The sequence below is a fragment of the Mycobacterium sp. P7213 genome (assembly GCF_900604305.1).
GTDB lineage: Bacteria > Actinomycetota > Actinomycetes > Mycobacteriales > Mycobacteriaceae > Mycobacterium.
In genome coordinates this window covers 1-56,003 of the sequence record NZ_UWOA01000002.1, presented here as the reverse complement: position 1 = coordinate 56,003, position 56,003 = coordinate 1, and the positions used below count along the sequence as shown (strand labels likewise).

Below are 56,003 nucleotides of genomic sequence, written 5' to 3'. Positions count from 1 at the left end.
GACACGGCGGGACATTGCGGATCGGGTGCTCTTCGGGATTTGACCGAATGGGCGGGGGTCCGTTGGGGTGGCCACACCCCGGACGAAGGTATCGTGTTTGCGCTCGGCGGGGCCCTCGACTTCTCGTATGTTCGCTCGGCACACCTAAATCCACCGATCTACCTCGTTGGACGCAGCGCGGACCTCGAAGACGAATACTTGACCCGGTTGGGTGCGCGCTTCGAGTGCCGTTCGACAGACGACCCCGATCTCGGTTGGAAATGGGTGACCGAACAGATCGATGCCGGTACCCCGGTCATGGTGTGGACTGACATCGCCGAATTGCCCTATCTGAGAACGCGTCTGAGTATGAGCCGACACGATGTCGTGATCGTTGGGTACGACGACGACGAGGAACTCGCGTTCGTAGTCGATAACGATCGCGATGTAACTCAAGCCGTGCCTTATGAGAATTTACGAAAGGCACGCGCATCGACGGGATTTCCCGTCCCCACGCGGCACACCACCTACGTGGTCGAGTGGCCCAGCGCGGCACCAGATCTCGGCAATGCTGCCCGGTCGGCCTTCCGTAGGTCTGCGGACGCGATGCAGGGTTCGTTTGTGAGCGCGCCGATTACCGAGGGCTCCGATTGTGAATCTCAGGCGCGTGGATTATCAGGTGTGTCGACGTTTGTGAAGGACCTCGAGCGGTGGCCGGAGATCTTTGACGACGACACCCTCGACGGTGCCTTGTTTGCGCTGAGCGCCTTCATCGAAAAGGCCGGAACCGGAGGCGGTCTTTTCCGAGATCTGCAGGCACGCGGATGTCGGCGCGTCGCTGAAGAGTTGGGTTTCGAACCTGCGTTCCGAGCAGCGGAGGCTGCGAAGACCGCATCTAAGCTGTGGACCGCTGTCGCGCGAACCGCTTACGAACGCGGTGCAGATCCGCGCCGGCGAGCGAGTGGCGCGGCCTGTCTCGCTGCGCAGTTGCCGCAAGCCGAACGTCGACTCGCGCAGGCGCTGAGGGAGGCAGGAAATCTACTCCTATGAATGCAGGTTACCTGCGGTGGAAATCAAACTGGGTGCGACCCAACGGAATTTTTTTGAGTGCTTGGACTGCGTCAACCAGAATGGAGATTCACGATGGCTGTCTTCGCTGATGCGGAAGAGGTTTACCGCTACCTCGCCGGAATCTTTCGACGAGGGTTGGAGAACGAAGACCTTGCGAACAGACTTGCCGGGTCCGGGGTGGTGTTGCGGATTCATTACACCGATCCAGATGCGGTAGTAACCGTGGATATGCCGAAGAGGGTGATAGAAACCGGCGCGGACAGTGGCGTTACACCGAATGTCGAATTGTTCATGTCCGCGGATACCGGAAATAGGTTCTGGTTGGGGAAGGTGAACTTGACCATGGCGATGGCCAAGGGAACGGTACGAGCGAAAGGTCCTGTCACGAAACTGATCAAGCTAATTCCGCAGGCGAAAAACCTTTTTCCAGAATATCGGGCAATCCTCGAAGCCGACAAGCGTCACGACCTGCTCGATGTGTGATGCCAGTCCGGTACGAGCCCGGGTGCGGGCGAGTGGTCGCCGCGGCCTACGGCGACATGTCGGGAGACATTCAGGACGAGTTCTTGTGACCGTGCGCAGTCGGGATTACTACTTCAGAAGCGTCATTAGATAGAAGGGACTTCAGCATGAAGACACGTGCCGCTGTTTTGTGGGGCTTGGAGCAGAAGTGGGAGGTCGAAGAAGTCGAGTTGGATCCGCCAGGTCCCGGGGAGGTCCTCGTGCGGCTGGCGGCCACCGGCTTGTGTCATTCCGACGAACATCTGGTCACCGGCGACCTCCCGATCCCATTGCCGGTAGTAGGGGGCCATGAGGGTGCTGGCACAGTCGCGGAGTGCGGCGAAGGGGTTGAGGATCTGTCCGAAGGTGATCCTGTCATCTTGACCTTCCTCCCCTCGTGTGGGCGCTGCTCCTACTGCGCGCGCGGCATGGGCAATCTTTGTGATCTGGGAGCGGCGCTGATGATGGGACCGCAGGTCGACGGCACCTATCGCTTTCACGCACGAGGCGAGGACGTCGGGCAGATGTGTTTGCTCGGAACGTTTTCCGAGTACACAGTGGTGCCGCAGGCATCCGTGGTCAAGATTGACGGCGGAATCCCTCTGGATCGGGCAGCGTTGATCGGTTGCGGCGTCACGACCGGCTACGGATCTGCGGTGCGGACTGGGGAGGTGCGCGCCGGGGACACCGTCGTGGTAGTGGGAGCAGGCGGAATCGGAATGAATGCGATTCAGGGCGCGCGAATCGCGGGGGCGCTGGCAATTGTGGCGGTCGATCCGGTGGAGTTCAAACGAGAGCAAGCGAGCGGGTTCGGCGCGACGCATACCGCCGCCTCGATGGATGAAGCTTGGTCGCTAGTCAGCGATATGACGCTGGGCAAGCTGGCCGATGTCTGCATCCTCACCACTGATGTGGCTGAGGCCTCTTATACCGCCGAAGCGCTGGCCTTGGTCGGAAAGCGCGGACGCGTCGTGGTTACGGCCATCGGGCATCCCGACGAGTCGTCGATCTCAGGGTCACTGCTGGAGATGACGCTTTACGAAAAGCAGATTCGTGGCGCCTTATATGGCTCATCTAATGCGCCACACGATATTCCGCGGCTGGTCGAGCTTTACTCGGCCGGGCGGTTGAAGCTCGACGAGTTGGTCACCCGCGAATACTCCCTCGACCAAATCAATGAGGGCTACCAGGATATGCGTTCAGGAAAAAACATCCGAGGGCTCGTCCGGTTCTGAAGAGAACCATGCTTCACTTCTCATGTTCACGTCCTTGCGCCGCTGCAGATTACACGCCGCCGGACCGCTTAGGCTGCTGCGCGTCGCGTCCTCCTTGCCCATCCTGAGGACGGCAAGCGTCAGCCACCTTGTAATCAATCCATCAAATTCTCGCGGAGGCTGAGATGACGGACGCAGGCACGACCACGGCATGCGAGGATGGGGCAGCTCGTTTCGTTGTCGCCCCGAAGGTGTGGACTACGCCGGAGCGACGAGCGCTGAGTCAAATGGCGCGGTCTTTCGTCGAACGTGAAATCGCGCCGAAGCTAGCGGAATGGGAGCGGGTGGGTGAGATCCCGCGCGACCTGCACCTCAATGCTGCCGAGGTCGGGCTTCTCGGAATCGGGTTCCCGGAAGAAGTCGGCGGCAGCGGCGGCAACGCGATTGACTCTGCACTGGTCACTGAGGCCATCCTGGCCGCAGGTGGGTCCACTGGCGTCTGCGCCGCCTTGTTCACCCATGGCATTGCCCTTCCCCACATTGCCGCCAATGGCTCCGAAGTCCTGATTGAACGATATGTCCGTCCGACGCTCGCAGGAAAGATGATCGGCTCGCTGGGCGTTACCGAGCCTGGGGCAGGCTCAGATGTCGCGAATTTGCGCACACGCGCAGTGCGCGATGGCGACACCTACGTGGTCAACGGAGCAAAGACGTTCATCACCAGCGGAGTTCGGGCGGACTTCGTTACTACGGCGGTACGCACCGGCGGACCGGGTTACGGGGGAGTTTCATTGCTCGTGATCGACAAGAATTCGTCTGGATTTGAAGTGTCCCGCCGGTTGGACAAGATGGGGTGGCGATGTAGCGACACCGCCGAGTTGTCTTTCGTCGACGTTCGCGTACCGGCTGAGAACCTGGTGGGGGCAGAGAACAGCGGGTTTTTGCAGATCATGCAGCAATTTCAGGCTGAACGGCTCGGCATCGCTGTCCAGGCGTACGCGACGGCGGATAGGGCTCTCGATCTCGCCAAGAGTTGGGCGCGGGAGCGTGAAACGTTCGGTAGACCGTTGACGGGGCGCCAGGTCATTCGCCATAAGCTTGCCGAGATGGCTCGACAGGTCGACGTGGCGTGCACCTACACCCGTGCGGTCATGCAGAGGTGGCTAGCAGGGGAGGATGTCGTTGCCGAGGTGTCGATGGCCAAGAACACCGCTGTGTATGCGTGCGACTACGTGGTCAACGAGGCGGTTCAGATCTTCGGTGGGATGGGCTACATGCGTGAGTCTGAGATCGAGAGACACTATCGAGACTGCCGGATTCTCGGAATAGGCGGCGGCACCAACGAAATCATGAACGAGATCATCGCCAAGCGTATCGGACTCTAGTTACTTGATACCAGTAAAGAAAGTTCTCACGAGCTGGGTCCACGGTGGCTGCTGGTGGGCGTCGGCGGTCTTGAGCTGGGGTGTTGCGGGGCGGCGGACGGGAGCGCCAGCGGACGGTAGCCGCCCCGCCCGGCTGCTTGGCTTATTGGCCGGTGAGGAGTCCGATCAGCGTGGCGGCGTTGCGGCCGAGGTGGTCGAGGGCTTGGCTGCCTTTGGTTTCGGTGGCTTGTGATGGGTAGCCGATGACGCCGGTGGGCGTGTAGGCGTGGATGCCGATGGTGGTCAGGTAGCGGCGGTCGGTGGCGGTGTGGTCGCTGGTCTGCCAGCCTTCGCGTAGGTAGTCGGGGTCGGTGGCGAGCAAGATGGAGGTCTCCAGTTCCCCGGCGTGCATGTCGTCGTGGCTGCTGCTATGGATGCCTGCGGCGGTTCGGGCCTCGGCCCAGTCTTCGCGGCTGGGGTAGAGCCCGACGTTGATGGGGGCCTTGGGCTGGTTGGCCTGCTGGACGACGTTGGTCAGTACAGCGTTGCCGCCGTGGCCGTTCACGATGATCAATCCGGCGGTGTTTTGTTGTGACAGTGATTCGATGATGTCAGCGACGATCGCGGCGAGGGTGGTGGCGCTGATGCTCACGGTGCCGGAGTAGGCCACGTGTTCGTGAGAGCAGCCGAATGTAACCGGCGGTAACTGAAACACTTTGTGGTGCTGACTGATTGACGATGCGATAGCACTGGCGATGAGCGTGTCGGTGCCGAGCGGAAGGTAGGGGCCGTGTTGCTCGAATGAGCCGACCGGCAGCACCGCGATAGAGCGGGCAGTTGCGGGGTCTGTGCTGGTGGTGTCGGGAATGACTCGACGGCTCATGCGATGACTCCTTGGGTGGCGTTTTTGATACGGCCGGCGAGCTGTTGCAGGATCGGGTCCTTGTTTCGTCGTCGTCGGCGGTCGCGCACGAGTGTGCCCGCCTTGGCCAGATGAAGTCTGGCCCGCTGCGAGGGTGCCGCGAGGTAGCCCGGGATCGCCGTGTCGGTGAGGGCCAGTGCTTGCTGGTATTCGCCGGTGGCGATATAGGCGTGCAGGAGCCGCATGTCGGCCACGGTCTGATCGCGGTACTGGTGTGCGGTCCAGGCGTGATGGTGTCCGGCGAGCAGGGCGACGGCCTTGTCGGGGTCATCAATGCGGAGGTAGCCGAAGGCGATCTCGCTGGCGACGTAGGCGGCGTGGGCGTAGATCGCATGATCATGAGGATGGGGTTGCAGATCGCCGAGTTCGAGGGCAGCGGCGGCACGGCGATGAAATTCTCGCTCATTCTGGTTAAACAGCTCAGCTAGGGCCTGTTGGCGGGCGATACTGGCGGCCAGGCGACCCACGTCGCGCCCGTCGATCAGTTCGGCGGCCTCAGCAGCCAAGACGGCGGCCAGGTCGGGGTCGCTGCGGGTCAGGATGTTGGACTGGCGCATCAGGATCATGGCGTTGAATGCTGGGCCGGCTGTGCGCAGGTGCAGGGCAGCGGTGTGGGTGAGTTTCTCTGCGGCGGCGTGATCACCGACATCTTGGGCGATCCATCCAGCGACCTCGGCGGTAGCCCCGGCAGCATGCCGCATCTCGGTCTTGATCTGCGAAGGTGCGTGCGCAATCAGGGATTCGATCGTGGCAAGGTCGGATTCCACCAGGGGGCGGGCGTGCTGAGGGCCGAAGGTGTGCTCGACTTCGATATGGGCTTGTTGCCGGGACTCGATGACAGCGAGTACGTCGCGGTTGACAGGAAGTCGCACCAGCAGCGGGTGCGGCAATGCGGTGGCGATGGGCACGCTGAACAACTCGTCGGGTTCGACGCCGAACACCGCGGCGAGGTCTTCACGCCACATCGGGCCGAGCATCCCGGTTCGCTCGATCTGGGCGATCTTTTGTCGTAGGGACTCCCGTTCGGGTAGGTCGGCATCGCCACGTAGCTTGCGGACGTTTTCAACCTCGATTGCCAACTCACGCAGGCTGTAGCCGTAGCGTTTCCGGGCCGCGCTGAGCCGCTGCGCATTGAGTGCGCGGATCGGGTCGGCTGCGGCCATGGTGTCGATCATGCCGCATACATCGGCGCAGGTCAGCCAGGTTTGCGCGTTTGCGGTTATCACTGTTATCACTGCCCGTCACTTCCAGAAGCATCGCCGGTAGCGCTGTCCTTGATCCGCGGATGAACACGCCCGCGTGAGAACAACAAAGGAAGGACAGCACCGAGATGAAACTGAAAATCGATACGACCGGCGTGACGTTCCTGTGCACCCGGATTCCGGAGCAGCGCACCAATTTCGACACCGGTACGCCACGCATCGATAAGGCAACTGGTCAAGCGTTGTGGCAGGTGCAGTTGATCGCCCTGGACGCCACCGGCGGCGAGGTGCTCGCCGTCACTGTGGTCGGGGAGCCGAAGCTCACGGTCGGACAGCCGGTCGCGGTGTCGGGTCTGGTCGCGCTGCCGTGGTCGCAGGACGGCCGCTCCGGCATCGCGTACCGCGCCGAAACCATCACCGCCGCCGACCCGGCCGCGGCGGCCAAGCCGGCCCAGCCGCCCCGGTAACCAAGGCCTGGCCCGGCAAGCAACCGCAGCAGCGCGCGCTTGCCGGGTCAGCGCCCCCATCATCTTCCCGCCGTAGCGAAAGCAGATCCCCATGTCCAATACCCCAAACCGTAAGAACCACAACACTAATCAAACAGACGATGACTGGATCGGCGAGCTGATCTGGGCAGGAGTCAAAGCCACCGGACAGTTGCTGTGGTGGGCGATCCTGTTCCCCGCCCTGAGCATCCCCGCCGTTGCGGCGATCTGGGTCGGTGTTGGCCACGGCGCCCGCGCCGGGTTAGGGATTGCTCTCGCGGCGGTCGCGGCATATATCGGCTGGGCTGTGCTGGAACCGGCATCATTCACTCGGTGGGTGAGCGCACCGCTGCGGCACCGCTGGCTGGCGTGGTGGCGCTATCACCGCACCTGGGAATCGGTGTGCGCTCTGCACGGTTTGACCGCCAAACACGGCGAGCGCACCCTGGTACCGGCCGTCATCTCGGCGCGCATCGGCCATCACGCTGACGCCCTGACCGTGAAGGTCGTGACCGGCCAATGCCTCACCGACTGGCAGAAACGCGGTCCGGCGTTGGCGGCGGCGTGGCGGGCCGAGCGGTTGACAATCCGGGCCACCACGCCGGGGCAGGTGCGGATCATCATCGGTCGCGGTGATGTACTCGGCCAACCGATCGCGTTGTCCATGCCGCGCCTTGCGATCCCCGTTGATCTGGGCGCGGTGCGGGTCGGCATCACCGAAGCCCGCGCCTGGTGGCGCCTACCCGTGTTGGGTCAGCACCTCCTAGTTGCCGGTGCCACCGGGGCTGGGAAGGGCTCGGTGTTGTGGTCGCTGATTGCCGGACTAGCGCCCGAGGTCAAGTCCGGCCGGGTCAGGTTGTGCGTGATCGACCCGAAAGGCGGCATGGAACTCGGCGCTGGCGCAGCGCTGTTCACCCGGTTCTGTCACCACACCGGTGAACCCGTGGTGGTGCTGCTGCACGAGCTGGTGGAGCTGATGCAGGCACGCGCCAACCGGCTGCGTGGACACACTCGCCTGCACAACCCCACGCCCAGCGAGCCGCTGATCGTGTTGATCGTTGACGAGATCGCCGCACTGACCGCCTATGTCACCGACCGCAAACTGCGCACCGAGATCGAGCAGCTGCTGGGGCTGTTGTTGTCGCAGGGTCGTGCGGTCGGGATTTCGGTGGTGGCGGCGGTGCAGGACCCGGCCAAAGACACCCTGCCGGTGCGGCAGTTGTTCACGGTGCGGATCGGGTTGCGCATGACTGAGGCCACCCAGACCACGATGGTGCTCGGCCAGGGGGCTCGTGATGCTGGTGCCGAATGCGATCTGATTGCTGATGCCACCCCCGGGGTCGGGTACGTGATGATCGACGGCACCGCTGAGCCGGTGCGGGTGCGCGCCTTTCACGTCACTGACCGCGACATCGCCGGCTTGGCCCGCACCTTTCGGGCGCCGCGCACGGGCGGTGAGCATTCGCAGGGCCGGGAACCACAGTGAGTGCTCCAGCCGACGGTGTGGGCGGATCGGTGGTCTCGCTGCCGGGCCTGCCCACCACCACCGACTCCGCACGGGTGATCACCCAGATGGTTCGGCGCGCATCCTCTGCGGGTTTCGAGATGTGGTGGCGGCGTGTCGAATCGGTGGGATGCTGTGCTCACCCGATTCAGCTGGTCGGCGCTGGCTCTATTGGGCGCCGGCAGGTGGTGTGGACACGGTGCAACAACCGCCGAGCCAGCGTCTGCCCGTCATGCTCGGACCTGTACGCCCGTGACACCTGGCAGCTGGTGCACGCCGGTGCCGCCGGCGGCCACCACAACATGCCCGCCGAGGTCGCCGCTCGCCCACAGGTGTTCGCCACCTTGACCGCGCCGAGCTACGGCACGGTGCACCACGCCACCGGCGCGCGTTGCCGCCCCACATCGACGAGTCCAGGAAGCCGCTGTATTCATGGGAATCCAGTGCGGTGCAACCTAACCCATTCCGTCGGTGATCCAATAGTGGGCCAGCCGTTATGCGGCCAGTGCTACGACTACGTCGGGCATGTTCTCTTTACCTGGCATCTGCCCGAGCTGTGGCGCCGTTTCACCATCGCATTGCGGCGCGCCGTAGCAGCACAGTTGAGAGCACGTGGGATGGACCGGGGCTCGGTACGCGTGAGTTTCGTCAAGGTCGTCGAACTGCAAGCCCGTGCCATCCCGCACATCCATGCCCTGATCCGCCTCGACCCACCGTCAGCACCCACCACCCAGAGTGACCAGAACCATTACGGCCCCGCCGCCACCTGTGGCGGTGGGGAGCCCCGTTCGGGTGCCGGACCCCGCGGCTGGGTATCGCCGATCACCGCGGGCGAGCTGGCCACGCTGATTCAGAGTGCTGCGCGCCAGATCCGTGTTGACGTTCTCGCCCTCGATGGCGACGTACGCGAGCTGCGGTTCGGCACCCAGATCGACGCCCAACCGCTCAGCGGCGAAGCAATGGCCGAACCGGTCGGCGCAGCGCCGACAGCTCGCTTGTCGCCGCGCCGGGTGGCGGCATACCTGGCCAAATACGTCACCAAATCCCTGCAGGACTTCGGTATCACCGCCCGGCGACTCTCGACGGAAGCGATCGCCACCCTCGACGTCAGCGAACACGTCCGGTCGATCTTGACCACCATCGCCGAACTCGCCGAACGTGTTGAGCCGATGGCCGGAATTGGGCGATGGCTGCACACGCTGGGCTATCGCGGACACATCACCACCAAATCGCGGCACTACTCGACCACCATGGGCGCCCTGCGCGCCGCACGTGCGACCTGGACGAGCAAGAAAAACGCCAAACCGATTGAACACCAGGTTCATACGTGGCCAATCGGGCGTGACGTCCCTACAACGGAGGCGCAGGCCAGCCTGGATGCTGACGAGGTGCTCTGGAAGTTCAACCACGCCGGACACACCAGTGCGGGGGAGCGCACCCTCGTCTACTCCGCGGCCCTCCAACGCATCCACACCCGGCGCATTGGATTGGTGGAAGCCCGTCGTCAAGTCCGCGACCAGCATGGAGATCCGCCAGGGGGACACGATGGCTGACGGTTCCCAAACAGCACATCCTCACTCCGAGTACAACGGTCGCAGCGATGCGCCGACGATGTCAGAGGGAGGTGTTGAAATTGTCGTACCAGAGAGCTATTGCCTTCCGCATGAGGCCAACCGCGCGCTGGTGCGCGTCATAATGGCCGTGCGGGACCGGATGCTCGGATCAGACAGGGGAGTCGCGTGAGCCTGAGGTTCGCCTTCTACGGCCGAGTGAGCACGGAAGACGCTCAAGATCCGGAGGCGAGCCGTAGCTGGCAGAAGCGGCGCGCCACGGACCTAATCGGTCCGCACGGCGGAGTCCTTGTCACTGATTACTTCGATGTGGGGCAGAGCCGCTCGCTGCCGTGGAAGCGCAGGCCAGAGGCATCACGGCTGCTTGCCGATGTCGCCGGTCGTGACCGTGGCTTCGATGCCGTCGTGATCGGGGAACCCGCTCGGGCGTTCTACGGTCCGCAGTTCGCGCTGACTTTCCCGGTGCTCACGCACTACGGAGTCGGCCTGTGGGTGCCCGAGGTCGGTGGCGCGGTCGATCCCGGTTCTGAGGCGCACGACCTGGTGATGACTCTGTTCGGTGGCATGAGCAAGGGTGAGCGCGCTCGAATCCAGATGCGCGTGCGCACCGCGATGTCGACACTGGCGCAGGACACGACCAGATATCTCGGTGGTCGACCGCCGTACGGTTACCGGCTCGTTGATGCCGGCCCGCACCCGAACCCTGCCAAGGCAAGTCTTGGGCAGCGGCTGCACCGTCTTGAACCGGACCCCGCGACGGCGCCGGTCGTCGAGCGGATCTACCGCATGTACGCCGACGGCGCGGGCCTGCGCTACATTGCGCAGCGGCTCACCGACGACGGTGTGCCGTCTCCGAGCCAATACGACCCGGCACGCAATCGCCACCGTGACCCGCGAGGCTGGTCTCATTCGGCGATCCGCGCCATCCTCGACAACCCGACCTATCTCGGTGTGCGCGTGTGGGGCAAGCAGGAGAAATACGAAGTCCTGGTCAATCCTGACGATGTCGCTGCGGGGTATGAGACACGGATGCGGTGGCGCGATCAGGCTGCCTGGGTCGTGCCGGACCGCCGCACTCATGAAGCGCTGATCACCGACGAACTGGCGCAGGCCGTTCGTCTTCGCACCCAGACCCGGCGTGGTCCCGGCCTGGTGTGCAGCAGGGAATCGACGGTGCCGTATGCGCTTCGCGGAATCCTGTTCTGCGCTGTGTGTGGACGGCGGATGCAGGGCGCCGCTCGCGGCGGGAAGCAAGCAACACGCATCCTGTACCGATGTGAACTGGGTAAGTCGCGTTCTGTACCTGTAGACCTGACTGATCACCCGCGCACGGTCTACCTGCGTGAGGACGCGGTGACACCCCGACTCGACCAATGGATCGCCAGCCTGGCCGATCCAGAAGACCTGGCCCGCGGACAGGAAGTCGACCCGGGAGCCGGCAACGCCGCCTTGCTGCGCCAACTCAGCGAAGCGAACAGCAAGGTTGCCGCTTTGATTGCCGCCGTGGAGTCCGGCGTGGCTGTCGAAGATCTCACCGAAGCGTTGCGCCGCCGTAGCGCCGAGCGCGACGAACTGAAGGCGCGCCTGGAACGAGTCGAGCAACCTCGCGCCATGTCTGCTGCACAGATCACCGAATTGGTGCAGGAGTTGGGTGGGCTGGCAGCGGTGCTCGGTGAAGCAACCGGGCCGGAGCGTGCTCAGGTGTACGCAAGCCTGGGCCTACGTCTTGATTACGATCCCCACCTGCGACAAGTCAAGGCGACGGCCGACTTAAGTCGTGTCGCCGGATGTGTCCGAGGGGGGACTTGAACCCCCACGCCCGTTAATAGGGCACTAGCACCTCAAGCTAGCGCGTCTGCCATTCCGCCACTCGGACCAACCCGGCGCGGCCGGGCAGCTAAGGCTAACGGATGCCCTCCGCTGGACCCAAACCCAGCCCTCGCAACGCGATCCGCAGGAACGTGAAGTGGTAGTAAAGGTAGCTGTGACCGATTTCCCCGATCCCGCCGGCGCCGCAGTGGGCGAGGTGGTCGAGCTCGTCAGCACGCTCATCCGTTTCGACACCTCCAACACCGGAGAGCCGGCCACCACCAAGGGCGAGGCCGACTGCGCACGCTGGGTGGCCGGCCAGCTCGAGGAATTGGGGTATGAGACCGAATACCTCGAATCCGGTGCGCCCGGACGCGGCAACGTCTTCGCTCGGCTCAAAGGCAGCGACCCAAGCCGTGGGGCGCTGCTGATCCACGGGCATCTCGATGTGGTGCCCGCCGAGGCCAGCGACTGGAGCGTGCACCCGTTCTCCGGCGCGATCGAGGACGGGTATGTCTGGGGCCGCGGCGCGGTCGACATGAAGGACATGTGCGGGATGATGATCGCGGTGGCCCGGCACCTGGCCCGGGCCGGCATCACCCCGCCGCGTGACTTGGTGTTCGCATTCCTGGCCGACGAGGAGGCCGGCGGCAAGTACGGGGCGCACTGGATCGTCGAGAACCGCCCCGATCTGTTCGCCGGGGTCACCGAGGCGATCGGGGAGGTCGGCGGTTTTTCGCTCACGGTGCCGCGGCGCGACGGCGGGGAGAGTCGGCTGTATTTGATCGAGACCGCGGAGAAGGGGCTGTCCTGGATGCGGCTGCGGGCCCACGGCCGGGCCGGGCACGGGTCGATGATCAACGACGACAACGCCGTCACCACCCTGACCGAGGCGGTGGCCCGGCTGGGCCGGCACCGGTTCCCGCTGGTGCTCTCCGATGCCGTGGTGGAGTTTTTGGCCGCGGTCGGCGAGGAGACCGGGCACGCCATCGACGTCGACTCCCCGGACCTGGAAGGAATGATCGAGAAGCTGGGACCGATCTCGCGCATCGTCAACGCCACCCTGCGCGACACCGCGACCCCGACCATGCTGCAGGCCGGCTACAAGGCCAACGTCATCCCGGCGACGGCCGAGGCGGTAGTGGACTGCCGGGTGCTGCCCGGGCGCCAGGCGGCGTTCGAGGCCGAGGTCGACGCACTGATCGGCCCCGACGTGACCCGGGAATGGGTGGCCTACCAGCCGCCGGTGGAGACGACCTTCGACGGCGACCTGGTCGAGGCGATGAACGCCGCGCTGCTGGCGTGTGACCCCGACGCCCGGACCGTGCCCTACATGCTGTCCGGCGGAACGGATGCAAAAGCGTTCGCCAAGTTGGGTATTCGATGCTTCGGCTTCGCTCCGCTGCGACTGCCGCCCGACCTCGACTTCTCCGCACTGTTCCACGGAGTCGACGAACGCGTTCCGGTTGACGCACTGGAGTTCGGCACCCGCGTACTGCACCACTTCCTGACACACTGCTGACCAAACGACGAAGTTGATCCACTACGAGAGGACCAGTCATGACCACCACCCCCGACCCGTACGCCGCGCTGCCCAAGCTGCCGACCTTCACGCTCACCTCCACGTCGCTGACCGACGGCCAGTCGCTGGGCAAAGCCCAGGTCAGCGGAATCATGGGGGCCGGTGGTGAAGACGCCAGCCCGCAGCTGAGCTGGTCGGGCTTTCCCGAGGAGACCCGGAGCTTCGCGGTCACCTGCTACGACCCGGACGCACCCACCGCGTCGGGATTCTGGCACTGGGCGGTGGCCAACCTGCCGGCCACCTGCACCGAGCTGCCCGAAGGCGCCGGTGACGGCAGCCTGCTGCCCGGCGATGCGCTGACCCTGGTCAACGACGCCGGGATGCGCCGCTACGTGGGCGCCGCGCCGCCGGCCGGTCACGGGACGCACCGCTACTACGTTGCGGTGCACGCCGTCGACGTCGAGAAGCTGGAGCTGGCCGAGGACGCCAGCCCGGCCTACCTGGGCTTCAACCTGTTCATGCACGCGATCGCCCGCGCGGTGATCGTCGGCACCTACGAACAGAAGTAGCGCGCGCTAGCGGGCGGCGGACCCGACCGCCTCGGCCAGCGAGGCGAATCCGCCGTCGCGCAGCCGCTGGGCCAGACCGTCGTGGATGTTGCGGGCCCACAGGCCGCCGCCGTAGATGAAGCCGGTGTAGCCCTGCAGCAGCGAGGCGCCGGCGGTGATGCGCTCCCAGGCGTCGTCGGCGGTCTCGATGCCGCCCACACTGATCAGGACCAGCCGGTCGCCCACCCGGGCGTACAGCCGCCGCAGCACCTCCAGCGCCCGCCGCGCCACCGGCGGGCCGGAGATGCCGCCGGGCCCCAATTCGGCCACCCCCGGGGTCGCCAGGCCGTCGCGCGACACCGTGGTGTTGGTCGCCACGATGCCGGCCAGACCCAACTCCACACACAGGTCGGCGATGGCATCCAGATCGGTGTCGGCCAGATCCGGGGCGATCTTCACCAGCACCGGCTTGGTGGTTTCGACACGCACCGCGGCCAGGATGGGCCGCAGCGACTCGACGGCCTGCAGGTCGCGCAGCCCCGGCGTGTTCGGCGAGCTGACGTTAACCACCAGATAGTCGGCCAGCGGGGCCAACAGCCGGGCGCTGGTGCGGTAGTCCTGCACCGCGCCCTCGGGCGGGGTGACCTTGGTCTTGCCGATGTTCACTCCGATCGGCACGTCGGACCGGTGTCGCGCCAACTGGATTGCCAGCGCGGCGGCCCCGTGATTGTTGAAGCCCATCCGGTTGAGCAGCGCGCGGTCGTCGGGCAACCGGAAAAGGCGCGGCGCGGGATTGCCCGGTTGTGCCGCCGCCGTTACGGTGCCCACCTCGGCGTAGCCGAAACCCAGTGCCCCCCAAGCGTTCAGCCCGTGGCCGTCCTTGTCGAACCCGGCGGCCAGCCCGAGCGGCCCGGGAAAGTGCACCCCGAACACGGTGCTGGCCAGCAGCGGATCGTGCGGCGCGAGGCGGCGCTGCAGGGCCCGGCGCGCCGGCGGCGTCGCGGCGGCGCCGCGCAGCCCCGCGAACACGAGAGTGTGGATACGCTCGGCCGGCACCAGGAAGAACGCCCGGCGCACTGCGCCGTAGAGACCCATCGGGCTACAGTCCCGGCTGGTCGACGCAGCGGCGGCCGCTGATCGTCGTCGCCGAAGACTTCTTGCGGCGCAGCAGCACCCGCCTGCTCCCGTCGGTGTACAACCGCACTCGGGTCAGCTCCCAACCTCGGTATTCGGCTTCGATGGACAACCGGGTGGACGCCCCGATCCGGGTGACCTCCGGCGGCAGTCGCAGCGGAATCCATTCGTAGTCATCGGACAGGTCGGTGTCCCAGCCGACCGGCATCCGGCGGGGGCGCAACGCGGTCATTGTGGCCTCGTGGCGTGCTCGATCACCTGGACCCCGGCGCCGGAGCCCGACACCACGTACAGGGTGTCCGACTTCTCGTCCAAGGCCAGGGTGTTGGGTTGCTGCACGGTCGGATAGCGAACCTTCTCCACGGGGATTCCGGTGGTCAAATCGTAGCCGACCACGGTGTTCGTCCCGGTTTGCGACACCCAGGCAAACCCGCCCGACCCGGCCAGCCCGTAGGGGGCGTCCGGCACCGGATAGTCCTGGTGCAGCATCAGCGGATCCACGCCGTACACCAGCAGCCGGCCGCTGCGCGGATCGGCTGCCAGCACCGGCCCGTGCGCCGCGGCGGCCAGCGTGGTCGCGCCCTGGCCCGCCCGCAGCGCGTACTGCGGCTTGCCGTCGGTGCCGATGGTGGTCACCGACGTCTGGCCGCGGTCCAGCACCACCGCGATATCGCCCTGGGTCACGATCTGGTCGACCCGGGCGAAGATCTTGGCCCGCTCGGCGACCCGCGTGCCGTCCTCGGCCAGCGTGTACACCGCGCCGTCGGCGCTGCCCAACACCACGATTCCGTCGGCGCGCCGGCCGATCGCGGTGAACTCGACACCGGCGGCGCCGTCGACGTCGACGCGGGTGATGCCGCGGGTGGCCAGGTCGACGCTGTAGTAGCCACCGTTCCCGGACAGGTAGGCCGCGCCGTTGCCGTCGCCGGCCAGTGCGCTCGCCGAACCCGGCAGCGCCACCGCGGTGGGCGGGCGGCTCGAGTCGCCCACCAGGCCGAGCGTGGCGGCGGCCTGCGGGTCCGGGCCGGGGGACAGCACCGCCAGCAGTTTGGTCGCCGCGTCGAACACCGCGCCGGTGGCGTGGCCGGCCAGCGGCCGCACGGTGCCGGCCGGGCGCACCGCGGCGACCGGGGAAACCGCGGGCTCGGCCGGCGCGATCGTGGGCGGCGGCGCGGTGATGGGATTGGATGAGCACGCTGTGAGCAGCAGCAGCGGCAGCAACAGGCCTTGCAGGGACCGGCGTGGCCGGCGGGTGGAGCACTTGGGCACAGGACAGCTCTTCCAGCTCGTCTTGATGGCGGGTTGGTGCAGAGACCGATTCTAAGGAAGGCGGCGAGGTGAAGCTGGCATGTCCGGCCGAACAATAAGTTCGCTTAGGTGTAACCTCTCGGCCATGACTGTGGTCGATGACTGGCAGCTGGCATGTTCGGAGTTCCGCATCGAGGAGATCTGGACCGGGGCCTTCGCCAGTGGTTTCGGCGAGGTCGGTGACGGCCGCAGTTTCTCCTTCCACACCGAGCAGCAGAAGCTCGTGGTGGACATCTACCGGCCCCGGCTGGCCGGGCCGGTCCCGCACGACGAGGACGTGGTGGCCACCGCGAGCCGGCACCTGTTCGAGATCGATGTCACCGACGAGCGCAGCCTGGCCGCCGCGGTGCGTGACGTGGTATCCGGTCTGACCCGCTGACACCAGCCCGGTACGGTCGTCGTCGTGACTGAGGTCGTATCGGTGGTCGAGACGGCTGTGATGTCGTGGCCGCAGGTAGTCGTCCTGGCGATCGTCCAGGGCCTCACCGAGTTTCTGCCGGTCTCCTCCTCGGGACACCTGGCGCTGGTCTCCCGGCTGTTCTTCGCCGGTGACGCCGGCGCCTCCTTCACCGCGGTGACCCAAATCGGCACCGAGATCGCCGTGCTGGTCTATTTCGCCAAGGACATCGCGCGCATCGCCACCGCCTGGCTGTCCGGGGTGGCCTCGGCGCTGGCCAAGACCCCGCTGCCCGCCGAACGCAAGACCGACTACCGGATGGGCTGGTACGTCATCGTCGGCAGCATCCCGATCGTGATCGTCGGGGTGCTGTTCCAGCACTTCATCCGCGGCGACGTACGCAACCTGTGGGTGATCGCCTCCGCGATGGTCGGATTCTCGCTGGTGATCGCCGCCGCCGAGTATGTCGGCCGCCAGCGGCGGCATGCCGACCAATTGACCGTCAAGGACGGCTTCCTGGTCGGCGCCGCGCAGTGTCTGGCACTGGTGCCCGGCGTCTCGCGCTCCGGGGCGACCATCAGCGCCGGCCTGTTCCTGGGCATGGATCGGGCCCTGGCCGCCCGGTTCGGCTTCCTGCTGGGCATCCCGGCGGTATTCGCCTCGGGATTGCACGAACTGCCCAACGCCTTCAATCCGGTCACCGAAGGAATGAGCGCGACCGGGCCGCAGTTGCTGGTCTCGGTGGTGATCACCTTCCTGGTCGGTTACGCCGCGATCAGTTGGCTGCTGCGGTTCGTCAGCAGTCACACCATGTACTGGTTTGTCGGGTACCGGGTCATCGCCGGGACCACGATCCTGATCCTGCTGGCCACCGGGGCGTTGGCGGCCATGCCATGACCGTCATCCTGCTGCGCCACGGCCGGTCCACCTCGAACACCTCCGGGGTGCTGGCCGGACGCACCGAAGGCGTCGAACTCGACGAACTGGGCCGTGAGCAGGCCGCGCAGCTCGTCGGCCGGCTCGACGGCCTGCCGATCAAGGCGGTGGTGCGCTCACCGCTGCTGCGCTGCCGGCGCACCGTCGAACCGCTGGCCGCGGCCCTGGGGCTCGACCCCCTCGTCGACGACCGGCTGGCCGAGGTCGACTACGGGTCCTGGACCGGACGCAAGATCAGCGAACTGACCGCCGAACCGCTGTGGCGGGTGGTGCAGGCGCAGCCCAGCGCCGCGATCTTCCCCGAGGGCGAAGGGCTGGCGCAGGTGCAGGCCCGGGCCGTCACCGCGGTCCGCGATCACGACCGGCAGCTGGCCTCCCAACACGGCGCCGACGTGCTATGGGTGGCGTGCACCCACGGCGACGTCATCAAGGCCGTCATCGCCGACGCGCTCGGCGTGCATCTGGACGGCTTTCAGCGGATCACCGCCGACCCGGCCTCGGCGAGCGTGATCCGCTACACGCCGTTGCGCCCCTTCGTAATCCACCTCAACCACACCGGAGCGTCGTTGGCCGCCGCGGTGCACAGTGCACCGGCCGGCCCCGTCGGTGAAAGCGACGCCGTAGTCGGCGGATCCACCACCTAGGTCCACCTCGCCGAAGCCAGATACCGTCGGCCGCCGCAACTGCCGGTATTTTGGAGATGCCATGTCCCGAGCTATTCACGTCTTCCGCACCCCCGACCGTTTCGTGGCCGGGACCGTCGGCCAGCCCGGCAACCGCACGTTCTACCTGCAGGCCGTCCACGACGAGCGGGTGGTCTCGGTGGTGCTGGAGAAGCAGCAGGTCGCGGTGCTCTCCGAACGGATCGGTGCGCTGCTGCTGGAGGTCAACCGCCGATTCGGCACCCCGGTGCCGCCCGAACCCACCGAGATCGACGACCTGGACCCGCTGGTCACACCGGTGGACGCGGAATTCCGGGTCGGCACCATGGGGTTGGGCTGGGACTCCGAGGCGCAGACGGTGGTGGTGGAGCTGCTCGCGGTCAGTGACGCCGAATTCGACGCCTCGGTGGTGCTCGACGACACCGACGAGGGGCCGGACGCGGTGCGGGTGTTCCTCACCCCCGAGTCCGCGCGCCAGTTCGCCACCCGCTCCAACCGGGTCATCTCGGCCGGCCGCCCGCCGTGTCCGCTGTGCGACGAGCCGCTGGACCCCGCCGGTCACATGTGCGTGCGCACCAACGGCTATCGGCGGGGTGCTTTCGGGCCCGACGATGAGCCCGATGACACAGACATCTGACGACCGGGAGGCGTTGCACTCCGGGGAACTGGAGATCCTGGGCCGCATCCGCTCGGCGAGCAACGCCACCTTCCTGTGCCAGGCGAGGCTGGGGGAGCACCGTGTCCACTGCGTCTATAAGCCGGTCGCCGGCGAACAGCCGCTGTGGGATTTCCCCGACGGCACCCTGGCCGGCCGCGAACTCGGCGCACACCTGATCTCGGTTGAGTTGGGCTGGAATCTGGTGCCCTACACCATCATTCGGGACGGTCCGGCGGGTCCGGGCATGGTGCAGCGCTGGGTGGACCAACCCGAAGACGACGACCAAGCCCAGGATGCATCGTCGGCGCCCGGCCTGGTGGACGTGGTTCCCGGGGACCACGTTCCGGCGGGCTACCTGCCGGTGTTGCAGGCCTACGGCCACAACGGCGATCCGGTCACCCTGGTGCACGCCGACGACATCCGGTTGCGCCGGCTCGCCGTGTTCGACGTGGTGATCAACAACGCCGACCGCAAGGGCGGACACATTCTGTGCGGCACCGACGGCCGCGTCTACGGCGTCGACCACGGCGTGAGCCTGCACACCCAGGACAAGTTGCGCACCGTGCTGTGGGGCTGGGCGGGCACGTCGGTGACCGACCTGGACGACGAGGCGTTGCCGGCCCTGTCGCGGCTGCTGGTGGCGCTGGAGGGTCCGCTGGCGGCATCGCTGCAACCGCATCTGACCGCCGGCGAGATCACGGCCCTGCGCCGCCGCGTCGCCGACCTGCTGGAGCACCCGGTGATGCCCGGCCCGAACCGTCATCGCCCGATCCCTTGGCCGGCGTTCTAGTCCACGTCGGGGATACTGCCACTCGTGACGCTGACCGACGCGGCGCTGGCCGCCGAACTGGCAGTCGAGGCCGGAAAGCTCTTGCTGGCGGTGCGTGACGAGGTGGGCTTCGCCCAACCGTGGCATCTGGGCGACACTGGCGACGGCCGGGCCAACCAGCTGATCCTCCGCGGGCTGCGGGACGCGCGCCCCGGGGACGCGGTGCTCAGCGAGGAATCCCCGGACAACCTGGCCCGGCTGCGGTCGGACCGGGTCTGGATCGTCGACCCGCTCGACGGCACCCGCGAATTCACCACACCCGGACGCGACGACTGGGCCGTGCACATCGCGCTGTGGCAGCGCGGCGGCCCGGACGGGTTTGGCACCATCACCGACGCCGCGGTGTCACTGCCGGCCTACGACAACCGGAGCAACGTGGTCTTCCGCACCGACACCGTCGCCCGGCCCGCCACGCCTGCCGGACCGCCGGACCCCATTCGGGTCGCGGTCAGCGCTTCCCGAATGCCCGCGGTGGTCCGGCTCATCCGCGAGGTGTTGCCGGTGGAGCCGGTACTGATGGGTTCGGCGGGCGCCAAGGCGATGGCCGTGGTGCGCGGCGACGTGGACGCCTACCTGCACGCCGGCGGGCAGTGGGAGTGGGACTCGGCTGCCCCGGCCGGTGTGGTGCTGGCGGCCGGGCTGCACGCGTCCCGGATCGACGGGTCGCCGTTGCGCTACAACCGCCCCGACCCCTACCTGCCCGACCTGCTGATGTGCCGGCCCGACGTGGCGCCGATCCTGTTGGACGCCATGCGGCGGACGGTCCTGTAGCGAGTGGGCCTTACAGTCGTGGGCATGCAATCGTGGTCCGCGCCGGCCGTTCCAGTCCTGCCCGGGCGCGGCCCGGCGCTGCGCCTCTATGACACCGCCGACCGCCAGGTGCGTCCGGTGTCGCCGGGCCCGGCGGCCAGCATGTATGTCTGCGGCATCACGCCTTATGACGCCACCCACCTCGGCCACGCCGCCACCTATCTGGTCTTCGACCTGATTCACCGGCTCTGGCTCGACGCCGGCCACCAGGTGAACTACGTGCAGAACGTCACCGACGTCGACGACCCGCTGCTCGAGCGTGCCGAGCGTGACGGGGTGCAGTGGCAGGAGTTGGCGGCCAGCCAGGTGGAGTTGTTCGCCGCTGACATGACTGCCTTGCGGGTGCTGCCGCCTCGCGACTATGTGGCGGTTACCGAGGTCATAGCCGAAGTGGTCGAGTCGGTCGAAAAGATGCTGGCCGCCGGATCGGCCTACATCGTCGACGGCGAGTACCCCGACGTCTACTTCCGCGCCGACGCCACCGAGCAGTTCGGTTACGAATCCGGTTTCGACCGCGCCACCATGCTGGAGCTGTTCGCCGAGCGCGGCGGCGATCCGGATCGGGCCGGCAAGGCCGACCCGCTCGACGCCCTGTTGTGGCGCGCCGCCCGCCCGGGTGAGCCCAGTTGGCCCGCGCCGTTCGGGGCCGGCCGGCCGGGGTGGCATGTCGAGTGTTCCGCGATCGCGTTGAGCCGCATCGGCTCCGGTCTCGACATCCAGGGCGGCGGCTCCGATCTGGTCTTCCCGCATCATGAGTTCTCCGCCGCGCATGCCGAATCCCTTACCGGGGAGCGCCGTTTCGCCCGCCACTATGTGCACGCCGGGATGATCGGCTGGGACGGGCACAAGATGTCCAAGAGCCGCGGCAACCTGGTGCTGGTCTCCAAGCTGCGCGCTCAGGGGACCGATCCGGCCGCGATCCGGCTGGGGCTGCTGGCCGGGCACTACCGCAGTGACCGGTTCTGGGACGACGCCACCCTGGTAGCTGCCGAGGCGAGGCTGAACCGCTGGCGGACCGCGACGACGCTGCCCGCCGGACCGGCTGCCGATGACGTCATCGGCCGGGTGCGTCGTTATCTGGCCGATGACCTGGACACCGTCCAGGCGTTGGCCGCGTTGGATGGCTGGGCTACCGATGCGCTGGAGTACGGCGGCCATGACGCCGACGCACCGCGGCTGGTGGCCACGGCGGTCGACGCGCTGCTGGGAGTGGCGCTGTAGGACACCCGCGGCGGGAGTAGGTTGAGCCCATGTCTTCGATTCACTCCCAAGTCGTCTTCATCACCGGCGGCGCGCACGGTATTGGCGAGCAGCTGGCCCGCCGGCTGCACTCCCAGGGCGCCTCTGTGGTGGTGACGGACCTGGATGAGGCCGCCCTCAACACGCTGGCCGAGGATCTGGGTGACCGAGCGCTGACCGCCGTCGCCGATGTGCGGGATCTGGCCGCGATGCAGGCGGTGGTCACGCAGGCCACCGAGCGTTTCGGCGGCATCGACACCGTGGTGGCCAATGCCGGCATCGCCAGCTACGGGTCGGTGCTGAACGTGGACCCCGAGACGTTCAAGCGGGTGATCGACGTCGACGTGATGGGCGTGTTCAACACCGTGCGGGCCGCGCTGCCGTCGGTCATCGAGCGTCGCGGCTATGTGCTGGTGGTGTCCTCGCTGGCGGCGTTCAGTCCGCTGGCCGGGATGGCGTCCTACGACGTGGCCAAGGCCGGGGTCGAGCACTTCGCCAGTGCGCTGCGCCAGGAGGTCGCCTACCAGGGCGTTGAGGTCGGATCGGCGCACATGGCCTGGATTGACACACCCTTGGTTCGCGATACCAAGGCCGATCTGGGGGCGTTCGGCGAGATGCTGTCCAAACTGCCGTGGCCGCTCAACAAGACTACCTCGGTCGACAAGTGTGTCGACGCCTTCGTCGCAGGCATCGAGGGCCGTCGGCGCCGCGTCTACTGCCCGGGCTGGGTGGGGGTGTTCCGCTGGATCAAGCCGGTGCTGACGCTGCGGCCGGTGGAAGGCCCGTTCATCAAGGGCGCCGCCACCATCGTGCCGCGGATGGACGCCGAAGTCGCCGCGCTGGGCCGCTCCACCAGTGCCTACAACGAGAAAATGGAGAAGTAGACTCGCGGTTCAGCGTCGCCGGCGCCGCAGGTAGCGCTCGAACTCGGCGGCCAGCGCGTCGCCGTCGATCTTGTTCAACGCCTCGGTCATGTCGACCTCGGCGTCGCCGCGTTCCTCCAAAGAGGTCACGTAGTCGGCGATCTCGTCGTCCTCGCTGGCCATCTCGGTGACCGCCAGCTCCCACTCCTCGGCTTGGGCCGGCAGGTCGCCCAGTGGCACCTCGATGTCCAGGGCGTCCTCGACGCGGCGCAGCAGCGCGACCGTGGCCTTGGGGTTGGGTGGTTGTGAGACGTAGTGCGGTACGGCCGCCCAGAAGGTGACCGCCGGAATGCCGGCCGCCACGCAGGCGTCCTGGAACACCCCGGTGATCCCGGTGGGCCCCTCGTAGCGGGTCTCGGTCAGCCCGAATCGGGTGGCTGACTCCGCCGAGTACGCGGCGCCGGACACCGGCACCGGGCGGGTGTGGGGCGTGTCGGCCAGCAGCGCGCCCAGGATCACCACGGTGTCGACGTTGAGTTCTTCGATCACCGCCAGCAGCTCGGCGCAGAACGACCGCCAGCGCATGTTCGGCTCGACGCCGTGCATCAGCACGATGTCGCGGTCGCTGCCCGGCGGCCGGCAATGCGAAATGCGCATCGACGGCCAGACCAGCTCCCGGGTGACGCCGTCGAGCTGGCGAATCACCGGCCGATTCACCTGGTAGTCGTAGTAGGCCTCGTCGTCGATCTCGGCGATCAGCTTGGCTTCCCAGATGTTGTTGAGATGCTGCACCGCATCGCTGGCGGCGTCACCGGCGTCATTCCAGCCCTCGAACGCAGCCACCACGATGGTGTCGTGCAGTTCGGAAAGCGCGGGGCCGTCATCCGGTCGGGTCACAAGGCCAGGGTAAGGCCTGGGCATTGATCACGGGCCGCACCGGACCCGCGGAGTCGGCTTGTTCATCGGGGCATTCGTCTCGACCCCGGGCGACCACGTAGACTTTCCCCCGTCGAGAGGCGTTGCAACGGTTCGCCGGTCTCTGCCGGTGGCCGCCACGCTCGACAGAGTTAAGGACGCCTTCCGTCACGGAAGGAGCCCGCATGACCGCGCCCGAGGCCGAAACCTTCGCGCCCAACATCCGGCCTGACTGCACCGACGAACTCAAGGCTGCGCTGAGCCGGCGGATCATGGTGATCGACGGTGCGATGGGCACGGCCATTCAGCGGGACCGCCCGGACGAGGCCGGTTATCGCGGCGACCGCTTCACCGAGTGGCCTACCGCGCTGCAAGGCAACAACGACCTGCTCACCCTGACGCAACCGCAGATCATCGAGGGCATCCACCGCGAGTACCTGGAGGCGGGCGCCGACATCCTGGAGACCAACACGTTCAACGCGAACGCGGTCTCGCTGGCGGACTACGACATGGCGGACTTCAGCTATGAGCTGAACTACGCCGGCGCCGCGCTGGCCCGCAAGGCGGCCGACGAGTTCAGCACTGCGGAGAAGCCCCGCTACGTGGCCGGCACGCTCGGGCCGACGACGCGGACGGCGTCGATCTCACCAGACGTCAACGACCCCGGCGCCCGCAACATCTCCTACGACCAGCTGGTCGCCGCCTACCTCGAAGCCGCCAACGGCCTGGTCGACGGCGGCGCGGACATCCTGCTCATCGAGACGATCTTCGACTCGCTGAACTCCAAGGCCGCGGTGTTCGCCGTCGAGACGCTGTTCGAGGAGCGCGGTCGCCGCTGGCCGGTCATCATCTCCGGCACCATCACCGATGCCTCCGGGCGCACGTTGTCGGGCCAGGTCACCGAGGCGTTCTGGAATTCGATCCGGCACGCGAAGCCGATCGCGGTGGGCCTCAACTGCGCGTTGGGTGCCCCGGAGATGCGGCCCTACATCGCCGAGATGTCACGCATCGCGGACACCTACATCTCCTGCTACCCGAACGCCGGCCTGCCCAACGCATTTGGCGAGTACGACGAGTCGCCGGAGGCTCAGGCCTCCTACATCGCGGACTTCGCCGACGCCGGACTTGTCAACCTGGTCGGCGGTTGCTGCGGCACAGCGCCGGCGCACATCGCCGAGATCGCCAAGGTCGTCGAGGGCAAGCCGCCGCGTGAGCTGCCGGAGATCCCGATCGCCACCCGGCTGGCGGGCCTCGAACCGCTCAACATCACCGACGACTCGCTGTTCGTCAACATCGGTGAACGCACCAACATCACCGGCTCCGCCCGGTTCCGCAACCTGATCAAGGCCGAGGACTACGACACCGCGCTGTCGGTCGCGCTGCAGCAGGTCGAGGTCGGTGCGCAGGTCATCGACATCAACATGGACGAAGGCATGATCGACGGCGTCGCCGCGATGGACCGGTTCACCAAACTGATCGCGTCCGAGCCGGACATCAGTCGGGTGCCGGTGATGATCGACTCCTCCAAGTGGGAGGTCATCGAGGCGGGCCTGAAGAACGTGCAGGGCAAGCCGATCGTCAACTCGATCTCCATGAAGGAGGGCGAGGAGAAGTTCATCCGCGAGGCCCGGCTGTGCCGCAAATTCGGTGCCGCCGTGGTGGTGATGGCCTTCGACGAGCAGGGGCAGGCCGACAACCTGGAGCGCCGCAAGGAGATCTGCGGACGCGCGTACCGGATCCTGACCGAACAGGTCGGCTTCCCGGCCGAGGACATCATCTTCGACCCGAACTGCTTCGCGCTGGCCACCGGTATCGAGGAGCACGCGACCTACGGGATCGACTTCATCGAGGCCTGCGCCTGGATCAAGGAGAACCTTCCCGGGGTGCATATCTCCGGCGGCATCTCGAACGTGTCGTTCTCGTTCCGGGGCAACAACCCGGTCCGCGAAGCGATCCACGCGGTGTTCCTGTTCCACGCCATCAAGGCCGGTCTGGACATGGGCATCGTCAACGCCGGCGCCCTGGTGCCTTATGACTCGATCGACGCCGAGTTGCGGGAACGGATCGAGGATGTCGTGCTGAACCGGCGTCCCGATGCCGCCGAGCGGCTGTTGGAGATCGCCGAACGGTTCAACTCCGCGGAGAAGGCGGAAGATCCCGCGGCGGCCGAATGGCGATCCTTGCCGGTGCGCGAGCGGATCACACACGCCCTGGTCAAGGGCATCGACGCCGACGTCGAGACCGACACCGAGGAGCTGCGGGCCGAGATCGCCGCCGGGGGCGGTCGCCCCATCGAGGTGATCGAGGGCCCGCTGATGGACGGCATGAACGTGGTCGGTGACCTTTTCGGCGCGGGCAAGATGTTCCTGCCCCAGGTGGTGAAGTCGGCCCGGGTGATGAAGAAGGCCGTGGCCTACCTGCTGCCGTACATCGAGGCGGAGAAGCAGCCCGGTGAAGCCGAGCACACCAACGGCACCATCGTGATGGCGACGGTGAAGGGCGACGTCCACGACATCGGCAAGAACATCGTCGGGGTGGTGCTGCAGTGCAACAACTACACCGTGGTCGACCTCGGTGTGATGGTGCCCGCCGAGAAGATCCTGGCCGCGGCCAAGGAATACAACGCCGACATCGTCGGCCTCTCCGGCCTGATCACCCCGTCGCTGGAGGAGATGGCCGGCTTCGCCGCCGAGATGGAGCGCGAAGGCCTCGAGATCCCCCTGCTGATCGGCGGCGCGACCACCTCGCGCGCCCACACCGCCGTGAAGATTGCGCCGCGCCGCAGCGGTCCGGTGGTCTGGGTCAAGGATGCCTCGCGTTCCGTTCCGGTCGCGGCCGCGCTGCTCGACGACAAGCAGCGCCCGGCGCTGCTGGAGTCGACCGCGGCCGACTACGCGTCCCTGCGGGAACGCCACGCGCAGAAGAACGAGCGGCCCATGGTGCCGCTGGAGAAGGCCCGTGCGAACCGCACGCCGATCGAGTGGGACGGATACACACCGCCGGTGCCGGTTCAGGGTCTCGGCGTGCGGGAGTTTCTGGACTACGACCTCGCTGAGTTGCGCGAGTTCATCGACTGGCAGCCGTTTTTCAACGCCTGGGAGATGAAGGGGCGCTTCCCCGACATCCTCAACAATCCGGCTTCGGGCGAGGCTGCCCGCAAGCTGTACAACGATGCCCAGCAGATGCTCGACACCCTGATCGCGGAGAAGTGGCTGACGGCCAACGCGGTGATCGGCTTTTTCCCGGCGAACGCGGTCGGTGACGACGTCGAGGTCTACACCGACGACACCCGTACCGAGGTGCTGACCACGTTTCACAACCTGCGCCAGCAGGGTGAGCACCGGGCCGGCATCCCGAACCGGAGCCTCGGCGACTACATCGCCCCCAAAGAAACGGGTCTGGCGGACTACATCGGCGCCTTCGCCGTCACCGCGGGACTCGGCAGCGGCGAGAAGATCGCGGAGTTCAAGGCAGATCTCGACGACTACAGCGCGATCCTGCTGGAGTCGGTCGCCGACCGGCTGGCGGAGGCTTTCGCGGAACGGATGCACCAGCGGGTTCGCAAGGAGTTCTGGGGATTCCAGCCGGATGAGCAGTTGGACAACGAGGCACTGATCGCCGAGAAGTACCAGGGCATCCGCCCTGCCCCGGGCTACCCGGCCTGCCCGGAGCACACCGAGAAGGCGACGATCTGGAAGCTGATGGACGTCCACGAGCGGACCCGCATCGAGCTGACCGAGTCGATGGCGATGTGGCCCGGTGCCGCCGTCAGCGGCTTGTACTTCTCGCACCCGCAGTCGCAGTACTTCGTGATCGGCCGGCTGGCCCAGGACCAGGTCGCCGACTATGCGAAGCGCAAGGGCTGGACCTTGGTCGAAGCCGAGCGCTGGCTGGCCGCCAACCTCGGCTACAACCCGGAGGACTGAGCCCTGGTGCTGCGCGCGGTGCTGTGCGACATGGACGGCACCCTGGTCGATTCCGAGAAGTTGTGGGACGTGGCGATGGACGCGCTCTACGACCGCCTGGGCGGGGTGCTGACCCCGGAAGTCCGGGCGTCCACGGTCGGCGGGTGTGCCGAGGACACCATGCGGATCGTCTACCACGACCTAGGGCTGCCGCTCGATCCGGCGGCCATGGCGGCCTCGGCGCGCTGGTTGCACGACTTCACCGGTGAGCTGTTCGATGCGGGCCTGCCCTGGTGCGACGGCGCCCGGGAGCTGCTCGACGAGCTGGCCGGCGCGGGGATGCCGACCGCCCTGGTGACCAACACCCCGCGGATGCTGGCCGAGCGGGCGCTGGGCAGCATCGGCCGGCATTACTTCGCGGCGGTGGTCTGTGGTGACGAGGTGCCCGCGGGCAAACCGGCCCCGGATCCCTACCTGCGTGCCGCCGAGCTGCTGGACACCGATCCGCGCTGGTGTCTGGCGGTGGAGGACTCGCCGACGGGTGCCGCCGCGGCCGAGGCGGCCGGATGCGCGGTGCTGGTGGTGCCCAATGCGCTGCCGGTGCCGGCCGGCGCCCGGCGCCACCAGGTGCGGTCCCTGACCGGGCTCGGGCTGAGCGACCTGCACGAAATCTGCGCCCAGCTGGCCGACTCGCAAGCGGTTGCCGCCGGAAACCGGCGTGACCCGTCCTGATGCCGCATGAAACAATCCCTGCTCGTGAAGACCTTCGAGGAACTGTTCGCCGAGCTCGGTGAGCGTGCCGCGACCCGGCCGGCCGGCAGCGGCACCGTGGCGGCGCTGGACGCCGGTGTACACACGATCGGCAAGAAGATCCTGGAGGAGGCCGGCGAGGTGTGGCTGGCCGCCGAACACCAGTCCGATGAAGACCTGGCCGAGGAGATCAGCCAGCTGCTGTATTGGACCCAGGTGCTGATGATCTCGCGCGGGCTGACGCTGTCCGACGTCTACGGGAAGCTGTGAGCATGTTGCGTGTTGCGGTGCCCAACAAGGGGGCGCTCAGTGAGGCTGCCGCGGCAATGCTGTCGGAGGCCGGCTACCGCAGCCGCGCCGACGCCAAGGATCTGACCGTCATCGATCCGGCCAACAAGGTCGAGTTCTTCTTCCTGCGGCCCAAGGACATCGCCATCTACGTCGGGTCCGGTGAACTCGACTTCGGGATCACCGGACGGGACCTGGCGGCCGAGTCGGGGGCGCCGGTGGCCGAGCGGTTGGCCCTGGGTTTCGGCTACTCGCGATTCCGTTACGCCGCTCCGGCCGGGCGGGACTGGGTTGCGGCGGACCTGGCCGGCCAGCGCATCGCCACCGCCTACCCGAACCTGGTCCGCAAGGACCTGGCGGCCAGGGGCATCGAGGCCACCGTCATCCGGCTCGACGGAGCGGTGGAGATCTCCATCCAACTCGGGGTGGCGGACGCGATCGCCGACGTGGTGGGCTCCGGGCGCACCCTTCGCCAGCACGGTCTGGTGGCCTTCGGGGAGTCGCTGTGCGATTCCGAAGCGGTGTTGATCGAAGGCGCACAGGCCAACGGCCGCAGTGCCGAGACTGCTGCCGCCCGCGACCAACTGGCCGCCCGGGTGCAGGGCGTGGTGTTCGGTCAGCAGTACCTGATGCTCGACTACGACTGTCCGCGTGCGGTGCTCGAACAGGCCGTCGCGATCACCCCGGGCCTGGAGTCGCCGACGATCGCTCCGCTGGCCGACCCCGACTGGGCCGCGGTACGCGCTCTGGTGCCGCGGCGCGAGGTCAACGCGATCATGGACCAGTTGGCCGCGATCGGTGCGAAGGCCATCCTCGCCTCGGACATCAGATTCTGCCGATTTTGAGCAGTCCCGGTAGCTGAGCCTTTGCCGTGTTAGCGTCCGGTGATCGACTCGACTGGCCCGGGAGGTAATGGTGACGCATTTCATCGTGCTGGTGCTCGCGCTTTTCATCGGTGCCGTTGCCGGACTGCGCGCGTTTACCGCGCCGGCAGTCATGGCTTGGGCGGCCGCCCTGCAGTGGATCAACCTGAACGGGACGTGGGTCGAGTGGCTGAGCCATCCGGTGACCGTCACCGTTTTGACTTTGCTGGCGGTCGGTGAACTCGTCACCGACCAACTGCCCAGTACACCGGCGCGTACCGTGCCGATGCAGTTCGGCGCGCGGATCGTGCTGGGCGGGTTCGCCGGTGCGGTGCTCGGCACGGCCTGGAACTACACCTGGACGGCGCTCGGCGCGGGCATCATCGGTGCGGTGATCGGCACCCTGGTCGGTTTCCGGGTACGCCAGCGCCTGGTCGCCGCCAACGGCGGCCGCGATCTGCCGATCGCGCTGGCGGAGGACGCCATTGCGGTGCTGGGCGGTTTCGCGATCGCCGCGCTGACCGCGGTGGTCTGAGCCCTTTCAGCGTCGCTGCACCAGCAACGCCTGCGCAGACGTGCCGATGAATCCGTCGGCGTCGAACAACTCGGCGGTGGTGACGCCCACCCCGTCGGGGCCGATCGAGGCACGGGCGCGCAGTCCGAAATCCGCTCCGGTCGGCAGCCGGTGCAGGTGCACGACGGTGTCGGTGTTCATGAACATGTACTCGTCGACATCCAGGGCGGCACCGACACCGTTCGCGGAGTCGACCACCATCGCCAGCCGCTGCAGGGCGGTGGTCGGCTCGCTGTCCACCAGGTGGACCTGCGGACTCAGCCAGGCCACCGCGGAGCCGTCGGGCGCATCCGGCTGGACTCGCCAGCGCACCGACTGGGCGTAACCGCTGGCCTGGGCGAACCACTCCGGCGGCGGCAGCGACGGCCCGCTGACCAGTGGCGCATACCGGTCGCAGGACACCGCGGTGGTGTCGGAGGTGGCCAGTGTCCAGGCGCTCAGCCGCGCCACCGGCCGGTCGTCGTCGCGGGTGAACATCTGCGCTTCCAGCAGCGCGATCCGCCGGCCGGGCCGCTGCGTCCGGGCCGAAACCCGCACCGGGGCCACCGGTATCGCCCCCAGGATGTCCAGGCTCAGTCGGGCGATCCGCTGATCCGATCCGTCGAGCAGTCGCTCGATCTCGCGGGTGAGCAGCGCCAGCGGTGGAGACCCGTGCTGTAGCCGGCCCCAGTTGCTGCGGGTCAGGTCGGTGGATTCATAGACCACGTGGTCGGTGCTGCCGGACCCGGCCGCGCGCCGGTAATAGCTGCCGGTCATGCCGCACTGTCGGCCGGCCAGCCGGGGTAGGGCGGCGGGGTTCCCCCGAATGCCGGGCACAGCGCGCGGTGCGCGCACCAGTCACACAGTCGTGACGGCTGCGGGCGGAAATCGCCTGTGGCCCCGGCGGTTTGGATGGCCTGCCAGATGGCGATCAGAGTTTTCTCGAAACGCAGCAACTCGTCGTGATCGGGGGAGTAGTCCAGCAGCTGCCGGTCGGCCAGATAGATCAGCCGCAACCGTGCGGGCATCACGCCGCGGGACCGCAGCAGGGCCACCGCGTAGAACTTCATCTGGAACAGCGCCTTCGACTCGGCGGCCTCGGACAGCCGCCCGCTAGCCGACGGCGCGCGGCCGGTCTTGTAGTCGACCACCCGCAGCTCTCCGGTCGCCGAGACATCGATGCGGTCGACGAAGCCGCGCAACAGGGTGCCGTCGGCCAGCTCGACCTCGATTCGCTGCTCACAGCTCTGCGGGTCGAATCGGCGGGGATCCTCCAGCCGGTAGTAGCCGGCCAGCAGCCTGCGTGCCTCGGCGATGAGCTGCTCGGCGTCCAGCCCCGAGCCCACCTCCGGGGAGGTGCTGATCAGCTGCTCCCAGGCCGGTGTCACCAGCTCCCGGGCAGTCTCGGGATCGCGCTGAGCTGCCGGCAGCGCGTAGAGCCGCTCCAGGGCGCCGTGGACCACCGAACCACGCAGTTGCGCAGCCGACGGCGGCTCCGGGAGCCGGTCAATGGCCCGGAATCGGTACAGCAACGGGCACTGTTTGAAGTCGGCCGCCCGCGACGGGGATAACGCAGGCTTGCTCATACTTGCGAACCCTACGGGCATGCACCGACAACGCCGCTCGCACACGCTGCGTAGGGTGGACGGCTGTGTCCGAATCCGGGATTTTTCAGGCGGGCGATCGGGCCCAGTTCACCGACGCGAAGGGGCGTCGCTACACCACGGTGCTGGTCCCCGGCGGTGACTTCCACACCCACCGCGGGGCCATCCCACACGACGAGGTGATCGGGCTGCCCGACGGCAGCGTGGTCAAGTCGGCCAACGGCGACCCTTTCCTGGTGCTGCGCCCACTGCTGGTCGACTACGTGATGTCGATGCCGCGCGGAGCCCAGGTCATCTATCCCAAGGACTCCGCGCAGATCATCCACGAGGGCGACATCTTCCCCGGGGCGCGGGTGCTCGAGGCCGGCGCCGGATCGGGGGCCCTGACGCTGTCACTGCTGCGAGCGGTCGGGCCCGAGGGCAAGGTGATCTCCTACGAGCTGCGTGACGATCACGCCGTGCATGCCCGCGCCAACGTCGAGACCTTCCTCGGGCGTCAGCCCGACAACTGGCAGCTGGTGATGGGCGATGTGGCCGACTGCGACCTGCCCGACGGCTCGATCGATCGGGTGGTGCTGGACATGCTGGCGCCGTGGGAGGTGCTGGGCACCGTGTCGCGAGTACTGGTTCCCGGTGGGGTGCTGGTGATCTACGTCGCCACGGTCACTCAGTTGTCCCAGGTGAACGAGGCGCTGCGCGAGCAGCAGTGCTGGACCGAGCCGCGGTCCTGGGAGACCATGCAGCGCGGCTGGAACGTAGTCGGCTTGGCGGTGCGGCCCCAGCACGCGATGCGTGGCCACACCGCGTTCCTGGTCTGCGCTCGCCGGCTGGCGCCGGACACCGTCACCCCCACCCGGCTGGGGCGCAAACGGGGTCGGCCGTAGCGGCTCAGGACGTCGTCGTCAGCAGCGAGGCCACCACATCGGTCTCGGTGCGGGTTTGCAGGGCGCGCACCAGTGCCGGCTGTGACCGGACAAGATGTCCGACAAAGGCGTAGGCGTCGTCGGTGTCGAGCAGATAGGCCGCGGCGCGGATCAGCTTGCCGGTCTCCTGAAGCTGCTGGTGTCCGGTCAGGCCGGCGTACGCCGGTAGTCCGGTGTTGAGCACCGTCGGGTCGTACTTGATCGGGTCGCCCGGGCCCGGTCGTCCCATCGGCTGGTACTGGACCTTGTATTTGTCCAGCATCGCCTTGTAGCAGCGGCTCAGCGCGGCAAGGTAATTCGCGTCGGCGACTAGGTCGGCTCCGACGAAGCCGACGACGATGCTGGGAGCGGCGATCACGTTCGTCGCCACGTTCCCCGCGATCGAGGCATCGGTCACGGTGCAGCTGACCGCTAGATCGAAGTTGCCGCCGGGATCGTTCACCGTCAGATCCAGCACGGTGTCGCTCGCGGTGTAGTCCACTCGCACCCGCCGCACCGACGTCACCGGATTCTCGCCGGTGTAGCCGTCCACCGGGAGCGTCACTTGCACAGTGCCCGAACCGGATACGGCGATTCCCCGAATGCTCCAGCTTGCGCGCGGGGTGCGATACCGAGTCCACACCAGCCGGATCCGAGCGGTCTCGGACACCGAGTACAACACGTACTCGTAGTGGTTGTCGGCGATGCAGCACGCCGGGATGGTCGCGCAGGCACGGCGGACGGCGGGGTCGGTCGTCAGGGTTCCTCGCGACACCTCGCGCCGGCCGGTCTCGGTCACCTTGGCCTCGAGTTGCGCGCCGTAGTCGTCGTCGATCGGGATGATGGTGGCCCCGTGCCGGATCGACCAGTACGACTGCACTCGCACATCGTTGACCCAGGCGCGCTGCCGTACCGTTCGGCCGCTGACTGTCGAATCGCTCCAGTCGCAGATCTCGCAGTTGCCGTCCAGCGGTTCCCGTCGCCAGCCGTCCGCCTCGGGGTCGGTCAGGATCTCCACCAGCTCGTGGCCCAGAGTCGACATCGTCAGCTCGATATCCTCGGTCGCCGGGTCGAAGTAGCGCACCCAGCCCGCCCAGTAGCGATCGGTGTCGAACGGGAAATCGAACGTGTAGTCCGTCGAATGCGCGCCCGCGACGGCGCCGCCGGCCACCGTAAAGCCCTGGGGCATCAGGACAATGAAGGCGAGTCGCGGGCCGTCGTCGGGATCGGGGAACACGCCGTCGTCGATGCTGTCCTCGATCAGCCCCAGTACCCGGCGCATTGTCGTGGTGGAATCCACGGCACCCAGCGGCGGAGCGGGGGAGAGCACGGTGACCGAGCCTCGCCAGGTCGGGGCGCCGGGGATGTAGTACTGCGCCAGCTCACTGAAATAGCGGCTCGCCAAGAGGGCCTGCGTGCGGGACTCGATCAGACCGCGCTGAGCCGAACCCGCGCCGTTCCACCAGGCACCCCAGAACACCAGCTGTACCGGCGTCTGTGCGCCGCCGAGTACGCCGTGGTGATAGGCCACCGCCGACCCGTCGTGGGAGTTGTCGGCGAAGACCAGCGCTGGCACCTTCGGGCGTGACCACGCCCCGCTACACGAGTGATCGTCACGCTGATACGTGATGATCGGTATGGAATCCGGTGTCTCGTCAACGACGCTGACGATCAGCCGTTGCTCGATGGGCATTCTCGGAGTATGCGCCGGTTGTGAGCGGTTTATCGCGGGTTCGCCGCGCCGGTTTCGACTGGTTTTTGCGGCCCCTGCCGGTGTCGCTGTGGGGTGAGACTCAGGGTGTCGGCGGCGCCGCCGGCTCTGTTTTGCCGGTCCGGGCGTTGCCGAACGCCAGCAGGGTCTTGGCGGTCTCCTGCGACAGCTGCCAGTCGCCGTGCTGGGGAGTGAACTCCATCGGGAAGAAGAACGTGCCGGTGGCGGGATCGGCCGTGGTCACCGTGACGTCCGCGGTCACGTTGCCCGGGTTGCGGTCGGACCAGCCGAGAGCGGCGGCGTCGAGGCTCAGCGGCAGATAGCCGCCGTCTTTGAGGGCGGTGGCGAACTTGTCGATGGTCGCGGCGTCGGCGGGTTTGGCGCCCTCGACCAGTGCCAGCTTGTCCGCGCCGGGCACCTCGGGGTCCGACAGCCGGTACAGCACATCGGTCAGCGCCTCGGGAGCCGGCAGGGCCGCCGACGGAACCGGGCCGGGAACCGCCGTCGTCGAGGTCACCGGGATCTCGGCCACCGGCTCCGCCGGCTGGTGCCCGTTACAGCCCGACAGCATCACCGTTGCCGCCGCGAGCGCGGCGGCAACGGTGATGCGATGCCGGTACATCAGATCCGTGATCAGTTCGACGTCAGCTGCGACAACGACAACAGCGAGGACCGGGAGAGTTTCCAGCCACCCTGGTCGACGAATGTGAGATTCACCGTGTGCGGCTCCAGCTTGGGGCTGGACGCGGTGACGTCGGCGCTGGCCGATCCGGGGCCGGCCGGTACCACGTTGGCCACGCTGATCGACAGCGGAAGGGCACCCTTCTTGAGCGCCTTCTGCAGCCGGTGGTCGATGGCACCGGTCTCGACCGGGCCCAGGCCGCCCTCCACGAGGTCGGACTTGCCGGCGGCGGGAACACCGGGGTCGGCCAGCGTGTTGAGCACGCTGGCCAGCTGCTCCGGGGCCGGTACGGCGGCGGCCGGGTCCAGCGGCAGCGGGGCGAAGAACACCGTCGTCGGCGCCTCGGCGGCAGCAGGCGCCGGTGTTGCCAGGTAGCTCACAGCTGCGGCGGCCGCGCCGGCGGCCGCAATCGCCGCCACCCGCGTGGCGAGGGATTTCACGTTCATTCGGATCCTTTCTGGGCCGTTTTGATCACCCGATTTGAGAGCGAGGCTAGCAGCGGAGCCGGTGTGTCGGATTGCCACAGAGCACGCGAATGCACAATGGCCGGTAGCGTTGAGGTATCCGTCGCTTCAACTTCCAGTTCGGGAAAGGAGCGCACCATGAGCAACATGGAAGAGTCGCCGCGTCCTGAGGCTTTCGACGCGTCTGGGGGGCCGGGCACGCCCGGTGATGACTTCGCCGAGTTGGAAGAACTGCGCCGCGAAGCCGCGGTGCTGCGCGCACAGCTCGAGAACACCCCGCAGGACACCGCCCGCGTGGGCCGTGACGTGCGTCAGCTCGAAGCGCACATTGACTCGCTGACCGCGCGCAACTCCAAGCTGATGGACACCCTCAAGGAGGCGCGTCAGCAGTTGCTGGCCCTGCGCGAGGAGGTCGATCGACTCGGTCAGCCGCCCAGCGGTTACGGGGTGCTGCTGGGCAGTCACGAAGACGACACCGTCGACGTGTTCACCTCGGGTCGCCGGATGCGGCTCAACATCTCGCCCAACATCGACGTAGCAACCCTCAAGAAGGGCCAGACGGTCCGGCTCAACGAGGCGCTGACGGTCGTCGAGGCCGGCAAGTTCGAGTCGGTCGGCGAAATATCCACGTTGCGCGAAATTCTGTCCGACGGGCACCGCGCGCTGGTTGTGGGTCACGCCGATGAGGAGCGCATCGTCTGGCTGGCCGAGCCGCTGGTCGCCGCGGATCTTCCCGACAGCAACCCGGACGCGCTGTCGGATGACTGGCGTCCCCGCAAGCTGCGCCCCGGTGACTCGCTGCTGGTCGACACCAAGGCCGGCTACGCCTTCGAGCGCATCCCCAAGGCCGAGGTCGAAGACCTGGTGCTCGAGGAGGTGCCCGACGTCAGCTACGGCGACATCGGCGGTCTGACACGCCAGATCGAGCAGATCCGCGACGCCGTGGAACTGCCGTTTCTGCACAAGGACCTCTACCGCGAGTACGCGCTGCGCCCGCCCAAAGGCGTGCTGCTCTACGGTCCGCCGGGCTGTGGCAAGACGCTGATCGCCAAGGCGGTCGCCAACTCGCTGGCCAAGAAGATGGCCGAGGTGCGCGGCGACGACGCCCACGAGGCCAAGTCGTACTTCCTCAACATCAAGGGCCCCGAGCTGCTGAACAAGTTCGTCGGCGAGACCGAACGCCACATCCGGCTGATCTTCCAGCGCGCTCGCGAGAAGGCCTCCGAGGGCACCCCGGTGATCGTGTTCTTCGACGAGATGGACTCGATCTTCCGCACCCGCGGCACCGGTGTCTCCTCGGACGTGGAAACCACCGTCGTGCCGCAGCTGTTGAGCGAGATCGACGGCGTGGAGGGGCTGGAGAACGTCATCGTGATCGGCGCCTCCAACCGCGAGGACATGATCGACCCGGCGATCCTGCGGCCCGGCCGTCTGGACGTCAAGATCAAGATCGAGCGCCCGGATGCCGAAGCCGCGCAAGACATCTTCTCGAAGTACCTGGTCGAGACGCTGCCGGTGCACGCCGACGACCTCGCCGAGTTCGGCGGCGACCGCGCGGCCTGCATCAAGGCGATGATCGAGAAGGTCGTCGACCGGATGTACGCCGAGATCGACGACAACCGGTTCCTGGAGGTCACCTACGCCAACGGTGACAAGGAAGTCATGTACTTCAAGGACTTCAACTCCGGGGCGATGATCCAGAACGTGGTCGACCGGGCGAAGAAGAACGCCATCAAGTCGGTTCTGGAGACCGGCCAGCCCGGTCTGCGCATCCAGCACCTGCTGGATTCGATCGTCGATGAGTTCGCCGAGAACGAGGACCTGCCCAACACCACCAACCCCGATGACTGGGCGCGGATCTCGGGCAAGAAGGGCGAGCGGATCGTCTACATCCGCACCCTGGTCACCGGCAAGAGCTCCAGCGCCAGTCGTGCCATCGACACCGAGTCCAACCTGGGCCAGTACCTGTAGCGCTAGCTGCTGTACAGCGAGTAGCTGTTGGTCAGGTCGTCCTGCAGCACGCGGGCCATCTCGACGGTGGTGTCCACCCGCAGAGGGCTGGTCAGCACGCGCGCCTGGTAGGTCCAACCCGGTGGCAGCGTGAGCCGGTCGGCGAGCCCGGCGAGGTCGGCCCGGGACAGGTTCGCATCGACGACCTGGCTCCAGGTCTGCATGACCCACCGTCGGCCGTCGGGGTCGATCAGCTCGTAGATCTGCTCGCCGGCATCGAAGACGAAGACGGCGTGGCGGCTCACCTCGTTGACGGTGTAGGGGCCGGGGTTCATCGAGGACAGCGCGACTTGGGCCTGCTTGATCATCTCGAGGCCGCCGAAGGTCTTGGTCTCGCGTGGGCCCTGCGGCGCCTTTTCGATGGTGTTCATCAGCCAGTAGCGCGGGCCGTTGAGTAGGGCGGCGGCCGCGCCGTTCTCGGTGGCGATGGCCTGCGCGTCGAGGGCGGACCACAGCTGCGCGGGGCAGTCGTTGAGGCCGAAGGTGTTGTAGACGACCGCCTGCGGACCCGAGTCGCCGATCTCGACCAGCAGCACTTCGCCGTAGCGTTTCCCGGATACGTCGGTGGTGTGCCGGCGGGCCTGCTCGGTGGACATTTCGGTGAAATTAGCCACTGACCTCGGCGACGTCAACGCCTCTGGCGGTGTGATTCCTCGTCCCCTCTAGGCTGAACGTCATGCAGCGGATCATCGGAACCGAAGTCGAATACGGCATCGCTTCGCCGTCCGATCCCACCGCGAACCCGATCCTCACCTCCACCCAGGCCGTGCTGGCCTACGCCGCCGCCGCGGGAATCCCGCGCGCCAAGCGCACCCGCTGGGACTACGAGGTGGAGTCGCCGCTGCGCGACGCCCGCGGCTTCGACCTGAGCCGCTCAAGCGGCCCGCCGCCGATCATCGACGCCGACGAGGTCGGCGCGGCGAACATGATTCTCACCAACGGGGCACGGCTCTACGTCGACCACGCCCACCCGGAGTACTCCGCGCCCGAGGTCACCGACCCGCTGGACGCGGTCATCTGGGACAAGGCCGGCGAGCGGGTGATGGAGGCCGCGGCGCGCTATGTGGCCAGCGTCCCGGGCGCGGCCAAGCTGCAGCTGTACAAGAACAACATCGACAACAAGGGCGCCTCCTACGGCACCCACGAGAACTACCTGATGAGCCGGCAGACGCCGTTCTCGGCGATCATCGCCGGTCTGACCCCGTTTCTGGTGTCCCGGCAGGTGGTCACCGGGTCCGGGCGCGTCGGGTTGGGTGCCGCGGGCGATGAACCGGGCTTTCAGCTCTCCCAGCGCGCCGACTACATCGAGGTCGAAGTCGGCCTGGAGACCACCCTCAAGCGCGGCATCATCAACACCCGCGACGAGCCGCACGCCGACGCCGACAAGTACCGCCGGCTGCACGTGATCATCGGCGACGCCAACCTCGCCGAGACGTCGACGTATCTGAAGGTGGGCACCACCGCGCTGGTCTTGGATCTGATCGAGGAGGGCCCCGAGCACGGGATCGACCTGAGCGATCTGGTGCTGGCCCGACCGGTGCGCGCGGTGCACGTCATCAGCCGCGACCCGACGCTGCGGGCCACCGTCGCACTGGCCGACGGCCGCGAGATGACCGGCCTTGCGCTGCAACGGATCTACCTCGACCGGGTCACCAAGCTGGTGGAGAGCCGTGATCCCGATCCGCGCGCCACCGACATCATCGAGACCTGGGCCCGGGTGCTCGACCAGCTTGAGCGTGACCCGATGGAGTGCGCCGACGTGCTGGACTGGCCGGCCAAGCTGCGGCTGCTGGAGGGCTTCCGGCAGCGGGAGAACCTGAGCTGGTCGGCGCCCCGCCTGCACCTGATCGACCTGCAGTACTCCGACGTGCGGCTGGACAAGGGCCTGTACAACCGGCTGGTCGCCCGTGGCTCGATGCGCCGCCTGATCACCGAACAGCAGGTGCTGGCCGCGGTGGACAACCCGCCGACCGACACCCGGGCCTACTTCCGCGGTGAGTGCCTGCGCCGCTTCGGGGCCGACATCGCCGCCGCGAGCTGGGACTCGGTCATCTTCGACCTGGGTGGGGACTCGCTGGTGCGAATCCCCACCCTGGAGCCGCTGCGTGGCAGCAAGGCGCACGTCGGAGCTTTGCTGGATTCGGTGGACAGTGCCGCCGAACTGGTGCAACAACTCACCACCTAGACCCCGAGCAACGTCGGCGCCGACCGGTAGGGTGGAGAAACCGGCCGCGGTAATGCGCGGCCGATGAGATTCAGGAGGCAGCAATGGCTCAGGAGCAGACCAAGCGCGGCGGGGGCGGCGGAGACGACGACGATCTCACCGGCAGCACTGCGGCGGGCCAGGAACGCCGAGAGAAGCTCACCGAGGACACCGATGACCTGCTCGACGAGATCGACGACGTGCTGGAAGAGAACGCCGAGGACTTCGTGCGCGCGTACGTCCAAAAGGGCGGCCAGTGACCTGGTTGTCGCGTGATCGTCTGCCCCTCAACTCAGCAACCCCAGGAATCGCGCTCACCGGCGTAGGTCTGTCGTCGTTTTCGGAGTTCCTGCGGCTGCAGGCTCCGGAGCTGTTGCCGACCGGCGCGGGTGCCGCGTACACCGGTGGGGTGGGTGAGCAACTGCCGCACGGCACCACCATCGTCGCGCTGAAGTACCCCGGCGGGGTCCTCATCGCCGGTGACCGCCGTTCTACGCAGGGCAATATGATCGCGGGCCGCGACGTGCAGAAGGTGTACGTCACCGACGAGTACACCGCGACCGGCATCGCCGGCACCGCGGCCATCGCGGTCGAGTTCGCCCGGCTCTACGCGGTGGAACTGGAGCACTACGAGAAGCTCGAAGGCGTCCCGCTGACGTTCGCCGGCAAGGTCAACCGGTTGTCGACGATGGTGCGCGGCAACCTGGGGGCCGCGATGCAGGGCCTGGTGGCGTTGCCACTGTTGGCCGGTTACGACATCGATGCTGAGGACCCGCAGACCGCGGGGCGCATTGTGTCGTTCGACGCCGCCGGCGGCTGGAACGTCGAGAGCGAAGGCTACCAGGCGGTGGGCTCGGGTTCGCTGTTCGCCAAGTCGTCGATCAAGAAGCTCTACAACCGGATCAGCGACGCCGACTCCGCGCTGCGGGTCGCCATCGAGGCGCTCTATGACGCCGCCGACGACGACTCCGCCACCGGTGGCCCGGATCTGGTGCGGGGCATCTATCCGACCGCGGTCACCATCGACACCGACGGCGCCGTCGACATCGCCGAGGAGCGGATCGCCGAGCTGGCCCGTCTGGTGGTCGAGAGTCGAACTCGTGGCGGGGATTCGGGGTCGGAGACCAAGCGGGGTAAGAAATGAGCTTCCCGTACTTCATCTCGCCCGAGCAGGCGATGCGCGAGCGCAGCGAGCTCGCGCGCAAAGGCATCGCCCGCGGTCGCAGCGTAGTGGCGTTGGCCTACGCCGACGGCGTGTTGTTCGTCGCGGAAAACCCTTCGCGCTCACTGCAAAAGATCAGCGAACTCTATGACCGGGTGGGCTTCGCCGCTGCCGGCCGGATCAACGAGTTCGAGAATCTGCGCCGCGGCGGCATTCAGTTCGCCGACACGCGCGGCTATGCATATGACCGGCGTGACGTCACCGCACGCCAGTTGGCCAACGTCTACGCCCAGACCCTGGGCACCATCTTCACCGAGCAGGCCAAGCCCTACGAGGTGGAGTTGTGTGTTGCCGGCGTCGCCTACCAGGGCCAGACGAAAGCGCCTGAGCTCTACCGGGTCACCTACGACGGGTCGATCACCGATGAGCCGCACTTCGTGGTGATGGGCGGCACCACCGAACCGGTCACCAACGCGCTCAAGGAGTCCTACGCCGAGAACGCTGAGTTGGCCGACGCGCTGCACATCGCGGTCAACGCGCTCAAACAGACCGACACCGGCAACGGTGGCGAGCCGCGCGAGCTGGGGCCGGGCACCCTGGAAGTGGCCATTTTGGATGCCAACCGGCCCAAGCGCGCGTTCCGGCGGATCAACCGTGCCGCATTGGAATCACTACTGCCGCAAGCTGGCTCGTCGGGGGAGACGTCAGGCGAGGCCGCTGACTAGGTGCGTCTATGCCCAAGAAATACGGGGTCAAAGAGAAGGACCTAGTCGCCAACCACATCGTCGACCTGGTGTTGGCGGGGGAGCTGCGCACCGGCGACCGGATCAACCGCGATGCGGTCGCGAGCGCTTTGGGAGTCAGCCGGCTGCCGGTACAGCAGGCGATTGATCAACTCGAGCACGACGGGCTGTTGGTCAGCCGCTACCACCGCGGGGTTTTCGTCGAGCGCTTCGATGAGGCGGCTGTCCTCGAACAGCACGAGTTGCACGGTGTGCTCAATGGGATCGCGTCAGCGCGTGCGGCCACCAACCCGACGCCCCGGGTGCTCGCCGAACTCGACGTGCCGAACAGGAGCCCCCGCTGTTGTTTGTCGGCGATCCGAAAAGCTCGCCGGTCGCCGTAGCGACACAGGCACTTCTCACCGGTGCCGCCGCCAGCCCGGGCCGTGCCCGCGGACGGGCGCGGGTGGTGACCGACCCCAACGCGTCCGTCGAACTCGGCGCTGACGATGTGCTGATCGCGCGGACCACCGACCCGTCGTGGGTGGTGCGGTTCATGGCGGTTGCCGGGATGGCCATCGATGTGGGCGGCACGTTGTCGCACGCCGCGATGATCGCGCGTGAGCTCGGAATCCCCTGTGTGATCGGAACGGGCAACGGTACCCACGCCATCCCGGAAGGCGCACTCGTCGAGCTCGACGGCTCGCAGGGCACCGTGCGAATCCTCGACGCGCGGTCTACCGATCGACCCGAAACCGCTTGACTCGCGCACCCGCGCCGGATGCCAGTTCCACTCGGCTGCGCGGAACGCCGAAATGCTCTGCCAGAACCCGGATGACGGCGGCGTTCGCCTTGCCGTCTACCGCGGGTTCGCGCACATAGACGGTCAGCGCACCGTCGTCGTCGGTCTCGACCAGGGGGCCCTTGCGGCTGCCCGGCTTGACCTTGACGACGACGGTTTCTGCCATCGCGCAGAAACTACCGGGCGACGATCACCGAGGAGCCGTGACCGAACAGGCCCTGGTTGGCGGTGACGCCCACCGTGGCGCCCTCAACCTGACGGCCGGTGGCCTGACCGCGCAGCTGCCAGGTGAGCTCGCACACCTGGGCGATGGCCTGCGCCGGAATCGCCTCGCCGAAGCAGGCCAGCCCGCCGGACGGGTTCACCGGCACCCGGCCACCGAGGGCGGTGGCACCGCTGCGCAGCAGCTGTTCGCCTTCGCCCTTGGCGCACAGGCCCAGGTGCTCGTACCAGTCGATCTCCAGCGCGGTGGACAGGTCATAGACCTCGGCCAGGCTGACGTCCTCGGGGCCGATTCCGGCCTCGGCGTAGGCGGCGTCCAGGATCTGATCCTTGAACACCCGCTCCGGGGCCGCCACCACAGCGGTGGAATCGGTTGCGATGTCCGGCAATTCGGGCAGGTGCTGCGGGTAGCGCGGGGTCACGGTGGACACCGCGCGCACCGACGGCACACCCTCGAGCGAACCCAGGTGCTTGCGGGCGAATTCCGCGCTGGCCACGATCAGCGCGGCCGCGCCGTCGGAGGTGGCGCAGATGTCGAGCTGGCGCAGCGGGTCGGAGACCACCGGACTGGCCAGCACGTCGGCAACCGCGGATTCCTTGCGGTAGCGGGCATTCGGGTTAGTCAAGCCGTGGCGAGAGTTCTTCACCTTCACCTGTGCGAAGTCCTCGGAGGTGGCGCCGTAGAGGTCCATCCGGCGGCGCGCCAGCAGCGCGAAGTACACCGGGTTCATCGCCCCGATCAGGTGGAACCGCTGCCAGTCCGGGTCGTTCTTGCGCTCACCGCCGACCGGGGCGAACGCGCCCTTGGGGGTGGTGTCGGCGCCGATCACCAGCGCCACATCGCAGAAGCCGGCCAGGATCTGGGCCCGGGCGCTCTGCAGCGCCTGCGAACCGGAGGCGCAGGCGGCGTAGGACGACGACACCGGGACGCCGTTCCAGCCCAGCTTCTGGGCGAACGTCGACCCGGCGATGAAGCCCGGGTAGCCGTTGCGGATGGTGTCCGCGCCGGCGATGAACTGGATCTGCTGCGCGTTCAGGCCGGCGTCGGCCAGCGCGGCACGCGCGGCGACCACGCCGTACTCGGTGAAGTCACGGCCCCACTTGCCCCACGGGTGCATGCCCGCGCCCAGGATGTACAACGGCTCAGGCATTGGAGTCCACCTTCTTCCACGCGTAGACGGTGCGCGTCACGCCGTCGTCGTCGGTGTAGAGCGGCATGGTGGTCAGCTCCATCTCCATGCCGACCTTCAGGTCCGCGGCCAGGGTGCCCTCGACGACCTTGCCCAGCACGATCAGGCCCTCGTCGGCCAGCTCCACCGCGGCGATCGCGAACGGCTCGAACGGGTCGCTCGGCGGGTAGGGGGCCGGCGGGGAGTACCGGTTCTCGGTGTAGCTCCAGATCGTGCCGCGCCGTGACAGCGCGACCGGCTCCAGCACGTCGCCGTCGCAGGCGGGGTTGGGGCAGTTGTTCTCACGCGGCGGGAACACATAGGTGCCGCACTGCGGACACTTCGCGCCGATCAGGTGGGGGAGGCCGGCGTCGTCGGTGGCGTACCACCCGTCGATCGCGGGCTGCGAGGCTACATCTGGCACCCGGTCAGCGTACCGAACGACGGCGGTGAAATTGAAACGTGTTCCAGTCACCGGGCTGACGGGTGCTGCGACCTATGGTGGCGAGGTCAGACACGGAAACGGAGGGATTCGGCAGTGGTGATCGTCGCAGGACATCTGACGGTGGATCCCGGTCAGCGGGACGACTACCTGCAACAGTGCCGCGACGTCGTGCGCCAGGCGCGCCGCGCATCGGGGTGCCTGGGCTTTGCGATCACCGCCGACCTTCTCGACCCGAGCCGGGTCGACATCTTCGAGCGTTGGGAATCGCGGGCCGCGTTGGACGCGTTTCGCGGCAGCGGGCCCAGCGATGAGCAGGCCGCCGCGATCCTGTCGGCCGCGATCGCCGAGTACGACGTCACTGAGGAGCGACCGCTGACCTGATGTCCGCGGCAGTGCATAGAGTTGTCCCCGTGAGTCAGACCAAACCGACGCTGCTGCTCCTCGACGGAAACTCGCTGGCGTACCGCGCGTTCTATGCCCTGCCCGCGGAGAACTTCAAGACCCGCAGCGGCCTGACCACCAACGCCGTCTACGGGTTCACCGCAATGCTGATCAACCTGCTGCGCGACGAGGCCCCGACCCACGTCGCCGCCGCGTTCGACGTGTCGCGCCAAACCTTCCGCTCCGAACGCTTCCCGGAGTATAAGGCCACCCGTTCGAGCACCCCCGATGAGTTCCGCGGCCAGATCGACATCACCAAGGAAGTCCTCAACGCGCTGGGCATCACCACGCTGTCCGAGGCCGGTTTCGAGGCCGATGACCTGATCGCCACGCTGGCCACCCAGGCCGACGCCGAGGGTTACCGGGTGCTGGTGGTCACCGGCGACCGCGATGCCCTGCAATTGGTGAACGAGAACGTGACCGTGCTCTACCCTCGCAAGGGTGTCAGCGACCTGACCCGCTTCACCCCGGACGCGGTCGTCGAGAAGTACGGTCTGACCCCGGTGCAGTACCCGGACTTCGCCGCGCTGCGCGGCGACCCCAGCGACAACCTGCCGGGCATCCCCGGGGTGGGGGAGAAGACCGCGTCGAAGTGGATCAGTGAATACGGTTCGCTGCAGGGGCTGGTGGACCAGGTCGACACCGTCAAGGGCAAGGTCGGAGATGCGTTGCGCGCCAACCTGTCCACCGTGATCCTCAATCGCGAACTGACCGACCTGGTGCGCAACGTGCCGCTGGCCCAGACGCCGGACACCCTGCGGCTGGTGCCCTGGGATCGTGAGCAGATCCATCAGCTCTTCGACGACCTCGAGTTCCGGGTGCTGCGCGACCGGTTGTTCGACACGCTGTCCACCGCCGGCGGCACAGTCCCCGAGGCCGAGGAGGGCTTCGAGGTGCGCGGCGGCGCGCTGGAGCCCGGCACCGTCGCCTCGTGGCTGGGCGCACACGCCGCCGACGGCCGGCGCACCGGGCTGGCCGTGATCGGCACCCACCGCAGCTTCGACAGCGACGCCACCGCGCTGGCCCTGGCCTCGGCGGACGGCGAAGGCGGCTACATCGACACCGCGGCGCTGACTGCCGAAGACGACGCCGCGCTGGGCGCCTGGCTGGCCGATCCGGCCAAGCCCAAGGCGCTGCACGAGGCCAAGCTGGCCATCCACGACCTGGCCGGGCGCGGCTGGAGCCTGGACGGCGTCACCTGCGACACCGCTCTGGCCGCCTACCTGGTGCGGCCCGGGCAGCGCAGCTTCAGCCTCGACGACCTGTCGGTGCGCTACCTGCGCCGGGAGCTGCGTGCTGAATCCGATGAGCAGCAACAGCTTTCGCTGCTGGACGACACCGAGGGCATCGACGATCAGGCGGTGCAGACCGCGATCCTGCGGGCCCGGGCCGTCACCGACCTGGCCGACGCGCTGGATCTCGAACTGGCTCGCATCGACTCTTCGGGTCTGCTCGCCGACATCGAACTGCCCCTGCAGCGGGTGCTGGCCGAGCTGGAGACCACCGGGATCGGTGTGGACCTCGATCACCTGAGCCAGCTGCAGAGCCGGTTCGGAGACCAGATCCGCGACGCCGCCGAGGCGGCCTATGCGGTGATCGGCAAGCAGATCAACCTCGGTTCGCCCAAACAGCTGCAGGTGGTGCTCTTCGACGAACTGGGCATGCCCAAGACCAAGAAGACCAAGACCGGCTACACCACCGACGCTGACGCGCTGCAGACCCTGTTCGATAAGACCGGCCATCCGTTCCTGGAGCACCTGCTGGCCCACCGCGACGTCACCCGGCTGAAGGTGACCGTCGACGGATTGCTGAAATCGGTTGCCTCCGATGGCCGGATCCACACCACGCTGAATCAGACCATCGCGGCGACCGGCCGCTTGTCGTCCACCGATCCCAACCTGCAGAACATCCCGATCCGCACCGACGCCGGCCGCCAGATCCGCGACGGCTTCGTGGTCGGGCAGGGCTACCCCGAGCTGATGACGGTCGACTACAGCCAGATCGAGATGCGCATCATGGCGCACCTGTCGGCCGACGAGGGTCTTATCGAGGCGTTCAACACCGGCGAAGACCTGCACTCGTTCGTCGGGTCGCGGGCGTTCTCGGTGCCCATCGACGAGGTCACCCCGGATATGCGCCGTCGCGTCAAGGCGATGTCGTACGGCCTGGCCTACGGGTTGAGCGCCTACGGGCTGGCCTCCCAGCTCAAGATCTCTACCGAAGAGGCCAAAGAGCAGATGGACGCCTACTTCGACCGGTTCGGCCGGGTCCGCGAGTACCTGCACGAGGTTGTCGAGCAGGCCCGCAAGGACGGCTACACCTCCACGGTGCTGGGCCGGCGGCGTTACCTGCCGGAGTTGGACAGCAGCAACCGTCAGGTCCGCGAGTCCGCCGAGCGGGCTGCGCTCAACGCCCCGATCCAGGGCAGTGCGGCCGACATCATCAAGGTCGCGATGATCAACGTCGACCAGGCGTTGAAGGCCTCGGGACTGCAGTCACGGATGCTGCTGCAGGTGCACGACGAATTGCTGTTCGAAGTGGCCGACGGCGAACGCGAGCCGCTGGAGGCGCTGGTGCGCGACAAGATGGGCAGCGCCTATCCGCTCAGCGTCCCGCTGGAGGTCGCGGTCGGCTACGGGCGATCCTGGGACGCTGCCGCGCACTGATCCTTCGGCGGTGGCCGTTGTCAGCCCCGAACGCTATAGTCGAACGTATGTTCGAACGGTTGTCGCGGCCGCCCAGCGGGGCTTCGGTGGCGGAGTTCAGTGCGTGGTTTTTGCAGCGTCATCCGCGTGCCACGCCGGAGTCGGCGGCGTTACTGGATCGGGTGTGTGTGTCGGCGCGGGCGGAGAATCGGGCGGCGGCGGCGCAGTTGGTGGCGATTGGGGAGTTGTTTGCGCTGCGGTTGAGGTGCTGTGGTGAGACCGAGCAGTGGGCAGTCGATACCGAGGCGGCGGTGGCTGCTGAGGTGGCGGCGGCGTTGCGGATCAGTCAGGGCTTAGCGGCTAGTCGGTTGCACTATGCCCGGGCGATGCGGGAGCGGTTGCCGCAGGTGGCAGAGTTGTTCAAGGCCGGTGATATTGATATCCGGTTGTTTCAGACGATGGTGTATCGCACCGGGTTGATCACCGACCGGCAGGTGCTGGCGGAGGTGGATGCGCAGTTGGTGGCGCAGGTGCTGCGGTGGCCGTCGCTGACCGTGAGCCGGTTGGCGGCCAAGATCGACAAGATCGTGGCCCAGGCCGATGCTGATGCGGTGCGCCGCCGCAAGGAGCGGCAGGCCGAACGCGAGATCGCCTTCGGGAACTTTGTTGAAGGGGGTCTGTCGGAGATCCAGGGCAGCCTGTTCACCACCGATGCGCGGGCGGTGGACACCGCGCTGGATGCGTTGGCGGCCACGGTCTGTGAGCACGATCCCCGCACCCGTGAACAGCGCCGTGCCGATGCCCTGGGGGCGTTGGCGGCGCGGGCGGACCGGTTGGGTTGTCGCTGCGGGCGCCCTGATTGCGCGGCGGGGGGTCGTGCGGCGGCCACGCCGGTGATGATTCATGTGATCGCCGAGCAGGCCACCGTGGACGGCACCGGGGATGCGCCGGGTTCCTTTGTCGGAGCCGGTGCGTTGATTCCGCCGGAGTTGATCGCAGAGCTGGCCAAGTCGGCCCGGTTGGTGTCGGTCATCCATCCCGCCGATGCGCCACCGGAGCCGGGGTATGTGCCCTCAAAGGCACTGGCTGATTTTGTGCGGTGCCGGGACCTGACGTGCCGCTGGCCCGGCTGTGACCGCCCGGCGGATGACTGCGATCTGGACCACACCATCGCCTACGCCGACGGTGGACCCACCCACGGGTCGAATCTGAAATGTTATTGCCGCACCCATCAGCGAACCTGGCAAGTACACTACACCCATGAGAGCTGCTGTCTACACCCGAATCTCGGTCGACCGCGCCGGGGAATCACTCGGCGTTCAGCGTCAGCTAGACGATTGCCGCGCCCTGGCCGACACGCTGGGCTGGACCGTCACCGAGACGTTCACCGACAACGACCGGTCAGCGACATCTGGCAAGCCGCGTCCCGGTTTCGAGGCCCTGCTGGCCACAATGGCAGCCGGTGAGGTTGACGCGGTGCTCGCCTGGCACCCGGACCGCCTCTATCGCCGGCTCAGTGACCTATCCCGGCTGCTCGACGTGGCTAAGGGCGTTGAGTTTCGCACCGTCACCGCCGGGGAAATGGACCTTTCGACGCCGACCGGGCGCATGGTCGCCAGCATCATGGGCGCTGTCGCCACGGCCGAAGTTGAGCACGCCGGAGACCGCAAGCGCCGTGCCGCCCGCCAGCTCGCCGAATCGGGGGCGCCGAAGTGGCGCAGAGCGTTCGGCTACTTGGACACGCCCAACGGGCCGGTGCCCGATCCCAAGGTGGCCCCGCTGGTGAAAGAGGCGTATGCCGCGGTGCTGGCCGGTGCATCACTGAACGACGTGTGCAGACTGTGGAATGACGCCGATGCGCTGACGATCAACGGCAAGCGTTGGACGCCACCGCAAGTCAGCAACTACTTGCGCAAGCCCCGTAATGCCGGGCTACGGACCTATCAGGCCGATCCGCACGAATGCCGCCGGGATGACGTGGTGGGCCGCGGAACCTGGGCACCGCTGGTCGACGAGAGCCTGTTTTGGTCGGTGCAGGCGGTGCTTGGCGATCGTAAGCGCCGGCCGGGACCGAAGTCGGTGCGGCGGCACCTGCTGACCGGTGTGCTGCAGTGCGGCAAGCCGGGATGCGGCGGCACCCTGTCGGCGCTACAGCAGCAGAATCGGGAGCTGGCCTACGTGTGCAAACGCTGTCGCGGGGTGTCGATCCGGCAGAGCCACATCGAGCCGATGATCTATCAGTTGGTGGCCGGCGCCCTGGCCGCGCCCGATGCCGTCGACCTACTCAAGGCCGAACAGCATGACACCGCCGAGGCCGAGGCCCTGCGGACCGAACGTGCCACGCTGACAGCACGTCTCGATGAGATCGCCGACGAACGCGCGGACGGGCTACTGACCGGCGCCCAGGCCCGTCGCGCTACCGACCGGATCAACGAGAAGCTGGCGGCCATCGAGGCACGCCAGGCCGACCAGGACCGGCTGCGGGTGTTCGACGGCATCCCGCTCGGCACACCGGAGGTCGCCGCTGCGGTCGAGAAGCTGTCGCCGGATCGACTACGGGCTGTCATGGATGTGCTGATGACGGTCACGGTGATGCCAGTCGGAAAGGGCGGCAAGGAATTCAAGCCGGAACGGGTGCAGGTGACATGGAAGTAGCGCCGTCGGCTTCGGCTGTTCGCTCATATCAACGAGCACGATATTGCGCTCGGCCTTAGACCTTGTTGGCGACAAGGTCGGGACTCCGCTCGACTCGCCGTCGCTTTAGAGCACTAGGAACGCTTGACTCTCCTGCTACCGTTATGAGTGGCACGCGGAGTTAGCCGAATGCCATACGCGGACGACCAGCGGTAATAGGTTGGCGTGGCCGACGGGTCACATACGGAGACGGCCACGGTTAACGGCCGGTGAATGTAATAACGCTGACGGGCGCATTCACCGAAGGTCGTCTCAAAATGCCTGTATCTGGCGATGTTTCACGTCACCGCGCGCAAGTAGCGCGCCGCTCACAGTCCTATCCCTCCAACCATCCGCGCGTGGTCGAGGCCAAGCGCGACCTGGCCGAAGCGAATGCTCGGCAGTACATCGAGAGTGTTCTCGCCCAGCGTCCACCGCTGACCGATGAGCAACGGAACCGTCTGGCCGAGCTGCTGCGGCCGGTGCGAGGTGGTGCCGCGTGACCACCCGCCAGCGGGGAGGCCCGCCAAAAGAAGTAGCGGCCCCACTCCCCAGCAGGACCGCCACCAACCACTCCGCTGTCCAGCTTAGCGAATCTCTCCGCGTTTCGTGCCCTGAATGTGCGGTGCGTGACCAGCGATGCACCTGCGCGTTCTACGCAAACTGGACTACGTGGCCGACCTCGCCGAACGAGTCAGTGCCGCAGCAGTTGCGTCGGCGTGAAGGTGCTGCGAAACGGTCACCCCGGCTTGCGTGCGGACGCCGCGACCCCATCTCGCGGGGGTGGTGGTGATGGTGCGCAACGAAATTGAAAGCGCGCGACTGGACACCATTGCACGTCGCGCCGAGCGTGGCTTGGGCGTTGACTGTCGGTGTCTCGATTGTCGTCGCCCGTTGCGGGCACCGGGAAGTATTGCGGTGCAGCGTGGCCCTGTATGCCGTTCCCGCTCGGCGGTGATCGCATGAGTGATGTCGAACGGGGCCGGGAACTGGCCCAGTCGGGCGTGTACGCGCTCACTGCGTTATCGGCGGCGCATAACGCTTTCCGCAAATGGCTCGGCGACGAGTACGACACCGATGCCCTCGATGCTGTCCTCGCGACAGCGGCGGTGGAACGGCTCGATGGTGACCCGCTGTGGCTACTGCTGATCTCCGGTAGTGGCAACGCGAAAACCGAAACCGTACAAGGGCTAGACGGCGTCGGCGCGATAGTGACCAGCACCATCTCGTCAGCCGGCGCTTTGTTGTCGGCCACGGGCCGAAAGGACCGTGCTAATGACGCGACCGGCGGGCTGCTGCGCAAGATCGGTGCACACGGCGTTCTGGTTATCAAGGACGTCACCAGCATCTTGTCGATGTCAGGCGAAGCTCGTAACGAGGTGCTCGCTGCACTGCGCGAGGTCTATGACGGGCGGTGGTCACGCAACGTCGGATCAGACGGCGGGATGACGCTGGAATGGGCTGGTCGGATCGCCGTCGTGGGTGCGGTGACAACTGCCTGGGATAAGGCGCATGCGGTGATCGCGGCGATGGGGGATCGCTTCGTTCTTATCCGTATGGACTCCACCAAAGGCCGGCAGGCAGCGGGCCGCAAGGCGATTGGCAATACCGGTAGCGAAGTCCAGATGCGTGCGGAGCTGGCCGAGGCGGTGGCTGCTGTTCTAGCCGGAATGTCATCGGCGCCGGTAACACTGACCGGCGCCGAGACCGACATTCTGCTTGCGGCTGCCGATCTGGTGACGCTGTCACGCACCGGTGTGGACTACGACTACCGGGGAGATGTCATCGACGCGCACGCCCCGGAGATGCCCACAAGATTCGCCAAACAGCTTGCCCAAGTCGTTCGCGGGGGCGTTGCCATCGGGGTGAATCGCGACCACGCGCTGCGGCTGGCGATCCGGTGCGCTCGCGACAGTATGCCCCCGCTGCGATTGGCGATCATCGACGACGTTGCTGCCCACCCGGACAGTGCGACTGCTGATGTGCGTAAGCGGTTGGGTAAGCCGCGTGCCACCGTCGACCGGCAGCTTCAGGCGCTGCACATGCTCGGTGTTCTTCAGTGTGACGAGCAGGAGGTTCACCACGCTGGCCGAGATGGCACGCGATGGTTCTACCGGCTGGCCGACGGAATAGAGCCTGGCGCACTGGACCCCGATTCAGTACCAGATTCTGCGGTACGTACCCCTTACCCCCAAGAAGTAGGGTCGCCGGATTGTGCGGTGACCAGCGCGCAAGGCACGGGTACCGCAGAATCTGGCACTGGCCCGACATGCCCCTGCGGCTGCCCGCTTGTCAACGAGGAATCGGTCAAATCGGGCCGGTGCTTGGAGTGCTACTACTCCGGCGAGGCGGCGTTGTGAGCGCGCCGTGGGTCGAGCTATTAGCCAAGGTTTTGGCGGGTGTGCCGAAGCTGCCCGAGGCCGCCTGCCGCAGCCACCTGGCGCTGTTCGATGCCGCGGCGGACGGCGACCGGCAGGCCGCCGAGCAGGCCGTGACGGTCTGCGAAGCCTGTCCGGTGCTCGCGGCTTGCGGCGAATGGATCGCCACCGCGCGGCGACCACCGCCGGGCGTCACCGCAGGCAAGTACACACCCACCAAAGAACCGAAAGAAGGCAAGAAATGACCGAACATATTCCAAACGAGATGCCCGCCGCAGCCATCATCGTCGATGACGACGGACTGCCCGTAGCGCACGTCAATTTCGACAGGCTCACCAGCGACGCCACTTTGCTCATGTACGAGATGGCGACCACCGCCGGTGATGACGCCGCCACCGACCAGGTAGCGGTGAAGTGGTCCAGCACCCACAGCCCGGACCACTTCGGCTACCTGTGCGCCTCAGCCCTTTCGCTCACCGTGCGCCACATCCTGGCCCCCACTCTGGACACCTGCGAACGCCTTGGCGTCGACCTACGGCACGGCCTACGCAAAGCATCCGCAGACGCGCACCGCGAACTCAAAGACGAAGGGAAACGCAATGACTGACCCGCGTATCAACTTGTCCGACGCCGCCAAGCTGACCGCCAAGCACGCCGAACTCGTCGTGGTCCCGCTCGACACGACCACATTGGGTCTGACGCTGGTCATCGACACCGAAGAATTCGCCCGGCTCTCAGTGAGCATGTCCATCGGCCAGGTGCGTTGCCTGGCCATGGAATTCACGCGCGCCGCCGAATGCAATCCCGAACAAATGGCCGCCCTCATGGAAATGCTCAAGAAAGGAAACCAAGATGACTGACGACACCACCACCGAGACAACCGAAGTCGTGGACACCTCGTCCACTACCGAGGCCCCCGCAGAATCCCAGTCGAAGGGTGACATCTCAGATGCGCCCCCTCGTGACACCGAGGCTCCTGACGGCCCCGAGCCGCAAAGCAAGCGCGAAGCTCGCTACCGGACCCAGCTCCGCGAAGCCGAAGCTGAACGCGACGAACTGCGGCAGGCCGTGGAAACGATGCAACGCAACGAGGTCGAACGTATCGCGGCCGAACACATCACCAAGCCCGCCGCACTGTGGACCGCCGGCACCGAGCTGTCCAGCCTCCTCACCGAGGACGGCACCGTCGACTCGGCGAGGGTAGCCGCCGCAGCAGCCGAAGCCCGCCAACAACTCGGACTCGAACACCCCCAAGCAAAGCGCCAACGCGGCCCCGTCGTACCCCGCGAAGGCATGAGCTACGGCCGGGCAACAACAGGCAGCACGTGGGAGAACGCATTCAAGTAGTAGAATCACTGTGACGCCGAACATCTGGTGAGTCACCAGACCGGCAAACATAGCCGCCCACGCGGGCACCGGACGACGCGAGCCGCGCACCGAGGACAACAACCACGGTGCGCGGCTTTCGCGCATCCGAACCCCGTAAGGAACACGAACAATGGCAACTCAAACCACTTTGACCAGCGCAACCGCCTGGTCACCGGATGTCACCGCCGTCGCACCAAACGACGCCATCCCCAACGCGCTCATCCTCCAGACCTCCACCGTCGCCGGAACCGTCGAAGGCGACGCCCCCATGGTCCGCGTCATGTACGTCAACGACGCCGACGCCGGATTCGTAGAAGAAGGCGCAGCCATCGATGTCGACGACCCCGGCCTTGCGGAGCGGCTGATCCCGACCGGGAAGGTGGCGCAGCTTGTGAAGCTGTCGCGCGAGCAGTGGCACTACGAGAACGCTGCGGCGCTACTTTCGGCCAGCGTTGCCCGTGCCGTCACCCGCGCCGGAGACACCGCCTACCTCAGCCAGGCAGCGCCCACAAGCCCCGCAGTCACGCCGCCCGCCGGCCTGATCAACGTCCCCGGCATCGTCAACGGCGGCGCCGTCGCCGACGACCTTGACGGCCTTGTCGACCTCCTGGCGACCCTTGCGACGAACCTCGCCACCCCGAGCCACATCTTGCTGTCGCCCACCGCATGGGCATCATTGCGGAAGTTCAAAGTCGCGGACAGCTACAACACCACCCTGCTTGGCACCGGAGCCACCGACGCCCAGCCCTACCTGCTCGACCTACCGGTCGTCGTCACCCCGGCCCTGACGGGCAACAACGGCATGGTCCTGGACAACACCGCCGTAGTGTCCGCGGTCGGGCCGGTGATGGTCGCCACCAGCGAACACGCCTTCTTTGACTCCGACACCATCGCCGTCCGCTGCACCTGGCGGTTCGGGCAGAACGTCGTCAAGCCCAACCGGATCGGCAAGTTCACCGTCACCGCACCGACTGACGGCGGCTCCTAGCAAAACGTGCGCAAGCTAACTAGGTAATCAATGAATCGAACAGGCGGGCTGTCGAACGGGCGTGCGATAGAGTAGCACGCCCGTTCGATACCGAACCGCATAGCCGACCCATGCAAGCCCCTGACCTGCGACGATAGGGGGGGCACCCCCCCGACCAGCGCAAACGCGCCGCTCGTGGCTTAGGCATGTGTGTGTGTCACCCCCCTCCCCCCTCCAGCTAACGAACGACTGTGCGAGCAAAGTCGAACGGCCGTTCGATACGTAGGTGTCGGGTTGTCGAGCTAGCTAATTCGGGACGCTATGGAATGGAGGTCTAGATGATCTACGACTCACTGAATGCGGCGATGGAGGCCGGTGACGAGTTGGCCGAGGCCAGGATCAGGTACCGGTTGCTGGCTGAGACGTTCGAGGCGATGCCGTCGCTTCGCTCGAACTTGAATCCGCAGTTGGAGCGGGCGAAGGCGGAGATTGCCAGGTTACGGGCGGCGGCAGTCACGGGCGAGAAGAAGCCGCTCGGCAAGGTGGTGGCGTTCGATGCCGATCGCTTCCGGAAGTCGGGCGCATAGGACTGCCGGTGACGGCGGTGACGGCGTCGACCGACACCGGCTCGGCAGGTGGAACATTTGTTACACCTGCATCGAGCGACCGGCGCGCTTCCGTGTGGCGAAGGGCACGTCATGACGGGTTGCTAGCCCTAGCGTGTGCCTGCATCTGGTCCCGCGCAAAGCAGCGGCCCCCAGCGCGATGCTGGGGGCCGCTTTCGTCGTGTCGGGGTCAGGCTCTCATTGCGCCACCGCCCTGGCCACAATCCGCAGGGACCGCGCAACGGCTGCGTCGTCATCCCACGTCATGCCGTCGCCGCCCGATTCGGCGAGCTCGGCGCGCAACCGCATGAAATCAGCGGCGTCATCACGGCTATAGGCGTCCACGACGGCTGCGGCCGCGACGTGCTTTGCATCCGCCCAGCTCATCCCGGCGAAAGCACCCTCGAGCTGGAGCACGCCGCACAAGTCTTGGACTAGCGCGACGAATCCAGCGCCGCCGCACTGCGTTGCCACCTGGACCATCAGGTCAAGTGCAGCCCGCTCGACATCAGACGGCGCGACATCGTGGGTGGTGGTCATTTCGCCACCGCCACAGTCCGCTCGGCCAGCTCGTCGGCCTCGGCCTGTAGAGCTGCGGCCCGCTCGCTGGCCTGCCGGATGGCTGCGGCCAACGCCACCGCCTGCGACGGCAGCGCCCCGTTACCGGCCCCGGCGACCGGCGAGACCAGGTAGACGCTGGTCACTTCGCTACCGTCGTTGGCGACGTACTGATGGCCGGTGACGCGTGCCCCCAGCCAATTCCGACCAGGCAGGGCCGGGAAGAACTCGCAGGCGAACTCTCGGAACGTGTAGGTGTGGTCCGCAGTGTCCGACCAGTCGCCGACCTCGATCGCACCGGGTGGGGCAGGCACGGTGGCGTCGTCCCTATCAGGGATGGTGGCGGCGACCAGCGCATCGAGCGCGTCGTCGGGGATACCGGCGCCCTGGGTAATGGAGCTGTCGACGGGGTGGGTGGTGGTCATGGTTCGTTCTCCGTTCATAGTGTTCTAGAACGGTTCGCTTGCA

General features: G+C 67.0%; 58 protein-coding genes, 1 tRNA gene and 2 pseudogenes (1 of these 61 running past the window's edge). 43 read left to right on the top strand and 18 right to left on the bottom strand.

Features of this window, described 5'->3' with window-relative positions:
- The 4 genes from EJK91_RS01425 to EJK91_RS01410 all read left to right on the top strand — a co-directional run.
- On the top strand, positions 1–1,029 hold the 3' portion of the coding sequence (locus EJK91_RS01425) for a BtrH N-terminal domain-containing protein (protein WP_083080109.1). The gene continues 30 nt to the left of window position 1, outside the view; the window shows 1,029 of its 1,059 coding nt (coding positions 31–1,059); the start codon falls outside the window, past its left edge; it ends in the stop codon at positions 1,027–1,029.
- A gap of 93 nt (positions 1,030–1,122) precedes the next feature.
- Complete coding sequence (locus EJK91_RS01420; protein ID WP_083080110.1) at positions 1,123–1,533, top strand: SCP2 sterol-binding domain-containing protein; 411 nt, start codon at positions 1,123–1,125, stop codon at positions 1,531–1,533.
- A gap of 146 nt (positions 1,534–1,679) precedes the next feature.
- The gene (locus EJK91_RS01415) at positions 1,680–2,786 is read left to right on the top strand and encodes an NDMA-dependent alcohol dehydrogenase (RefSeq protein WP_083080112.1); all 1,107 of its coding nucleotides are present in this window, start codon (positions 1,680–1,682) and stop codon (positions 2,784–2,786) included.
- 164 nt (positions 2,787–2,950) lie between these two features.
- Positions 2,951–4,150 (top strand): acyl-CoA dehydrogenase family protein, encoded by a 1,200-nt coding sequence (locus EJK91_RS01410; protein ID WP_083080113.1) that lies wholly within the window; start codon positions 2,951–2,953, stop codon positions 4,148–4,150.
- Between the two features lie 142 nt (positions 4,151–4,292).
- Here the strand turns inward: EJK91_RS01410 and EJK91_RS01405 are convergent, their stop codons facing one another.
- Positions 4,293–5,012, bottom strand: coding sequence for a creatininase family protein (locus EJK91_RS01405; RefSeq protein ID WP_083080114.1), 720 nt, complete (start codon positions 5,010–5,012; stop codon positions 4,293–4,295).
- Positions 5,009–6,226, bottom strand: coding sequence for a hypothetical protein (locus EJK91_RS01400; protein WP_234808192.1), 1,218 nt, complete (start codon positions 6,224–6,226; stop codon positions 5,009–5,011). Before EJK91_RS01400 ends, EJK91_RS01405 begins: the two co-directional genes overlap by 4 nt.
- A 155-nt stretch (positions 6,227–6,381) precedes the next feature.
- On the opposite strand from EJK91_RS01400, the gene EJK91_RS01395 reads away from it, so the two are divergent.
- From EJK91_RS01395 to EJK91_RS01380, 4 genes are all read left to right on the top strand, one after another.
- A complete protein-coding gene (locus tag EJK91_RS01395) occupies positions 6,382–6,720 on the top strand; it encodes an SCO3933 family regulatory protein (protein ID WP_083080115.1) in 339 nt (112 codons plus the stop codon).
- A 91-nt stretch (positions 6,721–6,811) separates the two neighbouring features.
- Positions 6,812–8,224, top strand: coding sequence for an FtsK/SpoIIIE domain-containing protein (locus EJK91_RS01390; RefSeq protein WP_083080117.1), 1,413 nt, complete (start codon positions 6,812–6,814; stop codon positions 8,222–8,224).
- Between the two features lie 86 nt (positions 8,225–8,310).
- Entirely contained in the window at positions 8,311–9,795 is a 1,485-nt protein-coding gene (locus EJK91_RS01385) for a replication initiator (protein WP_234808194.1), read from the top strand.
- Between the two features lie 186 nt (positions 9,796–9,981).
- A complete protein-coding gene (locus EJK91_RS01380; protein ID WP_083080120.1) occupies positions 9,982–11,622 on the top strand; it encodes a recombinase family protein in 1,641 nt (546 codons plus the stop codon).
- Here EJK91_RS01380 and EJK91_RS01375 read toward each other — a convergent pair.
- Positions 11,604–11,689: transfer RNA gene (locus EJK91_RS01375), tRNA-Leu, on the bottom strand. The genes EJK91_RS01380 and EJK91_RS01375 overlap by 19 nt on opposite strands.
- Positions 11,690–11,797: 108 nt before the next feature.
- Between EJK91_RS01375 and EJK91_RS01370 the strand changes: the two genes are divergently transcribed.
- Both EJK91_RS01370 and EJK91_RS01365 read left to right on the top strand, forming a co-directional pair.
- Positions 11,798–13,144: a M20/M25/M40 family metallo-hydrolase gene (locus EJK91_RS01370; protein ID WP_125078071.1), complete on the top strand. Its 1,347-nt coding sequence runs from the start codon at positions 11,798–11,800 to the stop codon at positions 13,142–13,144.
- 38 nt (positions 13,145–13,182) lie between these two features.
- The gene (locus EJK91_RS01365) at positions 13,183–13,713 is read left to right on the top strand and encodes a YbhB/YbcL family Raf kinase inhibitor-like protein (protein ID WP_024440466.1); all 531 of its coding nucleotides are present in this window, start codon (positions 13,183–13,185) and stop codon (positions 13,711–13,713) included.
- Between the two features lie 6 nt (positions 13,714–13,719).
- Here the strand turns inward: EJK91_RS01365 and EJK91_RS01360 are convergent, their stop codons facing one another.
- The 3 genes from EJK91_RS01360 to EJK91_RS01350 are packed head-to-tail and all read right to left on the bottom strand — an operon-like array spanning position 13,720 to position 16,095.
- Positions 13,720–14,787 (bottom strand): quinone-dependent dihydroorotate dehydrogenase, encoded by a 1,068-nt coding sequence (locus EJK91_RS01360; RefSeq protein WP_125078070.1) that lies wholly within the window; start codon positions 14,785–14,787, stop codon positions 13,720–13,722.
- A 4-nt stretch (positions 14,788–14,791) separates the two neighbouring features.
- Entirely contained in the window at positions 14,792–15,058 is a 267-nt protein-coding gene (locus EJK91_RS01355) for a DUF5703 family protein (protein WP_125078069.1), read from the bottom strand.
- Positions 15,055–16,095, bottom strand: a complete 1,041-nt coding sequence (locus EJK91_RS01350; protein WP_206430377.1) for a YncE family protein — start codon at positions 16,093–16,095, stop codon at positions 15,055–15,057. The genes EJK91_RS01355 and EJK91_RS01350 overlap by 4 nt, the downstream gene beginning before the upstream one ends.
- Before the next feature lie 124 nt (positions 16,096–16,219).
- Here EJK91_RS01350 and EJK91_RS01345 point away from each other — a divergent pair, with 124 nt between their 5' ends.
- The 8 genes from EJK91_RS01345 (at position 16,220) to EJK91_RS01310 (ending at position 22,549) form a co-directional block, all read left to right on the top strand.
- Entirely contained in the window at positions 16,220–16,513 is a 294-nt protein-coding gene (locus EJK91_RS01345) for a hypothetical protein (protein ID WP_024440462.1), read from the top strand.
- Between the two features lie 60 nt (positions 16,514–16,573).
- A complete protein-coding gene (locus EJK91_RS01340; protein ID WP_125078106.1) occupies positions 16,574–17,428 on the top strand; it encodes an undecaprenyl-diphosphate phosphatase in 855 nt (284 codons plus the stop codon).
- Positions 17,425–18,111, top strand: coding sequence for a histidine phosphatase family protein (locus EJK91_RS01335; RefSeq protein WP_046301618.1), 687 nt, complete (start codon positions 17,425–17,427; stop codon positions 18,109–18,111). The genes EJK91_RS01340 and EJK91_RS01335 overlap by 4 nt, the downstream gene beginning before the upstream one ends.
- 61 nt (positions 18,112–18,172) lie before the next feature.
- Positions 18,173–18,766, top strand: a complete 594-nt coding sequence (locus EJK91_RS01330) for a DUF3090 domain-containing protein (protein WP_046301619.1) — start codon at positions 18,173–18,175, stop codon at positions 18,764–18,766.
- Entirely contained in the window at positions 18,750–19,577 is an 828-nt protein-coding gene (locus tag EJK91_RS01325) for an SCO1664 family protein (RefSeq protein ID WP_125078068.1), read from the top strand. Before EJK91_RS01330 ends, EJK91_RS01325 begins: the two co-directional genes overlap by 17 nt.
- A 24-nt stretch (positions 19,578–19,601) precedes the next feature.
- A complete protein-coding gene (locus EJK91_RS01320; RefSeq protein WP_024440457.1) occupies positions 19,602–20,387 on the top strand; it encodes a 3'(2'),5'-bisphosphate nucleotidase CysQ in 786 nt (261 codons plus the stop codon).
- Between the two features lie 24 nt (positions 20,388–20,411).
- Complete coding sequence (gene mshC / locus EJK91_RS01315; protein ID WP_125078067.1) at positions 20,412–21,647, top strand: cysteine--1-D-myo-inosityl 2-amino-2-deoxy-alpha-D-glucopyranoside ligase; 1,236 nt, start codon at positions 20,412–20,414, stop codon at positions 21,645–21,647.
- A 29-nt stretch (positions 21,648–21,676) separates the two neighbouring features.
- A complete protein-coding gene (locus tag EJK91_RS01310; protein WP_024440455.1) occupies positions 21,677–22,549 on the top strand; it encodes an SDR family oxidoreductase in 873 nt (290 codons plus the stop codon).
- A 9-nt stretch (positions 22,550–22,558) separates the two neighbouring features.
- Here the strand turns inward: EJK91_RS01310 and EJK91_RS01305 are convergent, their stop codons facing one another.
- Positions 22,559–23,449, bottom strand: a complete 891-nt coding sequence (locus EJK91_RS01305) for a PAC2 family protein (protein ID WP_024440454.1) — start codon at positions 23,447–23,449, stop codon at positions 22,559–22,561.
- A gap of 179 nt (positions 23,450–23,628) precedes the next feature.
- Here EJK91_RS01305 and metH point away from each other — a divergent pair, with 179 nt between their 5' ends.
- From metH to EJK91_RS01280, 5 genes are all read left to right on the top strand, one after another.
- A complete protein-coding gene (metH, locus tag EJK91_RS01300) occupies positions 23,629–27,369 on the top strand; it encodes a methionine synthase (protein ID WP_125078066.1) in 3,741 nt (1,246 codons plus the stop codon).
- 9 nt (positions 27,370–27,378) lie between these two features.
- Complete coding sequence (locus tag EJK91_RS01295; RefSeq protein ID WP_024440452.1) at positions 27,379–28,080, top strand: HAD family hydrolase; 702 nt, start codon at positions 27,379–27,381, stop codon at positions 28,078–28,080.
- Between the two features lie 6 nt (positions 28,081–28,086).
- On the top strand, positions 28,087–28,368 hold the full coding sequence (locus EJK91_RS01290) for a phosphoribosyl-ATP diphosphatase (RefSeq protein WP_024440451.1): 282 nt from the start codon (positions 28,087–28,089) through the stop codon (positions 28,366–28,368).
- A 2-nt stretch (positions 28,369–28,370) separates the two neighbouring features.
- Positions 28,371–29,231 (top strand): ATP phosphoribosyltransferase, encoded by an 861-nt coding sequence (hisG, locus tag EJK91_RS01285; RefSeq protein WP_036457022.1) that lies wholly within the window; start codon positions 28,371–28,373, stop codon positions 29,229–29,231.
- Between the two features lie 70 nt (positions 29,232–29,301).
- On the top strand, positions 29,302–29,784 hold the full coding sequence (locus EJK91_RS01280; RefSeq protein WP_024440449.1) for a DUF4126 family protein: 483 nt from the start codon (positions 29,302–29,304) through the stop codon (positions 29,782–29,784).
- A gap of 6 nt (positions 29,785–29,790) precedes the next feature.
- Here the strand turns inward: EJK91_RS01280 and EJK91_RS01275 are convergent, their stop codons facing one another.
- Positions 29,791–30,579, bottom strand: coding sequence for a thioesterase family protein (locus EJK91_RS01275; protein ID WP_024440448.1), 789 nt, complete (start codon positions 30,577–30,579; stop codon positions 29,791–29,793).
- Positions 30,576–31,409: a RecB family exonuclease gene (locus EJK91_RS01270; protein WP_036457020.1), complete on the bottom strand. Its 834-nt coding sequence runs from the start codon at positions 31,407–31,409 to the stop codon at positions 30,576–30,578. Before EJK91_RS01270 ends, EJK91_RS01275 begins: the two co-directional genes overlap by 4 nt.
- 44 nt (positions 31,410–31,453) lie before the next feature.
- Between EJK91_RS01270 and EJK91_RS01265 the strand changes: the two genes are divergently transcribed.
- Positions 31,454–32,290, top strand: a complete 837-nt coding sequence (locus EJK91_RS01265) for a tRNA (adenine-N1)-methyltransferase (RefSeq protein WP_024440446.1) — start codon at positions 31,454–31,456, stop codon at positions 32,288–32,290.
- A 4-nt stretch (positions 32,291–32,294) separates the two neighbouring features.
- Here the strand turns inward: EJK91_RS01265 and EJK91_RS01260 are convergent, their stop codons facing one another.
- The 3 genes from EJK91_RS01260 to EJK91_RS01250 form a co-directional block, all read right to left on the bottom strand.
- Positions 32,295–34,001: a hypothetical protein gene (locus EJK91_RS01260; protein WP_125078065.1), complete on the bottom strand. Its 1,707-nt coding sequence runs from the start codon at positions 33,999–34,001 to the stop codon at positions 32,295–32,297.
- A 100-nt stretch (positions 34,002–34,101) separates the two neighbouring features.
- The gene (locus EJK91_RS01255; RefSeq protein ID WP_125078064.1) at positions 34,102–34,641 is read right to left on the bottom strand and encodes a hypothetical protein; all 540 of its coding nucleotides are present in this window, start codon (positions 34,639–34,641) and stop codon (positions 34,102–34,104) included.
- 11 nt (positions 34,642–34,652) lie between these two features.
- Positions 34,653–35,147: a hypothetical protein gene (locus EJK91_RS01250; RefSeq protein ID WP_125078063.1), complete on the bottom strand. Its 495-nt coding sequence runs from the start codon at positions 35,145–35,147 to the stop codon at positions 34,653–34,655.
- A gap of 165 nt (positions 35,148–35,312) precedes the next feature.
- Here EJK91_RS01250 and arc point away from each other — a divergent pair, with 165 nt between their 5' ends.
- On the top strand, positions 35,313–37,136 hold the full coding sequence (gene arc, locus EJK91_RS01245; RefSeq protein ID WP_046301022.1) for a proteasome ATPase: 1,824 nt from the start codon (positions 35,313–35,315) through the stop codon (positions 37,134–37,136).
- Between the two features lie 2 nt (positions 37,137–37,138).
- Here the strand turns inward: arc and EJK91_RS01240 are convergent, their stop codons facing one another.
- A complete protein-coding gene (locus EJK91_RS01240) occupies positions 37,139–37,771 on the bottom strand; it encodes a hypothetical protein (RefSeq protein ID WP_036457452.1) in 633 nt (210 codons plus the stop codon).
- Between the two features lie 80 nt (positions 37,772–37,851).
- On the opposite strand from EJK91_RS01240, the gene dop reads away from it, so the two are divergent.
- The 6 genes and pseudogenes from dop to EJK91_RS01210 all read left to right on the top strand — a co-directional run bounded on the left by dop (position 37,852) and on the right by EJK91_RS01210 (position 42,025).
- Entirely contained in the window at positions 37,852–39,360 is a 1,509-nt protein-coding gene (gene dop / locus EJK91_RS01235) for a depupylase/deamidase Dop (RefSeq protein WP_024441367.1), read from the top strand.
- A gap of 83 nt (positions 39,361–39,443) precedes the next feature.
- Positions 39,444–39,638, top strand: a complete 195-nt coding sequence (locus EJK91_RS01230; protein ID WP_024441366.1) for a ubiquitin-like protein Pup — start codon at positions 39,444–39,446, stop codon at positions 39,636–39,638.
- A complete protein-coding gene (gene prcB, locus EJK91_RS01225; protein ID WP_125078062.1) occupies positions 39,635–40,522 on the top strand; it encodes a proteasome subunit beta in 888 nt (295 codons plus the stop codon). The genes EJK91_RS01230 and prcB overlap by 4 nt, the downstream gene beginning before the upstream one ends.
- Positions 40,519–41,265 (top strand): proteasome subunit alpha, encoded by a 747-nt coding sequence (gene prcA / locus EJK91_RS01220; protein ID WP_125078061.1) that lies wholly within the window; start codon positions 40,519–40,521, stop codon positions 41,263–41,265. Before prcB ends, prcA begins: the two co-directional genes overlap by 4 nt.
- An 8-nt stretch (positions 41,266–41,273) precedes the next feature.
- Positions 41,274–41,624, top strand: a pseudogene (locus EJK91_RS01215) (GntR family transcriptional regulator); the annotation flags it as partial.
- A 107-nt stretch (positions 41,625–41,731) separates the two neighbouring features.
- Positions 41,732–42,025 carry a PEP-utilizing enzyme gene (locus EJK91_RS01210; RefSeq protein WP_164517850.1) on the top strand — a complete coding sequence of 98 codons (294 nt, stop codon included), beginning with the start codon at positions 41,732–41,734 and terminating at the stop codon, positions 42,023–42,025.
- Here EJK91_RS01210 and EJK91_RS01205 read toward each other — a convergent pair.
- The 3 genes from EJK91_RS01205 to EJK91_RS01195 are packed head-to-tail and all read right to left on the bottom strand — an operon-like array spanning position 42,000 to position 43,879.
- The gene (locus tag EJK91_RS01205) at positions 42,000–42,230 is read right to left on the bottom strand and encodes a DUF167 domain-containing protein (RefSeq protein WP_125078059.1); all 231 of its coding nucleotides are present in this window, start codon (positions 42,228–42,230) and stop codon (positions 42,000–42,002) included. The two genes, EJK91_RS01210 and EJK91_RS01205, sit on opposite strands and share 26 nt — an antisense overlap.
- A gap of 10 nt (positions 42,231–42,240) precedes the next feature.
- Positions 42,241–43,437 (bottom strand): lipid-transfer protein, encoded by a 1,197-nt coding sequence (locus tag EJK91_RS01200; RefSeq protein WP_125078058.1) that lies wholly within the window; start codon positions 43,435–43,437, stop codon positions 42,241–42,243.
- Positions 43,430–43,879 carry a Zn-ribbon domain-containing OB-fold protein gene (locus tag EJK91_RS01195; RefSeq protein ID WP_125078057.1) on the bottom strand — a complete coding sequence of 150 codons (450 nt, stop codon included), beginning with the start codon at positions 43,877–43,879 and terminating at the stop codon, positions 43,430–43,432. The genes EJK91_RS01200 and EJK91_RS01195 overlap by 8 nt, the downstream gene beginning before the upstream one ends.
- A gap of 114 nt (positions 43,880–43,993) precedes the next feature.
- On the opposite strand from EJK91_RS01195, the gene EJK91_RS01190 reads away from it, so the two are divergent.
- The 12 genes and pseudogenes from EJK91_RS01190 (at position 43,994) to EJK91_RS01140 (ending at position 54,959) form a co-directional block, all read left to right on the top strand.
- Entirely contained in the window at positions 43,994–44,281 is a 288-nt protein-coding gene (locus EJK91_RS01190) for a putative quinol monooxygenase (protein WP_024441354.1), read from the top strand.
- A gap of 29 nt (positions 44,282–44,310) precedes the next feature.
- Positions 44,311–47,007 carry a DNA polymerase I gene (gene polA, locus EJK91_RS01185; protein WP_241178599.1) on the top strand — a complete coding sequence of 899 codons (2,697 nt, stop codon included), beginning with the start codon at positions 44,311–44,313 and terminating at the stop codon, positions 47,005–47,007.
- Between the two features lie 47 nt (positions 47,008–47,054).
- Positions 47,055–48,218 (top strand): annotated as a pseudogene (locus tag EJK91_RS01180) (HNH endonuclease signature motif containing protein); the annotation flags it as partial.
- Between the two features lie 28 nt (positions 48,219–48,246).
- Positions 48,247–49,641 (top strand): recombinase family protein, encoded by a 1,395-nt coding sequence (locus EJK91_RS01175; RefSeq protein ID WP_206430376.1) that lies wholly within the window; start codon positions 48,247–48,249, stop codon positions 49,639–49,641.
- Positions 49,642–50,018: 377 nt separating this feature from the next.
- Entirely contained in the window at positions 50,019–50,162 is a 144-nt protein-coding gene (locus EJK91_RS22240; protein WP_164517848.1) for a hypothetical protein, read from the top strand.
- Positions 50,163–50,621: 459 nt separating this feature from the next.
- Positions 50,622–52,019, top strand: coding sequence for an ArsR family transcriptional regulator (locus tag EJK91_RS01170; RefSeq protein WP_241178598.1), 1,398 nt, complete (start codon positions 50,622–50,624; stop codon positions 52,017–52,019).
- Positions 52,016–52,282, top strand: a complete 267-nt coding sequence (locus EJK91_RS21605; RefSeq protein WP_164517849.1) for a WhiB family transcriptional regulator — start codon at positions 52,016–52,018, stop codon at positions 52,280–52,282. Before EJK91_RS01170 ends, EJK91_RS21605 begins: the two co-directional genes overlap by 4 nt.
- A complete protein-coding gene (locus EJK91_RS01160) occupies positions 52,279–52,644 on the top strand; it encodes a hypothetical protein (RefSeq protein WP_125078053.1) in 366 nt (121 codons plus the stop codon). The genes EJK91_RS21605 and EJK91_RS01160 overlap by 4 nt, the downstream gene beginning before the upstream one ends.
- Complete coding sequence (locus tag EJK91_RS01155; protein ID WP_125078052.1) at positions 52,637–52,897, top strand: hypothetical protein; 261 nt, start codon at positions 52,637–52,639, stop codon at positions 52,895–52,897. Before EJK91_RS01160 ends, EJK91_RS01155 begins: the two co-directional genes overlap by 8 nt.
- Complete coding sequence (locus EJK91_RS01150; protein ID WP_125078051.1) at positions 52,890–53,384, top strand: hypothetical protein; 495 nt, start codon at positions 52,890–52,892, stop codon at positions 53,382–53,384. Before EJK91_RS01155 ends, EJK91_RS01150 begins: the two co-directional genes overlap by 8 nt.
- A gap of 151 nt (positions 53,385–53,535) precedes the next feature.
- Positions 53,536–54,393, top strand: coding sequence for a phage major capsid protein (locus EJK91_RS01145; protein WP_125078050.1), 858 nt, complete (start codon positions 53,536–53,538; stop codon positions 54,391–54,393).
- A gap of 317 nt (positions 54,394–54,710) precedes the next feature.
- Positions 54,711–54,959: a hypothetical protein gene (locus EJK91_RS01140; RefSeq protein WP_125078049.1), complete on the top strand. Its 249-nt coding sequence runs from the start codon at positions 54,711–54,713 to the stop codon at positions 54,957–54,959.
- Between the two features lie 216 nt (positions 54,960–55,175).
- On the opposite strand, the gene EJK91_RS01135 is transcribed toward EJK91_RS01140, so the two are convergent.
- Entirely contained in the window at positions 55,176–55,517 is a 342-nt protein-coding gene (locus tag EJK91_RS01135) for a hypothetical protein (protein WP_125078048.1), read from the bottom strand.
- Positions 55,514–55,960: a hypothetical protein gene (locus EJK91_RS01130; RefSeq protein ID WP_125078047.1), complete on the bottom strand. Its 447-nt coding sequence runs from the start codon at positions 55,958–55,960 to the stop codon at positions 55,514–55,516. Before EJK91_RS01130 ends, EJK91_RS01135 begins: the two co-directional genes overlap by 4 nt.
- Positions 55,961–56,003: the final 43 nt, after the last annotated feature.

Coding starts and splice junctions, on each gene's coding strand:
- EJK91_RS01420 (WP_083080110.1), top strand. CDS start 1,123: ATGGCTGTCTTCGCTGATGCGGAAGAGGTTTACCGCTACCTCGCCGGA.
- EJK91_RS01415 (WP_083080112.1), top strand. CDS start 1,680: ATGAAGACACGTGCCGCTGTTTTGTGGGGCTTGGAGCAGAAGTGGGAG.
- EJK91_RS01410 (WP_083080113.1), top strand. CDS start 2,951: ATGACGGACGCAGGCACGACCACGGCATGCGAGGATGGGGCAGCTCGT.
- EJK91_RS01405 (WP_083080114.1), bottom strand. CDS start 5,012: ATGAGCCGTCGAGTCATTCCCGACACCACCAGCACAGACCCCGCAACT.
- EJK91_RS01400 (WP_234808192.1), bottom strand. CDS start 6,226: ATGATCGACACCATGGCCGCAGCCGACCCGATCCGCGCACTCAATGCG.
- EJK91_RS01395 (WP_083080115.1), top strand. CDS start 6,382: ATGAAACTGAAAATCGATACGACCGGCGTGACGTTCCTGTGCACCCGG.
- EJK91_RS01390 (WP_083080117.1), top strand. CDS start 6,812: ATGTCCAATACCCCAAACCGTAAGAACCACAACACTAATCAAACAGAC.
- EJK91_RS01385 (WP_234808194.1), top strand. CDS start 8,311: ATGGTTCGGCGCGCATCCTCTGCGGGTTTCGAGATGTGGTGGCGGCGT.
- EJK91_RS01365 (WP_024440466.1), top strand. CDS start 13,183: ATGACCACCACCCCCGACCCGTACGCCGCGCTGCCCAAGCTGCCGACC.
- EJK91_RS01360 (WP_125078070.1), bottom strand. CDS start 14,787: ATGGGTCTCTACGGCGCAGTGCGCCGGGCGTTCTTCCTGGTGCCGGCC.
- EJK91_RS01355 (WP_125078069.1), bottom strand. CDS start 15,058: ATGACCGCGTTGCGCCCCCGCCGGATGCCGGTCGGCTGGGACACCGAC.
- EJK91_RS01345 (WP_024440462.1), top strand. CDS start 16,220: ATGACTGTGGTCGATGACTGGCAGCTGGCATGTTCGGAGTTCCGCATC.
- EJK91_RS01340 (WP_125078106.1), top strand. CDS start 16,574: ATGTCGTGGCCGCAGGTAGTCGTCCTGGCGATCGTCCAGGGCCTCACC.
- EJK91_RS01335 (WP_046301618.1), top strand. CDS start 17,425: ATGACCGTCATCCTGCTGCGCCACGGCCGGTCCACCTCGAACACCTCC.
- EJK91_RS01330 (WP_046301619.1), top strand. CDS start 18,173: ATGTCCCGAGCTATTCACGTCTTCCGCACCCCCGACCGTTTCGTGGCC.
- EJK91_RS01325 (WP_125078068.1), top strand. CDS start 18,750: ATGACACAGACATCTGACGACCGGGAGGCGTTGCACTCCGGGGAACTG.
- mshC (WP_125078067.1), top strand. CDS start 20,412: ATGCAATCGTGGTCCGCGCCGGCCGTTCCAGTCCTGCCCGGGCGCGGC.
- EJK91_RS01310 (WP_024440455.1), top strand. CDS start 21,677: ATGTCTTCGATTCACTCCCAAGTCGTCTTCATCACCGGCGGCGCGCAC.
- EJK91_RS01305 (WP_024440454.1), bottom strand. CDS start 23,449: ATGCCCAGGCCTTACCCTGGCCTTGTGACCCGACCGGATGACGGCCCC.
- metH (WP_125078066.1), top strand. CDS start 23,629: ATGACCGCGCCCGAGGCCGAAACCTTCGCGCCCAACATCCGGCCTGAC.
- EJK91_RS01290 (WP_024440451.1), top strand. CDS start 28,087: ATGAAACAATCCCTGCTCGTGAAGACCTTCGAGGAACTGTTCGCCGAG.
- hisG (WP_036457022.1), top strand. CDS start 28,371: ATGTTGCGTGTTGCGGTGCCCAACAAGGGGGCGCTCAGTGAGGCTGCC.
- EJK91_RS01275 (WP_024440448.1), bottom strand. CDS start 30,579: ATGACCGGCAGCTATTACCGGCGCGCGGCCGGGTCCGGCAGCACCGAC.
- EJK91_RS01270 (WP_036457020.1), bottom strand. CDS start 31,409: ATGCCCGTAGGGTTCGCAAGTATGAGCAAGCCTGCGTTATCCCCGTCG.
- EJK91_RS01260 (WP_125078065.1), bottom strand. CDS start 34,001: ATGCCCATCGAGCAACGGCTGATCGTCAGCGTCGTTGACGAGACACCG.
- EJK91_RS01255 (WP_125078064.1), bottom strand. CDS start 34,641: ATGTACCGGCATCGCATCACCGTTGCCGCCGCGCTCGCGGCGGCAACG.
- EJK91_RS01250 (WP_125078063.1), bottom strand. CDS start 35,147: ATGAACGTGAAATCCCTCGCCACGCGGGTGGCGGCGATTGCGGCCGCC.
- arc (WP_046301022.1), top strand. CDS start 35,313: ATGGAAGAGTCGCCGCGTCCTGAGGCTTTCGACGCGTCTGGGGGGCCG.
- EJK91_RS01240 (WP_036457452.1), bottom strand. CDS start 37,771: ATGTCCACCGAGCAGGCCCGCCGGCACACCACCGACGTATCCGGGAAA.
- dop (WP_024441367.1), top strand. CDS start 37,852: ATGCAGCGGATCATCGGAACCGAAGTCGAATACGGCATCGCTTCGCCG.
- EJK91_RS01230 (WP_024441366.1), top strand. CDS start 39,444: ATGGCTCAGGAGCAGACCAAGCGCGGCGGGGGCGGCGGAGACGACGAC.
- prcA (WP_125078061.1), top strand. CDS start 40,519: ATGAGCTTCCCGTACTTCATCTCGCCCGAGCAGGCGATGCGCGAGCGC.
- EJK91_RS01205 (WP_125078059.1), bottom strand. CDS start 42,230: ATGGCAGAAACCGTCGTCGTCAAGGTCAAGCCGGGCAGCCGCAAGGGC.
- EJK91_RS01200 (WP_125078058.1), bottom strand. CDS start 43,437: ATGCCTGAGCCGTTGTACATCCTGGGCGCGGGCATGCACCCGTGGGGC.
- EJK91_RS01175 (WP_206430376.1), top strand. CDS start 48,247: ATGAGAGCTGCTGTCTACACCCGAATCTCGGTCGACCGCGCCGGGGAA.
- EJK91_RS01170 (WP_241178598.1), top strand. CDS start 50,622: ATGAGTGATGTCGAACGGGGCCGGGAACTGGCCCAGTCGGGCGTGTAC.
- EJK91_RS01160 (WP_125078053.1), top strand. CDS start 52,279: ATGACCGAACATATTCCAAACGAGATGCCCGCCGCAGCCATCATCGTC.
- EJK91_RS01155 (WP_125078052.1), top strand. CDS start 52,637: ATGACTGACCCGCGTATCAACTTGTCCGACGCCGCCAAGCTGACCGCC.
- EJK91_RS01150 (WP_125078051.1), top strand. CDS start 52,890: ATGACTGACGACACCACCACCGAGACAACCGAAGTCGTGGACACCTCG.
- EJK91_RS01145 (WP_125078050.1), top strand. CDS start 53,536: ATGGCAACTCAAACCACTTTGACCAGCGCAACCGCCTGGTCACCGGAT.
- EJK91_RS01140 (WP_125078049.1), top strand. CDS start 54,711: ATGATCTACGACTCACTGAATGCGGCGATGGAGGCCGGTGACGAGTTG.
- EJK91_RS01135 (WP_125078048.1), bottom strand. CDS start 55,517: ATGACCACCACCCACGATGTCGCGCCGTCTGATGTCGAGCGGGCTGCA.
- EJK91_RS01130 (WP_125078047.1), bottom strand. CDS start 55,960: ATGACCACCACCCACCCCGTCGACAGCTCCATTACCCAGGGCGCCGGT.